The organism is Nocardia sp. NBC_00403 (assembly GCF_036046055.1).
In the GTDB taxonomy this organism is placed as follows: Bacteria; Actinomycetota; Actinomycetes; order Mycobacteriales; family Mycobacteriaceae; genus Nocardia.
On the sequence record NZ_CP107939.1, the window covers coordinates 4479728 to 4537398 of the forward strand.

A 57671-nucleotide genomic window follows, 5' to 3' on the forward strand; every position below is an offset into this window, starting at 1 on the left:
ACACGCTGGAGGCCATCCTCACCGAGGCTGTCGACCCGGTGTTCTTCTACGACAACGGCGTCCCGCTCGGCGGCATCGCCCCGACCGGAGGCGTCGCCCTCTTCACCTGGGTCCCGACCACCGTGGGCAGGCACACGCTCGCCGCTGTCCAACTGCCGGACAACAACATCGTCGCGACCGTGGACATCCGCGTCGGCACCGGCACCCATGTCGGCTGGTCCTGCGTCGTCTTCGGCGGCTGAACGCAGCGCCGGCACCCGGCCCGGCTACTTCGCCTCGTGCGCCTCGTGCGCTTCGTGCACCTCGTGGGTGGTGTGCTGGGGCGCGCCCCACCCGACGTGTGCTTCGGTGCGCATCCGGTCGACCATGTGCGGGTAGTGCAACTCGAAAGCCGGTCGCTCCGAACGGATCCTGGGGAGCTCGTAGAAGTTGTGCCGCGGCGGCGGGCAACTGGTCGCCCATTCCAGGGAGTTGCCGTAGCCCCATGGATCGTCGACCGTGACGACCTCGCCGTAGCGGTAGGTCTTGAAGACGTTCCAGACGAACGGCAGCACCGAGGCGCCCAGGATGAACGAGCCGATGGTGGAAATGGTGTTCAGTGTGGTGAAGCCGTCACCGGGCAGGTAGTCGGCGTAGCGGCGTGGCATACCGGTGGCGCCGAGCCAGTGTTGGACGAGGAAGGTGGCGTGGAAGCCGAGGAAGGTGGTCCAGAAGTGCCACTTGCCGAGCCGCTCGTCCATCATGCGACCGGTCATCTTGGGGAACCAGAAGTAGATTCCGGCGTAGGTGGCGAACGCGATGGTGCCGAAGAGCACGTAATGGAAATGGGCGACAACGAAATACGTGTCGGACACGTGGAAGTCCATGGGCGGGCTGGCCAGTAGGACACCGGACAGACCACCGAACAAGAAGGTGACGATGAACCCGACCGAGAACAGCATCGGCGTCTCGAAGGTCAGCTGACCGCGCCACATGGTGCCGATCCAGTTGAAGAATTTCACCCCGGTCGGAACTGCGATGAGGAACGTCATGAACGAGAAGTACGGCAGTAGGACGGCTCCGGTGGCGTACATGTGGTGCGCCCACACCGCGATCGACAGGGCTCCGATGGCGAACGTCGCATAAACCAGCGCGGTGTAACCGAAGATCGGTTTGCGACTGAACACCGGGAAGATCTCCGACACGATGCCGAAGAACGGCAGCGCGATGATGTACACCTCGGGATGGCCGAAATACCAGAACAGGTGCTGGTAGAGAAGTGTGCCGCCGGTGGCAGGATCGTAGATGTGACCACCGAGGTGCCGGTCGAAGTACAGCGCGAGCAGCGCCGCGGTCAGAATCGGGAACGCGAGCAGGATCAAGATGCTGGTCACCAGAATCGTCCAGACGAACACGGGCAACCGGAACAGTGTCATGCCGGGGCAGCGCAGGCACACCACCGTCGTGATCATGTTGACCGCGCCGAGGATGGTGCCGAGGCCTGATACCGCAAGGCCGAAGATCCACAGATCGGCACCGACGCCCGGTGAGTGCACGATGGCGGCGAGTGGGTTGTAGGCGGTCCAGCCGAAGTCGGCGGCGCCACCCGGGGTGACGAAGCCCGCGGTAGCCATGGTCGCACCGAACAGGTACAGCCAGTAGCTGATGGCGTTCAGACGGGGGAACGCGACATCGGGCGAGCCGATTTGCAGGGGAAGCACGATATTCGCGAACGCGAACACCACGGCTGTCGCGTAGAACAGCAACATGATCGTGCCGTGCATGGTGAACAGCTGATTGAACTGTTCCGGCGAAAGAAATTGCAGACCCGGCCTGGCCAGCTCACCGCGCATCAGCAGGGCAAGCAGACCACCGACCATGAAGAACGACATCGACGTGAACAGGTACATCTGGCCGAGCACCTTCGGGTCGGTCGTGGTGACCACCCGGTAGATGGCCGAGCCCTTCGGCCCGAACCGCGCAGGAAACGGCCGAGTCGCTACCAACTGCGGCACTGGCTGTGGCTCAACGGCGGTCACTGATCCTCCTGGCTGCGGGACGAACCTGACAACAAACCAGCGATAGCGTATGCGCGGCAAACCCGCATTCGGGCGAACAACCTGCGGACACGCCCTACTCGCAGACAAATTCTAGCGAGGAGTAACCCCTCATGGCCATGGCTCGACGCGGCTGAACACCCTATCGGTCCCACAGCGCCGCGACTATGGCCGAATACGTCGATTGATGGAGTGGATCGTGCGTCGCCGAACGGCCGGCGCTCTCCGGCGAGCGCACGGCGCCAGTTGTCACGAGTGCCGCCATGTCGGCACCGCTACTCCGGAAGGTCACGGCTGCACTGCACTGGATCCCGCCGGCGGCCTGACCTATAAGACCCGGCAGCTGCAACGCCTACCAGGACGGCACCCATGTCCAATTCTCTTGTGGTGGAACCGAAGTCTTGATGATCGGCACACCGCCGAAGACAGTCGGCGAGCCGATGGCGACGACGCGGCTCGGTGACAGTCGATAGGCTTCGGCAATGCGACGCCGAAAGCGCAGGACTTCGAGCGCGCGGCTGCACGGGCGGACGAACGGCCTGGATCGGCTGCTCGTAGACCGCAGCGCGCGGGTGCCACCCACCGCAGCCGACCGTTTACTGCGGAGCCTGAGCATGAGCGCCAACTACAGCCGATTGTGGATGGGAGTGGCCGCCGCCCTCGTCGTGGTCGGTGGTCGTGCCCCGCGGCGCGGTGCGGTACGTGGGCTGCTCGCGGTGAGTGTCGCGAGTGCGGTGGCCAATGGCATTGCCAAACCATTGCTTCCGCGGCGCCGACCGCCGGACGAGTCGGTGCCCTTCGTGCGCAGACTGGTTTCACCGCCGGTGTCGTCGTCGTTTCCTTCGGGACACGCCGCCTCGGCCGCGGCTTTCGCGGCGGGTGTCGCGCTCGAATCGCCGACGGCGGGGGTTCTGGTCGCGCCGATTGCGCTGGCGGTCGGATATTCGCGGGTGCACATAGGGGTGCATTGGCCATCGGACGTCGTCGCAGGTGCGGCGCTCGGGAGTGCGATTGCCCTAGCAACTCGCCGCTGGTGGGCGGCGCGTCCCGACGATCCGGCGACGCTCGGGCCGAGCGCACGGATCGAGCCGGTGCAGGGCGGGAACGGGCTGCTCCTGGTCGGCAACCCGTTCTCCGGCAGTGGTGCCGCCGACGACGCCCTGCAACAGCTGCGGACGCGCCTGCCCGCGGCGCAGGTCCTCGAGCTCGACCCCGAGGCCGACCTCGAGGCGCAACTCGGGGATCTGCTCGGCCGCGAGCACATCGTCGCGCTCGGTGTCCTCGGCGGCGACGGGACCGTGTCGAGCGTGGCGGCCGCAGCCGTGCACCACCGACTGCCCCTCGCGGTGTTCGCGGGCGGCACACTCAACCATTTCGCGCGCGACGCGGGCGTCGAGGACATGGCACGGACGCTGCGGGCCCTCGACGCGGGGGAGGTGGTCCGGATCGACACCGCCCGCGTGCAATTCGACCGATCCGAACCCCAAACCTTCATCAACACAGCCAGTCTCGGCGGCTACCCGGACTTCGTCCGACTGCGTGAGCGGTGGGAGACACGCATCGGCAAATGGCCCGCCGCGGGAATTGCCATGGTGCGACTACTTTTTCGCGCGCAGCCATTGCACACCACTATCGATGGCGCGCGCACGGCCATCTGGATGCTGTTCGTCGGTAACGGCCGCTACCATCCGTCGCACCAGATCCCGATGTCGCGCCCCGAAATCCACCGCGGCACCCTCGACATCCGCTATCTGCGCGCTGACCTCGCTTTCTCGCGTACCCGGCTGATCTGGGCGACCCTCACCGGAACGCTGGAACGCTCGGCGACCTACGTCCACCGCCAGGCCGATCGGCTCGATGTCGGCGTCGCCTATGCTCCCGTGTCGTTGGCCACCGACGGCGAGGTCGACCATCGCGGCAAGGACTTCACCTTCACCAGTCAACCTGCCGCGCTCACTCTGTTCCGGCCACCGGACGAGAACTCCTGACCCGCTGGTTGTTCCGATCGAGGAGCTCGATGGTGGCCCGCTGGCGCGGTGGGCGCCGACCCGATCCGGTCATCGAAGCGTGGACCATCGGCACCTGGTTCGCAGGTGGCCGACCCGCCGCGGCATGACGCCGGTCAGAGATCGGGCAGCCAGTTGCCGTGGAAGCCGTGCGGGACGCGGGCGGGCAGGTGGATGGTGGCAACTGGTGGCGCGGCCAGGTCTGTCGCATCGAGCACAGCCAGGTCGCTGCGATCGGTATCGGCGTCGTATACGTAGGTCATCAGATAGCCGGCGCCGCCGGGTCGCGCGTCGGCAGGGGCGAAAGCAGCTTCGCCGGGGAGCTGTCCCGCGCGGAACTCGTGTGTGGTCCGGCTGCCGGTATGCAGGTCATAGCGGATCAATGCGCCGGTCCCGGATTCGCCGGACACCGTGACGTGTCCGAAGCGGGCGTCCAGTCCGGCCAGTCGATCGTCGATTCGTGGGAACTCCGCGGCGCGGTCGTCGAGTTGCTCTTCGGTGACAGTGCCAGTGGTCAGGTCGATGGTCCAGCGCCAGAGGCTGGCCTCGTCGTAGGTGTGTGATTCGGTGCGCCACAGCTGTGGGTAGCGCATCACATGCAGCACGATGTGCCCCGGTTCGTCGTGGGCGTTGAGCGAGTGGAAGACGTAGCAGGGATCGATGGGGAACCAGCGGATCTCACCGTGCGGATCGTCCCGACGCAGCACACCGAGGCGGGCCGGGTAGTCGTCGCGCCACCGGAATGGCATTCCCGCCCCGGCTTTCGCGGTCTCGATGTCGAAAACCACCGGCAAATCCATGAATACGACGTGCTCCGCGGTGAGGTTGAAGTCGTGGTGCATGGTGGCAGCGGGTACGTCGACGGGGCGGGTGAGCAGTAGATTGCCCGCGGCGTCGGCGCGGTGATAGGTCAGGTAGGTCGGTCCGGTGACGTCGTAGCCGAAGAAATGCAGCTCACCGGTGGCCGGGCAGGTCTTCGGGTGCGCTGTCATCGCGGTGCGCAGCTTGCCCTGAAAGTCGAAGGGGCCCACGGTGTCCAGCTCACAGGTCAATTCGTACGGGTAGGATGATTCGACCAGTGCCAGCGTGTGTCCCGCATGTCGGATGATGTGGGTGTTGGCGACGCCGGCCGCGAGATCCCTGTTGCCTTCGCTGTCGTAGCTACGGGCTCCGTCGGTGAAGGTGGAGGTGCGGACCCACCGGTTGCGATAGGAGATCGCGCGCCCGTTGTGTAACCGGACACCGTGCACCATCCCGTTCCCGAGGAACCAGTGTGACGAGGCGGCGGCGTGCGGATTCGGGCCGTTGCGCAGGTACCAGCCGCTCAGCTCGGCCGGAATCCGGCCGGTGACCGATAGCTCATAGGCGGTGAGTTCCTCGGTGACGGGCGCGTAGTTGCCGATCAGGTGGGGGAGCGGAGTAGTCATGGGCGACACCGATCTATCGCGGGGAGTCAGGAAAGAGGCTGGCCGGGCGCTTGCGCCCGGCCCTGGATATAGGCGACATAGCGGATGGTGAACACCATCGGGATCACGAAGGCGGCCACCTGTGCGCCGCTGCGCAGCGTCGAGGAGGAGTGGGCCAGAACAGCCAGGGCGATGCCGCCGACGGCGAAGCTCGCAGTCCACACGGAGGTGATGATGTAGCCGGTGCGGATGAAGACCGGGTGTTCCCAGAGGTCGCGCGGCGTGGTCTGTTTGGCGATACCCAGCGTGAACGGCATCCGCACGGCCAAGGAAACACCCGCGATAATCGCGAGCACACCGGAGGAGATCGCTGGGGTATAGGGGTGCAGGGCGGTGTTCGGGTCGGCGAAGGCGAGCACCGTCAGTGCGGCGAAGAACAGGGCCGAACCGATATCGATGATCATGGCCTCCACGCGCAGGCCCGCCCTGGTCTGCTGGGCGATGGTGACGGCGGAGATGCCGAAGGCGATCAGTGCCGCCCACTGCCAGTGCGCGGACGGGATCACGGCGTAGGCGATCCAGGGTGCGAAGGTGCGCAGGTACGACATGTTCGTGGAGCTCCTCGTGCCGTGATATTCCAGTTCTGACATGTCTAAATTAGAGAGTGGTATCTCCACATGTCAATAGTGGAATGTAGGGTGACGGCATGAGCCTTCGATACGCCCTGCTCGGTCTGCTGGCCGACCGCCCGGCCAGTGGCTATGACTTGCTGCAGCGATTCAAGGGTTCGCTGGCCAACGTCTGGCCTGCGACGCAGAGCCAGATCTATACCGAGCTCGCCAAGCTGGCCGACGCGGATTTCATTGCCGTGTCGGACGAAGGGCCCCGTGGCCGCAAGGAGTACACGCTCACCGATGCCGGTCGGGTCGATCTCCGAGATTGGCTGACCGACACCAAGCCGAAACGTGTGGTGCGCAACGAGATGCTGCTGCGCGTGTTCTTCCTCGGTGTCATCCCGCAGGAGCAGGCGCGCGAATACCTCTCCGACATCGAGGCCGGATCCGCCAAAGGCGTCGCGGCTCTTGCGGAGCTGGAGGCGACCACTGACTGGGATGACAACGACCTGTCCAACTACGGCCGGATGGCGATGGTGTGGGGTCAGCGGTTCTATGCGATGAATCAGCAGTGGGCGCAGTGGGCGCTCGATCAGCTGCCGCCGGGTGGCAAGTCCGAAGATGTTTCAAGCTGAGGCCCCGGAAAGCTCTGAATTCTGAATCAATAACGTCAATATAGCTAAATCTGAGAACTATATTCATCTATCTAGATCTGATCTTGCATAATCTTCATACTCACTCGTGTGGTGATCCCCGCCTCATCGGGGGCATCGATCGCAATCCGACGAATCGACGTTCAGGAGTCTTGGTGAAGATCGGAATTCCTCGCGAGGTAAAGAATCACGAGTACCGGGTCGCGTGCACACCCGCCGGGGTGCACGAGTTGGTTTCCCGTGGACACGAGGTATACATCGAGGCAGGGGCCGGTCGCGGCTCGGCGTTCGAGGACGAGGCATACGGGGTTCTCGGCGCGCGCGTGCTGGAATCCGCCGACGAGGTATGGAGCGTTGCCGACCTGGTGCTCAAGGTGAAAGAGCCGGTGGCCGAGGAGTATTCGCGGATGCGCGAGGACCAGGTGCTGTTCACCTATCTGCACCTGGCGGCGTCCAAGGATTGCACCGACGCACTGCTGAAGTCCGGCATCACCTCGATCGCCTACGAGACGGTCACCGGCCGGGACGGGTCGCTGCCACTGCTGGCTCCGATGAGCGAGGTCGCGGGCCGGCTTGCTCCGCAGGCGGGCGCCTACCACCTGATGCGCAGCGGCGGTGGACGCGGCGTGCTGATGGGTGGTGTGCCGGGTGCGCGGCCCGCCAAGGTGGTCGTGCTCGGTGCGGGCGTCGCCGGTAGCAATGCGATCGCCGTCGCCGTGGGTATGCACGCGGATGTGACGGTCCTCGACCTGAATATCGCGAGGCTGCGTGAGGTGGACGCCCAGTACCGGGGACAGGTGCGCACCATCATCTCCAACAGCTTCGAGGTGGAGAACCTGGTCCGGGAAGCCGATCTGGTGATCGGTGCGGTGCTGGTGCCGGGTGCGAAGGCGCCCACGCTGGTGTCCAATGAGCTTGTCGCGCAGATGAAGCCGGGCTCGGTGCTGGTCGACATCGCGATCGATCAGGGTGGCTGCTTCGCGGATTCCCGGCCGACCACCCATGCGGACCCGACCTATCGGGTGCACGAGTCGGTCTTCTATTGCGTGGCCAATATGCCCGGCGCGGTGCCCTACACCTCGACCGTCGCGCTCACCAATGCCACACTGCCGTACGCGATTTCGATCGCCGATCGCGGATGGCGCGACGCGACGGCCGCGGATGCCGGCCTGGCGAACGGGCTCAGCACCCACAAGGGTGTGCTGCTGTCCGAATCGGTCGCTGCCGCACACGGTTACGTGGCGCAGCAGCTGGCCGCCTAGGGGAATATGCGGTTTCGCGGCCGTACGTGCTCGAAAATGAGGATCGTTTCGGTCGAGGCGACCGCGGGATGCGCGCTCAGATGGTTGAGCACGAAAACCCGCAGCCCGTCGCTGTTCGCCGTGGCGACATGGATCAGGTAGTCATCGGCGCCCGCGATGAAATACACATTCAGCACCTCGTCGAGTTCGGACAATTGCTCTCCGAACTGGGCGAGGTGCTGGCGCGCGTTGCCGTGCACGCGAACCGCGATCATGGCCTGTAGGTTCCGGCCGAGCGCGGCCGGATCGATATCGGCGTGGAACCCCCGGATCACGCCGCGTTCGACCAGCGATCTGACTCGACCGAGACAGGTCGATGGCGCGATCCCCGCGATCGCGGCGAGGGCATTGTTGGTGATGCGTCCATCGCGCGCGAGCTGATCGAGCAGGACCCGGTCGATGTCATCGATCGGGACGACCTGACTCGGCTTGCTGGTGACGGCCGGTACCGCAGGCGTCTCGTTCTTCCGCACAACCTCGACGGTACAGAACATCGTTCGCCGGATCTGCCGCTCGACAAACAATATTCGGAGGCTATTTCGGCAGCCTCGGTATACGATCGACCGGTGAACACGTACTGGCATGTCGTCACTCCGCCGCCGTGCGCCTGACCGGGCGCACCTGCTGACTTCTCGACAAAGATTCCCGGCTGACCCGCGAGGGTAGTCCGGGCTGTGTCGTGCGCCCGTTTCGAATCCACCTCCCACCGGAATTCGACGGAAGTTCACGACTGTGCCGAATCGCACCACGTCTCTGCCTGTTTCCCAGTCCGTTCACCGCCCGCGGTCCAGCTTCTTCAGTGGGCCGATGCCTATCCTCGCCGCCTCGGTGTTCTGGGGTACGACGGGAACCGCGGGCTCCTTGGCCCCGGCGGGCGCACCGGCCGCTGCCATCGGCTCGGCGGGCCTCGCCCTCGGCGGTCTGCTGCTATTTCTTTCCCACCGCGGCGCCCGCCTGCGATGTACCCGCGCCGAGCGGGGATTGCTGTTGCTCGCAGCGGTGGCGATCGCGGGCTATCCGATCACCTTCTATCCGGCCGTCGCGCGCACGGGCGTTGCCGTCGCCACCGTGATCACTCTCGGCAGCGCCCCGGTCTTTGCCGGTCTGCTCGCCTGGATCATCGGGCGAGCCCGCCCGAGCAGGCGGTGGCTCTGTGCCACGGCCGCGGCTGTGCTCGGCTGCGCAGTTCTGGTGCTCGGCCCCGAACTCAGCGGTGGGAGCGCCCCGGTGGATCTCGCGGGCATCGTGCTCGCCGCTGTCGGTGGGTTGTGCTATGCCGTCTACTCGCTGATCAGCGCGCGACTCATCGCGCGAGGCCACGCGTCCAACTCGGTGATGGGGACGATGTTCGGCATCGGTGGCCTGCTGGTGCTGCCGGTCGTGCTCGGCACCGACATGTCCTGGCTGTTGACCCTGCGCGGGGCGGCGGTGGCGCTGCATCTTGCGGTGTTCCCGACGTTCGTCGCCTACCGCCTGTTCGGCTACGCCCTGCGGCACACCACAGCGCAGGTGGTCGTCACATTGACCTTCGCCGAGCCTGCCGTCGCGGCTTTGCTTGGGGTTGTCGTCGTCGGTGAACGCCTGCCGATGGTGTCCTGGGGTGGGTTGGCGGTGCTGGCTCTCGCACTCGTGATGCTCGCTGTGCCCACGCGCTCACGCCGAGATCGGCTGCGCACGGGTGCCGAATCGGGCAGCCCGGTGAGCTGAGCCGGTTCGGTGCCGGTCATGCCGTAAGGGCTCACGTCATGGGCCCGAAAACACGATAGGGGTGGCGCGAGTACGCGCCACCCCTATCGCCCCTCATCAGCCTGCGGTAGCCGGTTTTGCGGCGTCCGCGTTGAGCTTGGAGTGGGTGCGGGAGTAGGTGAAGTAGACGGCGAGCCCGACAACCAGCCAGACCACGAAGCGCACCCAGGTCTGATACGGCAGCGACCAGATCAGATAGATCGAGAAGCCGATGCCGATCAGCGGGATCACCGGCATGAACGGCAGCTTGAACTCGCGTGGCTCGTCGGGCCGGGTGCGGCGCAGCACGATCACGGCCACCGACACGACGATGAAGGCCATCAGAATGCCGATATTGGTGAGTTCTGCGACCACGGTGATGTCGAGCAGACCCGCCATTACCGCGGCGCCGATACCGACGATCCAGGTCACCCTGGTCGGCACCTTGCGCACGGGATGGGTCTTGGCGAACCACTCGGGCAGCAGCCCGTCGCGGCTCATCGCGAACCACACGCGGGTGACGCCGAGCATGAAGGTGAGCACCACGGTGACGATGCCGACGATGGCGCCGATCGCGATGATGTTCGCGATGCCCGGCATGCCGACCGATTCGAAGGCGGTGGAGAAGCCACTCGTCGGGCTGATTTCGGAGTATTTCTGCATACCGGTCAGCACCAGGGTGGCAAGGACGTAGAGCACCATCGCGATGGCAAGCGAGTAGATGATGGCCTTCGGAAGGTGCTTCTTGCCATCGGTGGATTCCTCCGCCGCGGTGCTCATCGCGTCGTAGCCGAACACCGCGAAGAACACCGTGGCCGCGCCGGTCCACACCGCGCCGGTGCCGAACGGGAAGTACGGGGTGTAGTTGGAGCTGTCGATGTGGAAGACACCGAGCACGACGATGAGCACCACGAGGGCGACCTTGATGCCGACCGCGACGGTCTCGAACCGGCCGACACTCTTGATGCCGCGCGAAAGCAGCCATGCGGTGCCCAGACAGAACAGCATCGCGAAAACGTCGATCACATGGCCTTCGCCGGTGCCGTGTGCGCCCATCATCCAGTCGGGCAGCGAGATGTCGACCTGTTCGAGCAGGAATCGGAAGTAGCCGGAGACACCGATGGCGACGACCGCGGCCACCGCGATGTATTCGAGCAGCAGGTCCCAGCCGATGAACCAGCCCGCGATCTCACCGAGGGAGACATAGCCGTAGGTGTACGCGGATCCGGCCTTGGGCACCATGCCCGCGAACTCGGCGTAGCAGAGTGCGGCGGCGGCGCTGGCGACGCCGGCGATCAGGAAGGAGATGAGCACCGAGGGACCGGTGACGGAGTGCGCGACCGCGCCGGCGAGAGTGAAAATGCCTGCGCCGATGATGCCGCCGACGCCGATTGCCGTGAGCTGCCACAGGCCGAGCGATCGCGAGAGCTGCTCATCGGCGGGCACATCGTCGTCGAGTTCCCGTAGGGGTTTGCGGCGCAACATCTGGCTGCGCAACTCCGCCATGGACATAGACATCCTTTCGTCCTTTGCGTCACTGCCACCATGCAGTAACCCAGATCACACATTCAGCTGGAGCTAGCTAATACGACCACAGCTGCGGTGTGATCGGCGAGTTGGATAAATAACGTTCAGGTGCCTTTGTCCGATCGGACTACAGCCCGTGCCCCGGTGCGGCGCTCAGCGCTGGCTCCCCGGAACGAGCGAGCGCAGGAAGAACGCCAGGTTGGCCGGACGTTCGGCCAAGCGGCGCATGAAATAGCCGTACCACTGGTCGCCATAGGGCAGGTAGACCCGCAGGTGATGTTTCTCCTCGACCAACCGTCGTTGCTCGGCGTCCCGGATGCCGTAGAGCATCTGGAACTCGAACTCGTCGGCCTTGCGATCCACTTCCGTCGCGAAGCGCTGCGCGGCGTCGATGATCGCCGGGTCGTGGGTGGCGACCATCGGGTAGCCGTCGCCGTTCATGAGCACGCGCAGGCAGCGCAGGTAGGACTCGTCGACGTCGGTCTTGCGCTGGTAGGCGACCGAGGCGGGCTCCCGATAGGCGCCCTTGCACAGGCGAATACGCGAACCGTGACCCGCCAGGTCCTGGCAGTCGGATTCGGTACGGTGCAGGTAGGCCTGCAGCACGGTGCCGAGTGTGGGGAAGTCCGCGCGCAGCTCCCGCACGATGGACAACGTGGAATCGGTGGTGGTGTGATCCTCGGCGTCGATGGTGACCCACACGCCGGCTGCGGCTGCGGCAGCGCAGATCTGGTAGGCGTGATCCCGCGCAATCGTGTGCCCGTCACCGGGCAGGGACTGCCCGAGTGCCGAGAGCTTGAGTGACACTTCCAGCGGCCCGACGACGGATCCGGTGTTGTCGACCAGCTCGCGCAACCTGGCCAGCTGCAACAACAGCTCCAAGTAATGCGACACCGTGTCGATTGCCTGGTCGAGCTCGGTGGTGTCTTCACCGAGGTAGTCGATGGTGATGTACCTGCCGGAGCTGAGCAGGGCGGCGGCGCTGGCGATCGCCTCGTCCTCGGATCGACCGGCGACGAACCGGTCGACGAGTTTCCTGGTCGCGGGCATCCGCGAGACGGTGCGCTCGATGCGCGGTGAGCGCGAGGCGGCCAGCATGGCGGGCCGCAGCAGTCCGGACTTTGCCATCACACGGTCTCCGATTCGGTTGCCTGGTGCGGGTAACGGTGGTCGGTCGGCGGGACGAAGGTTTCCTTGAGGGTGCGTGCGGAGGTCCAGCGCAGCAGGTTCTGAGGCGAGCCCGCCTTGTCGTTGGTTCCGGACGCGCGACCACCGCCGAAGGGCTGCTGACCGACGACCGCGCCGGTGGGCTTGTCGTTGATGTAGAAGTTGCCCGCCGCGAAACGCAGGCTGTCGGTCGCCTTCGCGACGGCATTGCGGTCCTCGGCGATGATCGAGCCGGTCAGACCGTAGGCCGAGCCTTGATCGACCAGATCGAGGGCAGCGTCGAAGGATCCGGCGACGGCATCGTCGTAGACGTGGACGGCGAGGATCGGACCGAAGTATTCGGTGCTGAACGCCTCGTCGGTGGGGTCGTCGCCGAGCAATACGGTGGGGTCGACGAAGTAGCCGACGCTGTCGTCGGTATGGCCGCCCGCGGCGATCGTCAGGCTCGGCGTCGCCTTGGCGCGGGCGATCGCTTCGGCATTGCGGTCGAAGGCGCGCTTATCGATCACCGCGCCACCGAAATTGCCGAAGTCGGTGACGTCGCCGTAGGTCAGTGCGGAGACCTTGTCGATGAGATCGCCCGCCATCTTCGTCCACACCGATTTCGGGACGAACGCCCGCGAGGCAGCCGAGCACTTCTGACCCTGGTAGTCGAAGGCGCCGCGGATCAGCGCCGTGGTCAGCACCGCGGGGTCGGCGGAGCTGTGCGCAAGCACGAAATCCTTGCCGCCGGTTTCCCCGACCAGGCGCGGGTAGGTGCGGTAGTCGGCGATGTTGTTCGCAACCGCACGCCACAGGTGCTGGAAGGTCTTGGTGGAGCCGGTGAAATGGATGCCTGCGAGTCTGCGGTCGGGCAGCACTACGTCCGACACCTCGGGGCCGGCACCGTGCACCAGGTTGATCACTCCTGGCGGCAGGCCCGCGGCCTCCAGCAGCTTCATCGTCCAGTAGGCGGCGACCGCCTGCGTCGGCGCGGGCTTCCACACCACGGTATTGCCCATCAGCGCGGGTGCGGTCGGCAGGTTTGCGGCGATCGCGGTGAAGTTGAACGGGGTGATCGCGTAGACGAACCCCTCCAGTGAGCGATATTCGAGCCGATTCCACACCCCGGCGGTCGATATCGGCTGCTCGGCCAGAATCTGTCGCGCGAAGTGCACATTGAAGCGCCAGAAGTCGACCAGCTCGCAGGGTGCGTCGATCTCGGCCTGATAGGCGGTTTTCGACTGCCCGAGCATTGTCGCGGCGGCGATTGTTTCGCGCCACGGGCCCGACAACAGGTCGGCCGCGCGCAGGAAGACCGAGGCGCGGTCCTCGAACGACAACGCACGCCAGCCCGGCGCTGCGGCGGTGGCCGCTTCGACCGCGTCTCTGGCGTCGTCCGGTCCCGCCATGGTGAGCGTGCCGAGTACGGCGGCGTGCCGATGTGGCTGCACCACGTCGATGGTCGGACCGGGCGTGCGCCGGTGCACCCCGCCGATGACATGGTGGATCTCGGTCGGTGTTGCCTGCAGGTCGGCCAGTTTCGCCTGCAACCGCGCACGTTCCGCGCTGCCAGGGGCGAAGGTCCCCACCGGTTCGTTGACCGGCTGCGGGGTGGTCGCAATGGTGTCCATGAATCCTCCTGGGGTGTATGGAGTTTCGAAAAGTCGTGGACGACGACGATTGAGCGGTAGTCAACACCGGAAAACGGTAGGAAGGATGAGCCAGTCGAACAAAGATAGAGGTGCAGCCTTGTCCGGCTGGCTAAAGTGATGTACTGGTTTGGGGAAGTGAGGTGGCGGCAGTGGCGACGAATACGCAGACCGAGGGAAGCACGCTGCGTGAGCTGCTCGACGCCCTGGACACCGCGGTGGTCGAGCTCTTGGACGCGCCCGCGGGCGATACGGTCGCGATTCGGTCGGTGGCGCTGGTCGACAGTTCCGACCTGACGGTGGAGACCGACTCGGGCTCACCTATGCAGGATATGTACCTGCATGTCGGCATCGTCGAAGCCGAGGCGCTGCAGTGGTTGCGCGCCGTGGGCAAACGCCCCGTCGCGCATCGGCCGCGAGCGGTGCTGTCGAAGATCGCGCACGAGTCCGACGCCGTCCGCGCGGCGGCACACCGCGCCGGTGTTGCGCTGGTGGCCGTGCACCAGCAGGCGCGCTGGGATCAGGTCTTTCCGCTGGTTCGCCGGATGCTCGAACGCGCGCGCGGGCAGCGCTCTACCACCGAGGCGCACGATCGCCTCGCCACCGACACCGATCTGTTCGGCCTTGCCCAGATCGTCGCACAGAACGCGGGCGGCATGGTGTCCATCGAGGACCCGCACTCGAATGTGCTCGCCTATTCCGCCTCCAACGAGGCCGCCGACCAGTTGCGAATCCTGTCCATTCTCGGCCGCGAAGGACCGCGCGACTACCTGCGCATCCTGCAGAAGTGGGGGGTGTTCGACCAGTTGCGCCAGACCGACGAGGTCATCGATCTGCCCGCGCACGACGAACTGGACATCAAACACCGACTGGTGGTCAGCATTCGGCGTCCCTCGGACGGAACCGTCGGTACACCAAGGGTTCTCGGCACGATCTGGCTCCAACAGGGTGACAAGCCGTTCAAGCCGGACGCGGCGGAGGTGCTGCGCGGCGCATCGGCGATCGCGGCTCGCATCATCTCCCGCAGTCTCGACGCGCCATCCACCGAAACATTGCTGATACAAAGGCTTTTCGGTGCCCGCGGCAGCGGAGTCGATGTCCCCTCGGTGGCGAGCGCGCTGAACATCCCGGTGACCGGTCCCGCCGCGGTGGTCGGATTCGCGCTCAACGACACCGCGCAGGCATCGACCGAATCAGCATCCGTGGCCAACGCACTGCGCTTGCACGCCAGCTCATTTCGCCGCGACTCGCTTACCGCGGTACTCGGCGAACGGGTCTATGTTCTGCTGCCGCATTATCAGTCGGTGCGTGCGGTGAACGCCTGGACGCGCCAACTGGTCGCGCAGTTCGAAACGAAGCGGTCGCTGGTGCTGCGCGCGGCCATCGCCATCCCCGTCGCCGATCTCACCCATGTGGCGAGCGCACGAACCGAGGTCGATCGGGTCCTCGACAGCACGGCAACCACCTTCCCCAAGGGTCGGGTGACGACATTGGCCGAGTCCCGCACCGCGGTCCTGCTCGCCGAGATCCTCGACCTGGTCGGCGCGCGACCCGACCTGCACGACCCCCGCCTGCAAGCGCTGTTCGACTACGACCGCAAGCACACCGCGAACCTGCAGGAAAGCGTCGAAACCTATCTACGTGAGCACGGGGACGTCCGCAACGCGGCAACGGCGCTTCAGGTGCACCCGAATACGCTGCGCTATCGCATCCGCCGAGTCGAAGACATCGTCGGCGTCGACCTCTCCGACCCGGCCGATCGCCTGCTGCTCGAACTGCAGCTCGCGCTGCCGCGCCGCGCCGGCGCCTGACCGGAGACATCAGCTCGCTCGGCCCGTCCGGGATTTGATAGCCATCGGCTATCTCCGAGTGATCGCCGGTGATTTCCGGCCGGATTCGGTCCGAATTGCTGCGGTATCGGCGCAGGTCCAACGTCGATTCCGGACCGTTCGGCGATCGGAGGTGGTGCTCGCCTCTTTTGATCCGAGGGTGATCGGGTACCCAACAAGAATCGAATTCCGATGGGAACGAGGTAGACCGATGATGGACGAGTCGACCACCGAACGGACCGAATCGCCGCGATGCACCCGCCGCGGCGACAGTTACGACGATATCGAGCCCTGGTTCGAGAAGTTGGCGGCGCTCGACGACACCGACCCGCACCGCACCGCGCTGCGTAACCACATCATCGACCTCGCCCTGCCGCTGGCCGAGCACATCGCCCGCAAATTCTCCGGCCGCGGAGAATCGGTCGACGACCTGCAGCAGATCGCACGACTCGGGTTGGTGCAATCGGTGGACCGTTTCGATGTGTCTCGCGGCAGCTCGTTTCTCGGGTTTGCGGTGCCGACCATCATGGGCGAGATCCGCCGGCACTTCCGGGACCGCACCTGGTCGGTGCGGGTGCCACGCCGGCTGAAGGAGATCCAGCTGAAGATCGGTCCGGTGACCGAGACGCTGTCGCACCGCCTCGGCCGGATGCCGAGCGCCCGCGAGATCGCCCGGGAACTCGACCTCGAGCTGGTGGAGGTCACCCAGGCGCTGGTCGCGCGCAACGGCTACCGGGCGAACTCGCTCGACGCGACGACCGTCGCCGATGGCGAGAGCTCGCCGCTGCCCCTTGCGGACACCCTGGGCGCCGAAGAGCCCTGTTACGGCCTGATGGAGGACGCGATGGCCGTGCGTCCGCTGATAGCCGCGCTTCCGGAGCGGGAACGGTTGATACTGATCATGCGGTACTTCGAGTCGAAGACTCAGCAACAGATCGCCGATTCCCTCGGAGTCTCGCAAATGCAGGTGTCGCGCATCCTGGCCAGGACATTGACCAAGCTTCGTGAGCAGGCCTCGTATGATGAACACTTTTCGTGTGCAGCGTGAGGCGAACGAACTTCCCACCCTGGAGGGACATGTTCACATTGATCAAGGCGGCCAACACGGGCTTCGCCTTCGTTTCGGTCGCGGCCCTGGTCGGGACCGGTAGTGGTGCGGCGATCGCCGCACCCGGCGCACCCGCTGTCGGCGGTGGTTCCGGCATCATCATCGATAGTCGGTTTCAATGCACCGTGACCACCGTCGGTTACGACGACGCGGGCAGGCTGGTCGGGCTCACGGCCGGGCATTGCGGAGAACCCGGTTCCCAGGTGATCGCCGAGGCGAACCCCAACTACGGCGTGGTCGGCCGGTTCGTTCATTCCGATCATGACCTGGACTACGGCATCATCCAGTTCGACCCGGGCCGGATCACCCCTGTCGATCGGGTCGGGTCCGTCACCATCACCGATATCGGCGCTCCGGCCCAGTTCCCGATGGTGGTGTGCAAAAAGGGCCGCACCACCGGCAACACCTGCGGCGTCGCCTGGGGCGATGTCTTCGGGACCAACAGCGAGACCTGGACCCAGATGTGTGTGCTGGAGGGTGATTCCGGCGCACCGGTCGTCGTCGGCTCGACACTGGTCGGCATGGTCAACGCCTACCTGGCCGTCGGCTGCTTCGGTCCGGAGGTCGGCACCACCATGAGCGTGATCATGAACGACATCAACCGGCGCGGGGACGTCGGCGCCGGGTTCCTGCCCATCTGATCCGCGCGGCTTGCGCTCCTAACAGCCCTCCAGGGTCGCCTCGGTCAACTCGGCGACGACATCGTCGACGTCGTCACGTTCTCGAAAAGCGTTGAGCTGGCGCATCGCACCGTTGCCGCGGGCGAGAACGGCAGTGATCGAGTCCGCGACGAGCGTGCGTTCACCCAGCTCCTCCAGCGCGGGTTCGACGTGCTCGACGAGCTTGGCGAGCTGCTCGACCGCCGGCCGGACGCGACCGTCCACCGGGTCGACGCTGTCACCGTCGATGCCGCTGCGCGCGGCCTTCCAGTACGCCGCGCGCAGCACTTCGGCTGTCACCGGGGGTGCATTCCGCCCCTGCGCCAAGGACTTTCGCGCCATCAGCACGGTGGCTCGGACCAAGGTCGCGAGCAGGGCAGTCTCCTCGACCGTGGCGGGCACGTCGCTGACGCGGATCTCGACAGTGGGAAACGACATCGACGGGCGGACATCCCAATAGACCATCTTCTCGTCGAAGATGCTGCCGCTGGAGAGCATCATCGCCACCATGGCGTCGTAGTCGCGCACCGATTCGAAATAGGGCGGTGGCCCCGCGCTCGGCCAGCGTCGCCACAGGATGCTGCGCCAGCTGGCATAACCGGTCTCGGTCCCGCGGTAGATCGCGGAGTTCGCGGTGAGTGCGAGGAACAGCGGCAACCACGGCCGCAGGAAATTGCTGACCTGCAGGGCGACCTCGCGGTCCGGAACCCCGACATGCACATGACACCCGCACAACCCCTGCTCATGGGCGAGCATGCCGAAGTCCGCCGACATGCGCCGATAGCGCGGCGTGTCGGTGATCGGAAACTGCTGCGGCACGGTTGGCGGAATCGCCACCGCGAGCAGTCGGGCATCGTTCTTCTCGGCGCACGATGCAGTGCCTCTGCGCAGGTCACGCAGCTCATCGCGCAGCGCGGTCGCACTGGTGTGCACAGCGGTGCTCGTCTCCACCTGACAGCGGGTGAGTTCGAGTTGCAGGCCGAAACCGAGCTCTGCCGCCGTCTGCGCTACTTCCACGTTCTTCGGAACGGGCGCACCGGTGCGCGGATCCGCAAGGAGAAACTCCTCCTCGACACCGAAGGTTGCCGAGTCTGCGTCCATAACCGCAGGTTACCCCTGCCAGCAGGGCGAACGTCGGCGTTGTCGGGTAGCGAAATCATTCAGCCGCCATCGAGCGGGTGGTCCGAGGGCGGCCGTGGTTCATCGTGGGTTGGTTGCCCGCGCCCAGCTCGATATGGCGTAGGTGACCTACAAGGCCCGTGGAAGACCGGCTACGACCTCGAGCAGCTGCCTGGAGCCGCAATGCCGACACGATCAGTATGGGCGCGACCATCGGCACCCGGGTCGGCGGTCTCGCGGCGCGGCCGTCGGATGCTCGGTGGTGTGCGGCGAGCATGGCTTGCCGCGCATCGGGGGTCTTGGTCGTGTCCGCGGCCGTTGGGTTTGGACGGCCGGCCCCGGAGGCGCGCCGCAGCGGTTATTTGCGGTGGCGTCCCGAGCGGGAGGCGGCGGCCATGCGGAGGGGTGGTAGGTGGGTGGTGGTTGAGATCGCCTTGCTCGGATCTATGTGTTTCGTCTGCTATCTGATGCTGTGTGGAGTGGTTGTTCTCCGCACTTGGTAGCGCGTCCGGCTTGCGCGATGTGGCGCTTGCGGTCCACGGCTTGCGTCGGATGTTGTCTGTGCGACAGTAAGCCCATCGGGTGGACGTCACAGCATTGCCTCGGCTGGGCGTCCGCCCAATAGATTTCGGCTCTTTCACCCTCCCTGGCGTCAGTGGTATGGCTCCACGAACGCAGCGAACCCGTCCAGCAGGCGCTGCAGGCCGAATTCGAAGAGCGTGTCGATTTCGAACTGGAAATCGTTGCGCTCGTTGAGACTTGCCAGGGTGGGGAATTGCCCGCTCTGTAGTAGGTGTTCGAGTTCCGATTCTTTGGCGTCCCATGGCTCGATGGGCGCACCTTCCCGTCGTGCGGCCGACTCCACCTCGAGATTGACCGCAATGCCGCGCACGTAGCTGTACAGCGAGACGTGAGCGTAGAGCACCGCGTCCGGATCGAGACCGAGGTCGTCCAATGACCGGACAGCCCACTCGGTGTGCCGCAAGAGCTTTCGGGTCGGCACCGGGTTGCTCACCCACGATGCGGTCACGACCCAAGGATGGCGGTGGTACATCGCCCACTGCAGACGGGCCAGCACTTCGAGTCGCGCGCGCCAACCTGTGGGCGGTGGGTCGGGGAACTCGGCTTCGCCGAATGCCTCGTCGGCCATCAACAGCACCAAGCGATCCTTGCTGCCCACATAGCGGTACAGCGACATGGTCGGCACGCCGAGATCGGTCGCGATGCGGCGCATCGACAGTCCGGCAAGCCCTTCGGCGTCGGCAATAGCCATTCCGGCCCGCACCACGAGTTGCTCGGTGAGCTCGGTGTCCGGTGGTTTCTCCCGCTGCGGTGCGGCGTGCGGTGCGTCCACCACGGTGCCGACGCCGGGCACCACTCGGACCGTGCCCTCCTGGCGCAGCGTGGCGAGAACCTTGGTGGCAGTGGCGATGGCGACGCCCCACTCCTTGGTGATTTGCCGAGCCGAGGGCACCCGGTCGCCCGTCCGCAGCTCGCCCGAGGCTATCCGGTCCTGGATCTCTGCGGCGATGCGCAGGTAGGGCGGGGTGGCGTCGGCACCTGGTGTACTAGTACGCATGATTGTCATAGTAGCGAATCGTCCTGGAATTTTATGGGTAGTACTGTATGTACAACGTACGAGGTGTCATGTACGTTGTATTCAACAACGCGGAATACGCAGAGAAACGAGAAGGTCATGACGAACCCGAACATCCTCATCTCCGGAGCGGGAGTAGCCGGTCCGGCGCTGGCGTACTGGTTGCGCCGCTACGGTTTTGCGCCGACCGTGGTCGAGCGGGCGCCGGAACCACGCGCCGGTGGGTACGCTGTGGACTTCCGCGGCGAGGCCATGACCGTCCTGGAGCGCATGGGCATCCTCGACGAAGTACACAAGTGCAGCACCGACATTCGCGACAGCGAAGTGGTCGACGGTGCGGGCAAGCATCTGGTGACCATGCCGTCGGCAATTTTCGCGGGCGATCTCGAAGTGCTCAAGAGCGATCTGACCGACATCCTCTACGAGCTCACCAAGCATGAAACCGAATACATCTTCGACAACTCGATTACCGCACTTACCGAGGATGAGAGCGGGGTGCTGGTGAGCTTGGAAAGCGGCCCGGCGCGACGGTTCGACCTGGTTGTCGGTGCAGACGGGCTGTACTCCAAGGTCAGGGCCCTCGTGTTCGGCGAACATTCGCAGTTCATCCGCCACCTCGGGGTCTACAACGCCATCATCTCCACCGAGAACTTCCTCGGCCTCGACCACGAGGGCCGGGCCTGCCAACTCGGCAATGGAAAGTCGGTGAATGTCTTCAGCGTCAGGAACAATGCCGAGGCGCGGGCCTCGTTCTACTTCGGTTCGGAGCCTTTGGACTACAACAGGCAGGACCTCGACGAACAGAAGCGGATCATTGCCGAGCGGTTCGCGGGTGATGGTTGGGAGGTGCCCCGGCTGCTCGGGGATCTGGCCGCCGCCACCGACCTCTATTTCACCCCCATCAGTCAGGTTCAGATGGACAGCTGGTCGACCGGCCGGGTGGTGCTGCTCGGTGACGCCTGCGCGTGCGCGTCGCCGATGTCGGGTCGCGGCACCTCGCAGGCCTTGATCGGTGCGTATGTGCTCGCAGGCGAACTCGCCTCGGCCGCAGGCGATTACACCCTTGCCTTTGCGGCGTACGAGCGGGAGCTGCGCGATTACGTGAAGATCAATCAGGACGGTGCGCACGAGGTGGTCGGCATGCTCTTCGCCGAGCCGCCGCCGCAGGAGGTGTTCGACGCCATGGCGGCAAACCCGCCGGAGGACGAACCGGATGCCCTCACCCTGAAGACGTATCGGTGACTACGGCGCGAACCCGCCCGGCCTTGCAGGTCGGGCGAGACGCGGCCGTTGGTGCTCTTCGTGTACTACGCTTTTCGAGTCGCCGTCTCTTTGTCGGGACAGTTGGGTGACGTGCAGCTTGACGAGGGCAGGGGCGGAATGAAGCCTTGGGTACACAGCAAGCAACTTCCAGCGGAAATTGCGGGCTCGCTCGTGTACGGCGCGCCCTACGAGACCGCGGAAGGGGCGACGGTCATCACCGTCACCCGCGTCGGCGGCATTCTGCGGCCGACCGCAAGACCGGTCGGAGTGTTCGCCATTCACGACGGAAAGACCTCATGGACACCGGCCGTCGACGGCACCCGGATAGCCATGCTCGGCGAGTTGATCGGCCTGCTGTCGGCGGTGATCGCCACTCTCGCAGTGCTCCGCCGACCACCGTGGCCGGACCTGTCGCGGGGCGCGTTGCGTGACCTACGGCGACGAGAGTAGCGGCGTGGTTGCGCAATAGGACTTCCGAATCCGAAAGGGATGGTGCTATGTCCCCACACCCCGCTCCGGGCCACCCCATCGACATCTATTGGCGACGGTGGTGCCCTTACTGTCAGCGCCTCGGTGTCGGCCTGCGGCTGGCAGGGATACCGTTCCGCAAGATCGACGTCAACCACGACCCGGAAGCCGCCGCCCACCTGCGCACCCTGACCGGTGGCGACGAAATCACTCCGACGACGGTCATCAACGACAATGTTCTGATCAACCCCGATGTCGCCGCGATTCGCGCGGCATTGGCGCAGGACTGAGCGTAGGCGAGGCCGCCGCCTGGTGGGTGGGTTCGGACGTAGTCCGTCGATGTTCCGCGCTCGGCCCGAGCGCAGGCGAGGCCGCCGCCTATTCGACGCGCCCGCCGATGCGGCGGGTGAGATCGTCTGCGGTGTGGCGGACTTGGGTGGCGAGCTGGGACCAGTCGGCGTCGCAAGGCCGCTGCGTGCAGTGGTGACGCAGGGTCACGCTGATCGCGGCGATCGGGCGGTGGTCGTGGTCGAAGACGGCGTAGGCGACGGAGGCGAAACCGGCGGTCACGTGCCCGTCCTCGCTGGCCCAGCCGCGGCGGCGTTCCGCGGCGAGGGTGGTGCGCAGCTGCGCCAGCGAGGCCGGTCCGCGGTCGGTGCGGCGCACGAATGCCGCGGCGTTGGGGAACAGGGCTCGGACGTGTGTGGCAGGCAGGTGCGCCAGGATTGCTCGCCCGGAGGCGGTCAGGTGGGCGGGCAGCCGGACACCGACATCGGTCACCAAAGTTTCCGGGCGGGCGGGTCGCTCCTTGATCAGATACAGCAGTTCGTTGCCGTGCAGCACGCCGAGGTGCGCATTGTGCCCGACGCGTTCGACCAGTACGCGCAGTAACGGTCGTGCCAGTCGTTCGAGGGGGTCGTGGCGTAGATACGCCGACCCGAGCTCGAATGCCGCGATGCCGAGCCCGTAGCGTCGTTCGGCGGGCAGACGGGTGACGAATCGCGTCTGCTCGAGTTCCGCGAGCAGGTGGTAGGTGGTGGAGCGGGGCAGGTCGAGCTCGCGGGCGATGGTCGAGGCGGATACCGGCCCGGCCCGCCCGGCCATCAGCTGCAGGATCGCCAGTCCGCGCCGCAATGCCGGGATGTCACTGCTCGGACCCATGCCCACTTCCTCGGATTGTCTCGGATTTCAGACAAAACCTGGCCGCGCCTCATTCTCCACCGGTGCCGCGCCCTGTGGAATGGGCATATGCCGGATACCACGCAGTTGCCAACGGTCGAGTTGGACGGGCCATTGACCATGGAGCGGGTCGTCGCGGTCGCGCGCCTCGGTGCGAAGGTCCGATTCAGCGAGGCGGCCGAGAAGCGCCTGACCTCGGCGCGCCAGCACGTCGATGCGCTGGCCGCGGGGAGCGTCCCGACCTACGGTGTGTCCACCGGCTTCGGCGCGCTCGCGACCCGCCACATTCCGCCGGAGAGCCGTGCCGCACTGCAGCGATCGCTGATCCGCTCGCATGCCGCGGGCGCAGGCCCCGCGGTCGAGCCGGAGGTGGTGCGCGCCATGATGCTGCTGCGATTGCGCACCCTGGCCACCGGGCATACCGGTGTGCGGCCGGAAACCGCGGTCACCCTGGCCGCGATGATCAACGCGGGCATCACCCCGATCGTGCACGAATTCGGTTCGCTCGGCTGCTCCGGTGACCTCGCACCGCTGGCCGCGGTGGCACTGGCCTTGATGGGGGAGGGCGAAGTCATCGATTCCGCCGGCACCGTGGTCCCGGCGGCAACGGCCTTGCGGGCCAACGGTATCGAGCCGGTCGTCCTCGCCGAGAAAGAGGGCCTCGCGCTCACCAACGGGACCGACGGCATGCTCGGCATGCTGGTCCTCGCACTCGCCGACCTGCACTGCCTGCTCGACATCGCCGACCTGACGGCCGCGATGAGCGTGGAGGCATTGCTCGGCACCGACAGAGTGTTCGCCGACGATCTGCAGGCACTGCGCCCGCACCCTGGTCAGGCGTGTTCGGCGCGGCGCATCCTGGCTGCTCTTGCCGGTTCCGAGATCGTCGCCAGCCATCGCGGCCCCGACTGCAACCGCGTGCAAGACGCCTATTCGCTGCGCTGCGCGCCGCAAGTGCACGGTGCCGCACGCGACACCGTCAGCCACGCGGCGGCGGTCGCCGAGCGAGAGTTGGCCGCCGCCATCGACAATCCGGTCGTGCTCGCTGACGGTCGGCTGGAATCCAACGGGAATTTCCACGGCGCCCCGATCGCCTACGTCCTCGACTTCCTCGCCATCCCGGTCGCCGACGTGGCGAGCATGTCCGAGCGCCGCACCGATCGGATGTTGGATGTCGCCCGCTCCCACGGCCTTCCGGCCTTCCTGGCCGCGGACCCCGGCGTCGACTCCGGTCACATGATCGCCCAGTACACCCAGGCGGGCATCGTCAGCGAACTCAAGCGGCTCGCCGCACCCGCATCGGTCGACTCGATCCCCAGCAGCGCCATGCAGGAGGACCATGTCTCGATGGGCTGGTCGGCGGCGCGCAAGCTGCGCAGGGCGGTGGCGGGACTGACCTCGGTCCTCGCGGTGGAATACCTGACCGCCGCACGCGCACTCGACCTCCGCGCCCCTTTGCGTCCCGCCCCGGCTACCGCCGCGGCCCTCGCCTTGCTGCGCACCAAGGTCGGCGGCCCTGGTCCCGACCGCCACCTGGCCCCCGAGATCGCCGCAGCAACTGACCTCATCACCTCCGGCGAACTACTGCGTGAAATAGCCCCCCACCTGGGTCCATAACCGATTCCCTCGCCAAGGGAGATATCTGATGGCACCACCCCTCCGCACCAAGAGCTCGACCAGCTCGCGCCACCCGTCCACCCGCTCGCTGTGCTCGATCGGTTTTCGCGAGGCCAGCGGCACACCTTCGAAGGGCCTTCTCGACGTTTGCCGCAGCAATGCGCCACTCGACCATGGAAGGAATGGGTCGTGATGGGACGGGTAGTGCGGGCGGCTCGGGGGACAGAGTTGAGCGCGCGGAATTGGCAGGCCGAGGCGGCGTTGCGGATGCTGCACAACAACTTGGATCCGGAGGTGGCCGAGCGGCCGCAGGATCTGGTTGTGTACGGCGGAACCGGAAAGGCGGCTCGGGACTGGGCCAGTTTCGATGCGATCAGCCGATGCCTGACGACGCTGGACGCCGACGAGACGCTGCTGGTGCAGTCGGGGAAGCCGGTGGGGGTGTTCCGGACCAACGAGTGGGCGCCGCGGGTGCTGATCGCCAACTCGAATCTGGTGGGCGAGTGGGCGAATTGGCCGGAGTTCCGCAGGCTGGAGGCGCTGGGTCTGACCATGTACGGGCAGATGACCGCAGGTTCGTGGATCTACATCGGCACGCAGGGCATCCTGCAGGGCACCTACGAAACCTTCGCCGCCGTGGCGGACAAGCGATTCGGCGGCAGCCTCGCCGGCACCCTCACCGTGACGGCCGGGCTCGGCGGCATGGGCGGCGCGCAGCCGCTGGCGATCACCATGAACGGTGGTGTGGCACTGGTGGTCGAATGTGATCCGGCCCGCGCGCAGCGGCGGGTGCACGACCGCTACCTCGACGAGATCGCCGACGATTTCGACGATGCGGTGGCCAGAGTCTCGGCGGCGCGCAAACAGCGAAAGGCGTTGTCGGTCGGACTGATCGGCAATGCCGCCGAGGTGTTGCCGAAGCTGCTGGAGGCCGGTCTCGAGGTCGACATCGTCACCGATCAGACCTCCGCTCACGACCCGCTTGCCTATCTGCCACGTGGCGTCGGCCTCGACGACTGGTCGGACTACGCGGCGAAGAAGCCGGACGAATTCACCGATCGGGCCCGGGAATCCATGGCCGATCACGTCGACGCCATGCTCGGGTTCCTCGATCGTGGCGCGGAAGTCTTCGACTACGGCAACTCGCTGCGCGGCGAGGCGAAGCTCGGCGGGTGTGATCGGGCCTTCGACTTTCCCGGGTTCGTGCCCGCCTACATCCGTCCCCTGTTCTGTGAGGGCAAGGGCCCGTTCCGGTGGGCCGCGCTGTCGGGGGACCCGGAGGACATCGCCGCGACCGACCGCGCGATCCTGGATCTGTTCCCCGACAACGAATCACTGCGCCGGTGGATCACGCTGGCCGGGGAACGAATTGCCTTCCAAGGACTTCCGGCACGTATCTGCTGGCTCGGCTACGGCGAGCGACACCTGGCCGGGCTGCGCTTCAACGAGATGGTGGCCAGCGGCGAATTGCGCGCGCCCATCGTGATCGGGCGTGACCACTTGGACTCCGGCAGCGTCGCATCCCCCTACCGCGAGACCGAGTCGATGGCCGACGGATCCGACGCCATCGCCGACTGGCCACTGCTCAACGCCCTTGTCAACACCGCCTCCGGTGCGAGCTGGGTATCCATCCACCACGGCGGCGGCGTCGGGATGGGCCGTTCCATTCACGCCGGACAGGTCTGCGTGGCCGACGGGACCCCGCTGGCCGCGCAGAAGATCGAGCGCGTATTGACCAACGACCCGGGCATGGGGGTCATCCGGCATGTGGACGCCGGATACGAGCGTGCCGGTGCGGTTGCCGCCGAACGCGGGGTACGGATTCCGATGCAGGAGGGTAAGTGATTGCAGAACAGGTGATCTCGTGTGCCCGAAGCAGCGATGTGCCGCGTCGGTTGGTAGGGGTACGGGCATGAGCGCCGATCGACTGTTGCGCGAGATCGCCGATGTCGGCCGTGATGCCGGCCGCGGCGGCTATTCGCGGCATGTGTTCGACGATGCGGAATTGACACTGCGCCAGTGGTTCATCGAGCAGGCAGGTATGCGCGGGCTCGCGGTGCGCACCGATCGTAACGGCAATATCTGGGCGTGGTGGGGACGGCCGCAGCGGGGTGCTGTTGTCACGGGCAGCCACCTCGATTCGGTTCCGGGAGGTGGTGGGTTCGACGGTCCGCTCGGCGTCGCGAGTGCCATCGCCGCGGTAGATATTCTGCGCGCCAAGGGTTTCACGCCGACCAAGCCCTTCGCGCTGCTGGTGTTCGCGGAGGAGGAGGGCGGCCGATTCGGCGTGCCGTGCCTCGGATCCCGGCTGCTGACCGGAGCGCTCGATGCCGACCGTGCCAGAGGGTTGCGTGACATCGAGGGAATCACCCTCGCCGAAGCCGCCGCCAAGGCCGGGCACGACCCGGAGCGTTTCGGCGCCGATCCCGAATCACTTGCCATGATCGGCTGTTTCATCGAGCTTCACGTGGAGCAGGGCCGCGGTCTCATCGATATGGACAGCCCGGTCGCCACCGGCAGCACCATCATCGCGCACGGCCGCTACCGATTCTCCTTCGCCGGACAGGGCAATCACGCGGGCGCGACCCTGATCGCGGACCGCCACGACCCTATGCTGCCCGCCGCCGCGGTGATCGGCGCCGCCCGCCGTGCCGCCGCCGCAGTCCGCGACGCCAGAGCGACCGTGGGGCGACTTGTTCCGGTTCCCGGCGGCACCAATGTGATCGCCTCCACCGTCGATCTGTGGCTCGACGCCCGAGTGCCGGGTGCAGGCCGCACCGCCGCCCTCGTCGACGATATCGCCGAAGTCGCGCGCATCGCGGCCGCCGAGGAGGGTTGTACGGTGACCGTCACCGAGGAGTCCTATTCGGACGATGTGGTTTTCGACGAACCGCTGCGCCGCAGGATGGACGAGGTCCTCGGCGGCGTCCCCGCGTTGCCCACCGGAGCGGGGCATGATGCGGGGATCCTCGCGGCGCACGTCCCCGCCGGAATGCTCTATGTGCGCAACCCGACCGGCATCAGCCATGCCCCAGAAGAATACGCGGAACCGATCGACGTGGATTTCGGTGCGGTGAGCCTCGCGCACGTGCTGGAGGAATTGACCGGATGATCACGTGCGGGGCCGAATATTGCTATTGGGCGGGCGATTTCGCCGCAATGGAGTCTCCGGTGCCCGTGTCGCGACAGGAGCGGATCGGATGAGCGTGTATTGGGCCGAGTACGCGTGGTTGCCGCACGGTCTTGCGGAGTCGGTGTCCATCGAGGTCGACGGTGCGCTGATCCGCTCGGTGGCAGTCGGCTCCGAGCGGTCGGGGAAATTACTGGCGGGGTTGACAATTCCTGGATTCGCCAACGCGCATTCGCACGCCTTCCACCGAGTGTTGCGCGGACGCACCCACCATGATCGCGGCACCTTCTGGACGTGGCGGGAACGGATGTATGCCGTTGCCGCGCGGCTGGATCCCGATTCGTATTACCGGCTGGCGCGCGGGGTGTACGCCGAGATGGTGCTCGCGGGGTACACCAGTGTCGGCGAGTTCCACTACCTGCATCACGGGCCGAACGGCGCGCGCTACGACGATCCGAACGCGATGAGCGCGGCCTTGGCCGCCGCCGCCGCGGACGCCGGTATCCGACTCACCCTGCTCGACACCTGTTATCTGTCCGGCGGATTCGGCTGGAAGCTCGACGAACATCAGCGGCGGTTCAGCGACGGCGATGTCGGCACGTGGGCCGAACGCGCCGCCGGCTTCGCCCCGAAGACGGATCTCGTGCGTACCGGGGTGGCCGCGCACTCGGTGCGGGCGGTGCCGCCGGCGGCGCTGCGGGTGGTTGCGCAACAGGCAGCGGGCCGCCCGGTGCACGTCCACCTCTCCGAACAGCCCGCGGAGAATCGCGATTGCCTTGCCGCACACGGCCGCACCCCGAGCGCGCTGCTCGCGGAGACCGGGATGCTCGGACCTCGGACGACCGCCGTGCACGCGACACATGTGACGGACGCGGATATCCGGCTGCTCGCCGGAATGCGTGCGGGCGTGTGCTTCTGCCCGACCACCGAACGCGATCTCGGCGACGGCATCGGTCCTGGGCGGGCGCTTGCCGATGCCGGAGTGCGGCTGTGCCTCGGCAGCGACAGTCACGCGGTGGTGGACGCCTTCGAGGAATGGCGGGCGCTCGAGCTGAACGAACGCTTGGCCAGCCGATCGCGCGGGCGTTTCGAACCGGCGCAGTTGTACAGCGCGGCAACAGATCACGGCTCGATCGGCTGGCCGGAGGTCGGGCGGATCGAAGCGGGCGCGGCAGCAGACCTGGTGACCGTCGACCTCGACTCGGTCCGCACCGCGGGCGCCGACCCTGCGGCCGCGCTGTACGCAGCCACCGCCAGCGATGTGCGCGAGGTTCTGGTGGCGGGCAAGGCCGTTGTCTCCGAGTATCGGCATATGCGGTTGGAGTCTCCGGAAACGGTACTGCGAGACGAGATAGCGGCCTTGTTGCGGGCGTGATCAGCGGTGGTGTCACTACTGGTCTTCGACATGCCGAGGGGTGAACGCGCCGGCCGGAGGTGTCGGTCTAGGATACGAATCGAGCTGCGGCTCTATGTATCCCGGTGGCGGTGTCTGTACCCGTAACTGTAATGGCACCGGCGTTCTCGATGGTCACGATGTCCACAGGGGCGGGAGCCCAGAGGGGAAATGAACCGAACGATGCGATATCTCAGCGGGTCACGGCTGCGTACCAGCGCAGCGGCAATCATGGTGGTAATGGCGCCGATTCTCGTGGCGGCTACCGGGTGTTCGGGTGATTCGGACGGTGAAGTAGCCACCGTGTCGACATCCACCAGCACGGTGGCGCCGACGACCAGTTCGTCCGCGTCGGCGACAGTGACAACGAGTCGGGAAAACCCGGGTTCTGCCGGACCGGCGGTGCATCCCGCCCCTGCGCAACAACCGAACACCGGCGAGGGGCCGCCGCCTGCGGACACGTATGTGAAGTGCACCGATCAGATCAATTACGCGGGTGATCCGCGTTCGAACGCCGAGATCAATGTGCTCGGTGAGCAGACGGGGCAGTGCCCTGCGCCGCAGGTGCTGACCACGGAGTCGCCGGCTCCGCAGACGACGACAGAGTCGCCGGCTCCGCAGACGACGTCGACAGAGTCGCCGGCCCCCCAAACGACGACGACGGAGTCACCTGCTCCGCAGACGTCTACCACCCAGGCGCCGACCACTTAGCCGTCTCATCCGAGCCACGCTGCGTACCAATCCACCACCCGCCGCCACGCCTCGTTCGCCGCAGTCGGGTTGTACCTCGGGCCGGTGTCGTTGAAGAACGCGTGATCGGCATCCGGTGCCACGAACACCTCGAAAGGCAGGTCAGCGCGGTGTAGCGCCGCTTCTGCGCCGGGCCGTGACGCGTCGATGCGGGCGTCGAGCGCGGCGTAGACGGCCAGCACCGCAGCCTTCGACCCGGAGAGGTCCCCGTCGTCCGGGAAGGGTCCGTAGAACGGAGTGGCCGCGGCCAGCTTGGGGGTGCCGGACGTCAGTAGCAACCACACCAGGCCGCCGCCGAAGCAGAAGCCGGTGGCGCCGATTTTCTTACCCGGCGCTCGCCGTTCGAGTTCGTCGATCCCGGCACGCAGGTCGGCGACCAACTGGTCCTGCGGGATCTTGCTGAGTGCGGCGGTGGCGGCGGCCGGGTCGGTGAAGGTGGCGGTGCCGCCCGCCTCGGAGAGCAGGTCGACGGCGAGCGCGGAATATCCCGCGCCTGCGAATCGTCCTGCCACCGAACGTATGTGGTCGGTGAGGCCCTTGTTCTCATGGATGACGAGTACCGTGCCGCGTGGCCGTGCCGCCGCCGCCCAGGCGCCCTGTAACTCGCGACCGTCGGGGCCGGAAAATGTCACAGTTGTGGCGGGTACCGCGGTGCTCATCCCCGGCGGCGTCGGTGCGGCCGAACCGCTCGTCGATGGCACCTGATCGGCAGGCCGGCCATCGTTCGAACACCCGGCAAGCAACGTGGCCGCGGTGGTCGTGCCCACGCCGAGCAGTCCGAGCCTGCGCAGCGCCTCGCGGCGGGTCAGCAACCCGTCGGCATGGTCGGCAGCGATTTCTTCGACGATATAGCGCTGCAGCGGCGTCATGGACAAAGCCTAGGACCGAAGTCCGCATGCCCGGGGGTCTTTTTACGATCGTTCGGTAGCACCGGCCTGCTGGCAGTGATCGCCCGCGTCAAGGGCGGCCAGCAGGTGGCGGAGGGTTTCGTGTTCGTTGGGGGAGAGCGCGGAGAACAGTTCTTCGGCGGCCGCGCGGCGGGCCGCGGACATCCGGGACAGGGCGGCTCGGCCGGCGTCGGTGAGGGTGACCAGGGTGGACCGTCGGTTGGACGGGTCGGGGGCGCGGGCGACAAGGCCGGCGGACTCGAGGGCGTCGACGACCGTGGTGGCCGAGCGAGGGACGATATCGAGCCGTTCGGCGAGCCCGGCCATCCGTAGCGGCTCGCTGTGGCGGGCGATGATGCGCAGCGCCCGGGCTTGGGCTGGGGTCAGACCGAGCGGTGCGAGGCGGGCCGACTGGTTGCGGCGGATCCGCTTGGCGGCACGCAGGAAGAGCTCGGGCAGGTCACTCTCGGGAGCGGTATCCACGAAGCTGAGCATAGCTCATTGTTCAATGGAATAATTGTGAGCCATGCTCAGTTCTATGGGTAGTTTCCGCGAAAGGAGGCGCGTATGCAGCCCCCACCCTCTCAACTCGGTCGGATCGTCCGACTGTTCCGGCCCTATCGGACCCGTTTAGCGTTGGTCGCCGCGCTGGTCGGCCTGTCGTCCATCGTCTCGCTCGCCTCGCCGTTCATGCTGCGTGGAGTTCTCGATGAGGCGCTGCCCAACGGCCGCACCGGCCTGCTGACCCTGCTGGCCGCAGGCATGGTCGCGGTGGCGGCGGCGACCAGCGTTTTCGGCGTGCTCCAGACCTATATCTCCACCGCCGTCGGACAGCATGTTATGCACGATCTGCGGTCCGCGGTGTATGCCCGGCTGCAGCGTATGCCGCTGTCCTTCTTCACCGCGACCCGTACCGGCGAGGTGCAATCCAGGATCGCCAACGACATCGGCGGCATGCAGTCGACGGTCACCTCGACCGCAACCTCGCTGGTCTCCAACTTCACGACTGTCGTCGCCGCGATCATCGCCATGATCGCGCTCGACTGGCGGCTGACCGCGGTGTCGCTGATCATGCTGCCGTTCTTCGTCTGGGTGAGTCGCCGTGTCGGCAACGAGCGCAGGAAGATCACCGCGCAGCGACAGCAGAAGCTCGCGGGCATGTCGGCGATCGTGGAGGAATCGCTCTCGGTGAGCGGCATTCTGCTCGGACGCACCATGGGACGTTCGCCCGCGCTGATCGACAACTTCGCGAAGGAGTCACGCGGACTCGTCGACCTGGAGATCCGCTCGGGTATGGCCGGTCGCTGGCGACAGTCGACGATCCAGATCGTCATGTCGGCGATGCCCGCCGTCGTGTACTGGGCTGCCGGACTGACCGTCGCGACCGGGCATCCGCTGGTGTCGATCGGCACGCTGGTCGCCTTCACCACCCTGCAGAGCAGCTTGCTGCGGCCGATGGTGCAGCTGCTGTACACCGGTGTCGAGGTGCAGAGCTCGCTGGCATTGTTCGGTCGTATCTTCGAGTATCTGGATCTGAAGCCCGACATCGAAGAGCCGCAACGGCCGCTGCCGCTACCCGAGGCCGAGGGCGAGGTTCGATTCGAGGACGTCGGCTTCTCTTACGGATCCGGCACCCGGGATGTGTTGAGCGACATCGACATCACGGTGCCTGCCGGCACCAGCCTGGCCGTGGTCGGCGAGACGGGTTCCGGCAAGACGACCCTCGGATATCTCGTCGCACGGTTGTACGATGCCACCGCGGGCCGGGTCATGATCGACGGAACAGATGTGCGCGACCTGTCTTTCGCCGATCTAGCCGGCGCCGTGGGCGTGGTGTCCCAGGAGACCTATCTGTTCCACGCCTCGGTCGCCGACAACCTGCGCTTCGCCAAACCCGATGCGACGGACGAGGAATTGCACGCCGCCGCACGGGCCGCGCAGATCCACGATCACATCGCGAGCCTGCCCGACGGATACGACACGATGGTCGGCGAGCGCGGCTACCGGTTCTCCGGCGGCGAGAAGCAGCGTCTCGCGGTCGCCAGGGTCATCCTGCGCAATCCGCCGATCCTGGTGCTGGACGAGGCGACCAGCGCACTGGACACGCGAACCGAACGCGAAGTCCAGACCGCGATCGATGCCCTGTCGGAAGGCCGCACCACCATCACCATCGCCCACCGCCTGTCCACCATTCGGGACGCGGACCAGATCGTGGTCCTCGACCGCGGCCGGATCGCCGAACGCGGAACACATCGGCAGCTGGTGGAAACGAACGGCCGCTACGCCGAACTCCTCACCCGCGACACGACGTTCGACGCCGAACGGGAGCTGTCCGAGGTGGAACTCGAATTGCTCGGCACACCAGTAGTTTTCGACAAGGCGTGAGAAAAGGAGAAGGATCCCTCGCGCAATGCTGTCGAGGTCGAGGTCGGGAACGATGATGACTTTCCCGTGACGGTCCCGGACTCGGCGAGTTCCACAGCGTGGGCGGCCTCGCTCAGCGTGCGGGGAAGCGGATGATCCGGTCGTCACCGGCGCGAATATCACCACGTCCGTCGGTATTGGACGTGGTGAGCCACAGCGCGCCGTCCGGTGCGATATCGACCGTGCGCAAGCGGCCGTAGTCTTCGAGCTGTGCCGCCGGCTCGCTCGCCACGCCGTCGTGAAGGATTGCGGTCCACAGTCTTTCACCGCGCAGCGCTGCGACGTAGAGGGTGTCGGCGGCAATGGCGATGCCCGACGGCGACGCCTCCGATGGGACCCAGACGAGCTGTGGGTCGGTGAATCCACGGTCGGCGCCGCCCATGCCCTCGACCAGCGGCCAGCCGTAATTGCGGCCCGGCTCGATCCGATTGATCTCGTCGAAGGCACGCTGCCCGAACTCGGCGGCGAATAGTCTGCCCGCGCGATCCCAGGCCAGGCCCTGCACATTGCGATGGCCGAGGCTGTACACCGGCGAGCCGGGGATCGGATTCCCCGGCGCGGGGTCGCCATCGGGCGTGAGCCGCAGAATCTTGCCATTGGGGCTCGCGGGATCCTGCGCCCGCGCGCCCTGTCCAGCGTCACCGGTGCCGACGTACAACATGTCGTCCGGGCCGAACGCGATCCGGCCACCATCGTGGTCAGCGGCCTTCGCGATCCCCTCGAAGATCACCTCGGGCGTCCCGTCGAGCCGGAACCGGATGATCCGGTTGTCGGCATCGGCGGTGAAATACGCGTACACGTAACCGTTTTCGGCATACTGCGGCGACACCGCCAAGCCGAGCAGGCCGCCTTCGCCACGCGCGGCGACACCAGGGACCTCGTACACCTGCTCGGGAGCCCGGCCCGGGGACACCCGCAGGATCTGTCCGCTGTTGCGCTGCGCGACCAGGGCGTCGCCGCCGGGCAGAAAAGCCAGCCCCCAGGGGACTTCGATGTCGCGAGCGACTTCTTCCCCCGTGGTCAGGTCGGGAACACCGGCCGGGTTGCCGGCGGTCACCGCGGTCGCGGTGCTGGCAGACACATTCGGCTCGGAACCGTTACCACAGGCCGATATCACACTCGCGACCAGAACAGCAATGGCCGCGACGCCCCGCCGCGCGTGTGGCAGTCGGGCGGGCTCTGAGGTGCGCAGGCCAGTGCTTCGAATTGGCATGAACCAGCGTTACACAGCCGAGCCCTTGCTGACACGGACTAACTTGACCCATCGGAAGTTGTGGGCGAACGGTGTCGCAGTTGCTCGTGCTCGGGGACAGCTGAAGGCCTGGTTATTTTGCGGCGGAACACGGCTGGACGGGGCAGGGAACCTCGTGCGGTATGTGGCGAAGGACCTTCTGCCATCGGGGAGCTGACCTGCGAACATCCTGTGCCACATGCGATCTCGACGACAGTTCGGTAATTCATGCCACGATGCGATGCCAGACCGTGCTACGGTCGTCGACATCGATGGCGGAGCCTATTGGCTTTCGATCGACCGGGCCATACGGGTCCACAGGGGAAGGGGACGTCAATGAAGAGAATCGCAGTAGCCGCCTGTTTTATCCTAGGAGTGGCGGCGCAATCTGCTGGTTTCGGTGTGACAATGGCGTCGGCAGAGACGTTGGCCGAGTACTGTGCGGCACCGGGCGATATTGATATTCCCGAATACGTGAACTACTGCTGCTCCCAGTATGTCAATAACCAGCTTCCAGCAACTCCGGAAATTCAGGAAAAATGGGGCAATCGCTGTCGTCGGTGAGCGCTCGTTCACTGTTTGCCTAGGTAGTGGATAGTCAGCGTCGGGACAGGGTTCCGATCATTTCCCCCAGGACGCCACGGGTTCGATACGACAGCGTGCCGTCCGGTCGAAGTTCTAGTTGTGATGTCGACCCTTCATCATTGCAGCCGCCGCTGTTTTCGGTCAGCCGGGCTGTCAGGGTGATCCGACTAGCGGACGACTCGGTCAGTGTCTCCGCTCGTCCACACCTGAGGCCAATGAGTTTGCCAGTGTTGGAAGAGTCGCCGACACGCTCGCCGATCGATCCTGCATTGAGCGTCAGTGATATCTCGTAGGAGCCCAACCCATCTTTGGCTACTCCGGCCCAATGACCGACGAGCTCTGTCGGCATGTCGCTGACGCTGGTAGTGGTGCTGGAAGTTGTGGATGTCTCTCGTTCAGGCGACATCGGCCGCGAGGTGCTGACCGCCACCGATGGACCGGCAGTTGGGGATGTTCCTGGAGATTCGCGCTTCAGTTGGCCGCCGATGATGAACCCGCCGACGGCAACTGCCGCAGCCGCCACGAGAAGACCGGCGATCAGCCCGACGCGACGGCCGCCGGACTTGCGGGTCGGCTGCGTATTTTCGGAACGAGTCGAACTCTGCGCGCCATGGATCGGTATGGGCTGCCTGGGCCGGTCCATCCCGCCTGTGTAGGACGGGGTGCCTTGCTGCCAGGCTTGATCCGGCGTCCGCGTGCCGTAGGATCGCGCTCCCTGCTCCGGTGTGCTATCCGTCGGCTGCGGCCAGCTCCCGTAGGGCGGAGTGCCTTGCTGACCGAATGGGGGTGTGCCGCGCTGACCGGCTCCGTAGGACGTTGCCGCGTGCGGATCGGACCGTGCCGTAGACGGGTAGTTCAGCGCCTGCCGGGAGATCGTCGGAGCAGAGCGTGACGGATCGGGGACCTGTCCGCGCAGCTCCTCCGGTACCCGAACCGGGCCGGAATCCAGGTCGAGCAACTGCACCGCGCGCCTGCTGACTTCCTCGAGCACCGGTGCGGGCAGCCAGCCCGCGCGTTGGGGCACGCCGAGATCGAGCAGCGCGGCATGCAGCTGCTGTGGCGTCGGGCGTGCGGCCTCGTCCTTGGCCAGGCAGGCCGCGACCAACGGGCGTAGCCGCGGTGGCACGCCGTCGAGCTGTGGCTCCTCGTACACCACGCGAAACAGCATCTGGACCGTCTCGCCGACACCGAACGGCCCGTGCCCGGTCGCCGCGAACACCAGCACACCGCCGAGTGCGAAGACATCGCCCGCGGGACCGACCGGCTTGCCGAGCACCTGTTCCGGGCACATGAAGCTCGGTGAGCCGATGACGCTTCCGGTGGTGGTGAGCGCACTGTCCTCGACCGCACGGGCGATGCCGAAGTCGATCACCTTGGGGCCGTCGATGGCGAGCAGCACATTGGACGGCTTGAGATCGCGGTGCACCACCCCGGCCTCGTGCACCGCGATCAACGCCTCGGTCAAGCCGTGCGCGAGCACCAGCAGCGGGTTCTCGGTGAACGTGCCGAATTGCTCGACCGCCTCGGTCAGCGAGAATCCGGCCACGTAGCCCGTTGCCAGCCACGGCGGATCGGCGTCGACATCCGCGTCGAGCACCGCGGCGGTGAACTGCCCGCCGACGCGCCGTGCCGCGGTGACCTCGCGGCGGAAGCGCTCACGGAACTGCGTATCGCCGATGAGATCCGGCCGGATGACCTTCACCGCGACGGTGCGGCCACCCGAACTGCGCCCGAGGTACACCCGGCCCATCCCGCCCGAGCCGAGCAGGCCGAGCAGCCGGTAGTCGCCGATCCGCGTCGGATCGTCCATGTCAAGCGGTCGCATCGCGACGTCGGTTTCCCTTCGGATCGAATTCGAACTCCCGAAAGGCTACCCACCTGCCGACCGGGGTGTCCGCTCACATGGACGCGAGCTCTGCCGGACGGGTGTTGCGAACACGTCGGGCCAGCAGATACGCCGCGATCACGGCGGGGATGTTCATCAGTACTCCGTAGACGGCGGGCGGAACCGCCATCGCGCTGTTGTGCAGGACCGTCGACGCGACGGCGATGGCGAGCGCACCGTTGTGGATGCCGATTTCCATGGCCGAGGCGATCGACTGGTCGGCGTCGATCGCGAAGAACCGAGGCACCGTGTAGCCGATGACGAAGCTCAGCGTCGACAGCACGAGGCTGATGGCGGCGAGCTTGCCGATGTTCTCGGTCAGCGTGTCGAATTCGCGTCCTACCGCCGCGACGACGACCAGCAGCAACACCACGGCCGACACGATCTTGACGTTCTTGCGCATCCGGTCGGCCCATGCGGTGAAGCGGCGATGCACCCACATGCCGATCGCGGCCGGGACCAGCACGATCGCGAATACCTGGAGGAACTTGTCCGGCCGCAGCCCGATGGACGCGTCTTCGGTCATGAACAGTGTGAACGCCAGCGTGACGACCAGCGGCAGGGTGAACACCGCGAGGACCGAGTTGATCGCCGTGAGCGTGATGTTCAAGGCCACATTGCCGCCCGCGATATGACTGAACAGATTGGCCGACGGGCCGCCGGGCGCGGCAACGAGCAGCATCATGCCGGCGGCCAGCGCGCCTTCGAGCCGGAACAGGTAGATCAGGCCCAGGCAGATCGCGGGGAGCAGCACCATTTGACACACCAGCGCGACGACGGCGGCCTTGGGATAGCGCAGGACGCGGGCGAAGTCGTCGACGGTCAGGGTCAGCCCGAGGCCGAACATCACCAGCGCCAGGGCAAGTGGCAAGAACACCGCGAAAATCGTTGAACCCATTCGGATCTCCTCGTTGCCGGACTAGATCGGATGTCGACGTTATCGACTCCGGCAGCGGGAAGCGAGTTGGCAACGGACGCGGCAATAGGGATGAATCGGGCGAAATGCGACGAATCGACCAGGCCGCGCCTGCCCGATTATTCGCCGTCCGGTTGCTAGGGTCGACTCGCACTCTGGGTTGATTTTGTCGACGGACCGCATATCGCTCGAGGAGGGTCATGTTGTCGGGGCGTGCAGTGACACGGTTCGTCCACACGTTTCGAATAGCGATCGCGGTCGCCGCGGGCGCGACGATGGTCGTCGGTGCCGCCGGGACCGCGGCGGCGCAGGAAGCGACCGGCAGCACCCATACCGAGGAGTGGACCGCACTGCACGACGGTCCGCAGCAATATCCGGAGATCCACATCGACTGGGATGTCCCGATCCAGATGAGCGACGGAGCGGTGCTCAAAGCCAATGTGTACCGGCCGGTGGACTCCTCCGGCTCGATCGTCGAGCAGCCGTTGCCGACGATCGTGAACCTCACCCCGTACACCAAGCTCCTGACCACCCTGGTCGATTCCGCCCTGTCCATCCCCGGCCTGCAGCCGCTGACCATGGAGCTCGCCAGGCGCATCAATCTGTCCGGCACACCGATCAGCGGATTCGGCGACCTGCTGCATGCACTCGACGGCGGCACGGTGCGGACCGTCCTCGGCGTCGACCAACACCTGATCCGCAGCGGATACACCCTCGTGGTCGCCGACGTGCGCGGTACCGGCTTCTCGCAGGGCAGCTGGGAAACGCTGGGCGAACGTGAGCAACTCGACACCCGAGAGGTGATCCACTGGGCGACGACCCAGCCGTGGTCGAACGGTGACGCCGCGATGAGTGGCGGTTCCTATGCGGGCATCAACCAGTTGCGAGCGGCCGAAAACGCCCCGCTCGAGCTGAAAGCCATTTTCCCGGTCGAGCCGGGCAGCGACCTCATGCGCGATGTTGTCGCGCCGGGCGGCGGTGTCGGCACCACCTTCCTGCCGATGTGGCTGAGCAATGTGAACCAGACGAAGCTGCTGCCCGACATCCGGTCGATGCTCAACGGCACTTTCGACTGGGAGTGGTTACACGAACGCATCGCCGATCCGAACACGAACGTGGATCTGCTGGTCCAGGCGCTGCTCACGCCATCGCTCGACGACGTCCCACCCGCTCTGGAAGCCGCGCTGGACGCCGACAGTGCCTTCCGCCAAGGCATCCTGGGGCACCCCGAGCGCATCACGGTGCCCACCTTTGTTTACGGCGGCTGGCACGACATCTTCGCCAACAGCGCGACCAAGCTCTACAACACCATCCCGTTGCCCGCGGGCAAGAAACAGCTCGTGGTCGGCGACACCTATCACGCGAATCCGGGGGCGGGCACCGGCTACGGTGTCGCCCCGCCGCGACTGGATGTGATGCAGCGGGTGTGGTTCGACAAGTGGCTCAAGGGAATCGACCACGGGATCAGCGATTTCGGCCCGATCAACATCTGGCAGCAGGGCGGCGGGTGGATCACCCTGGCGCAGTTCCCGCAGCACGACGTCAATCACCGCCGCGTCTACCTCTCCGCCGCAGCGAGCGGCAGCACCGACGAAAGCCTGCACGACGGATCGCTGACGAGCGTGAAGCCGAAAGACCAGGCCACGCTGACGGTGGCGCCGGGACTGACCACGGCCTGTTCGCGCGACACCGCCCAGGGCTCGGCAGGCATGAGCGCGATACTCGACGTCTGCGCCAAGGACTCCCGCATCGCCGAAACAAACGGCCTCACCTTCACCAGCGCCCCGGTCACCGAGCCGACGGTGATCTCCGGTCCGATCAATGTGCACCTCAACACGATTCACGACGCGACCGACGGCTATTGGAGCGTCACCATCAACGACGTCACGACCGAGGGCGCCTCCATCGTCCTGAGCACCGGCCAGCTCACCGCCTCGATGCGCACCGTCGACGAGGCGAAGAGCGCACGCTCGGCCAACGGTGACTACACCGCTCCGTACAACCCGATCACCCTCGACAGCGTGCACCCGGTGGTGGCAGGCAAGGCGACGCCACTGGATATCGCCGTCATCCCCACGCAGGCCGTACTGCAGCCCGGTCACCGTCTGCGCGTCGACGTCTTCGCCGGAAACTCGCCCAAGGCACTGGCTTTCCGGCCCCTGCTCAACAACACCGAACTCAAGCCACAGCACCTGCGACTCGACCCGGCCGCGCCGAGCTTCGTGAATCTGCCGTCCAGCCGGCCCGTCGGCTGAATCCTTTTTTGCAGCGATATCACTGCGCAGCAATCAGTTCGAGGTAGCCGAGACCGTCCGGATCGAAGATCTGGAGCCGGCTGTGGGTGGAAGTGGCGGACTCGACAGGGCGACTACCGACTGCTTGGCCGGATCCGACGCGCCCGGGCATGATGGCCGGGCGGCGCGTGCGGTCGAGTCGGCAGAGCAATTGCGAATCGGTGCGTCACCGAGGACGCTGTTCGCGCGACGGCTCGTCGAGCTGTGTCACATTGCGAACAGCGACCCCGGACGTTCCGGTCCGGAATATCCGCTCCGAGTGGTCTACCTGCCTTTATGGGCTCAGCGTGCGATGTCGCGCTAGCAACGGCGGTGTCCGGTTTCCTACTGTTCGGTCATGGGTTCGCACCGCCGAATCCACTCGGCACCGGATCCGAGATCACGAGCGGGAACGAGCATTTCGTCGGCTGGGCCATGTGGAGGGGAGTCCAGCCGGCGTAATTCTCGTGTGCACCGTAGGGCAGGCCGGTGGTGATCGGATTATCGTGATGGCACTATGCGGCCCGCAATCGGGATTCGGTGTCGCCGTGGCCTGAGCCGGGCCGCTGTCCGATCGTGACCCCGGCACTGATGATCGCACCAGATCATGGTCGTCGAATCCGCGACCTGCGCACCCTCCGGCGGATGCCCGGCGATCCGGGTCTTGTGCTGCACCGGGGTGGTCGCTGTTGCCATCCACGGGAAGTTCGGGCAGGCCGCTGGGAATTGATCGGTGAGCCGCGGCGCGACCAGCCGCCATGCCGACCTTGTCCGATCGTCGCGTCACCGATGACTCCCACTGGGCACCGACCGATCGGGCGCTGATCCCACTGCACTGGGCCGGCCCGAGCCGCTGGAGGCCCAGTTCGGCGTGCATACCCGGTTAGTGTGTGACTCCGACAGCCGAGACCGAGAACGGACCGGGCCGATGGCAGCTGAGGAGGCGGTATGACCGAGGAGGTCACGGTGCCGGTCGTTGTGGTGATGGGTGTTTCCGGGTGCGGGAAGTCGACGGTCGGCAGGTTGCTCGCCGAGGCGTTGCATGTCGAATACGCCGAAGGGGACGACTTTCATCCGGTCGAGAACATAGCGAAGATGGCGGCGGGGGTGCCGCTGACGGACGCGGATAGGGCGCCGTGGCTCGATATCGTCGCCGGGTGGTTGGGGCAGCTGCAGGGACACGGCGGGGTGGTCAGCTGTTCGGCGCTGAAGCGCAGTTATCGGGACCGATTGCGGGTGGTCGCACCCGAGACGTTCTTCGTGCATCTCGCCGCGTCGCGCGACGAACTCGCGCAGCGGATGGCGGCGCGGCGTGGTCATTTCATGCCGTCGAGTCTGCTCGATTCACAGTTGGCGGCGTTGGAACAGTTATCCGCCGACGAGTGGGGCATCACAGTGGATGCGACCCGCGCACCGGCGGAGTTGGTGCGGGAGGTCATGGCGGCGTGGGAAACCCGGCCGAACACCTAGCCGGTCGGCGCGGGGCAGGTGCCGTCGGACAGGTTGGGAATGCAGATCCCGGTCGCATCGGCGAGCAACAGTCCGCCGCCGACGACCAGCGCCGCGACCGCGATCGCACCGAACACCAGCACCCACAGCAGGCCGGGCAGGTGGGTGAGCCGGGCCAGCTGATCGGCGTCGGAGTCGGTGCCGCCCGGATTGTTCCAGCGCCGCCGTCGGCCGCGCTGCAACTCGATCACCGGTCTGGTCCCCGCAAGCAGCAGGAACCACGCGCCGAGATACGCGAAACCCGCTTGGAGTGTGTCGGTTCCGAACCAGGACACGGCAAAAACGATGGCGCCCAAGCCGAACACCGTCAGCAGGCCATAGATATTGCGGACCTTGATCAGTACCGCGACGAGCAGGGCGATGGCGGTCCACAGCATCAGCGTGATCCGTTCGGCCCCCAGTAGCGCTGCGAAACCGAGGCCGAGCAGCGGCGGCGCCGGATATCCCGCCATGGCGGTGAGAATCATGCCGAGGCCGTAGGGCTTTCCACTCGACACCGTCAAACCCGAAGTGTCCGAATGCAGTGTGATGCTGTTGAGCCTGCGGCCGGTCAATAGTGCGAACAACGCGTGGCCGCCCTCGTGCGCGATGGTGACGACGTTGCGGGTCAGCCGCCAGACCGGTCCATATCCGACCAGAAAAAGCGCTGCTACCCCGGTCCCGACAACCAACCACCATGGCGGCGCCACCTGCGTTGTGGTCAGCCGATCCACGATCGACGTGCCGCGTTCGACGAATTCCGCTCTGCTCACCGCCGCACTGTATCCGTCGAAACCTGGTCGCGCCCGTCGCAGTTTCAGTCGAACGCGGTCACCGTCTCGCCGTGCTCGGCCGATCGCCGCGCCGCCTCCAGGATGCGCAGCGTGGCGACCGCGTCACGTGGGTCGACCGGGACAGGCGCTCCATCGAGCAGTGCGGCGGCCATCGCGGAGTAGAAGGCGGGGTAATCGCCCGCGACGGTCGGGTAGGGCACGGTGTCGGGGTCCGCGCCGAGCTGTCCGTATCGCTCGGGTTCGACTGCGCCCCACCGTCGGTCGCCGGCATCGGGGCGACGGCCCGCGCGCAGCGCTTCCTCCTGCGGATCCAAGCCATAGGTGACATAACCCGCCGCCGAACCGAGCACCCGGAACCGCGGACCGAGCTGCGGGGCCACCGCGCTCATCCACAGCTGGGACCGAACACCCGACTCGTGGGTGAGGGCGAGGAATGCATCGTCGTCGGTCTTGATCCCGGCCCGCCGGCGATCCAGCTCGCAGTACACCGTGCGCACCGGTCCGAACAGCGTCAATGCCTGGTCGACGAGGTGGCTGCCGAGATCGAACAGCAGCCCCGCGCCCTCGTCGGCGCTACCGACCTCACGCCAGCCGCCCTTGGGTACCGGCCGCCATCGCTCGAACCGGGACTCGAAACGCCGTACGTCGCCGAGCCGGCCGTTGGTGTCGAGTTCGCGCACGGTCAGGAAGTCGCCGTCCCAGCGACGGTTCTGGAACACCGACAATGCCAGGCCGGCTCGTTCCGCGGCCGCCACGAGGCCCTCGGCCTCGGCAACGGTCACCGCGAAAGGCTTGTCGACGACCACCGGCAGGCCCGCGTCCAGTGCGCGTCGTGCCAGCGGCGCATGGGTCCGATTGGGCGTCGCGACGACGACAAGGTCGAGTCCGGTGGTGTCGCGAAACAGTTCGTCGGCGTCGGCGACGACTCGCACACCGGGATGCTCCCGCCGCGTCTGCGCTGCGCGTTCGGCGGACCCGGTGACCACCACCGCTACCCGCATGCGCGGCTCGGCGGCGATGAGTGGTGCGTGGAACACCGATCCCGCCAGCCCGTACCCGATGATCGCGACCTCGAGACTGCTCACCCCTCAGACGCTACCGCCCGGCCCGGTCGTGGCCGTGTAACAGCACGCGCCCGGCCACCCGGGCAGCGCAAAGCAGCAGCCCCGTCGTTCCGCAATACGACACGTCGCCGATCGCGAGGATGACGACACCGGCAAGTGCCCGCCCATCCATTGGTTGCCGCGGTCGAGGGTCAGCGGACGGGGTCGACATCAAATGTTGTTCGGTCCGTAAGCAACACGGCGAAGGTGAACAGCCACGCGCCGACCGCTACCACCAGCAGCAACTTGCCGAGGGTCTGCAGGCCGGACATATCGATGGCGGTGCCGGTGGAATAGCCGGCGACCGCTGTCATTCCGAGTGGGAATACCGTCGCCCAGCGACGGATGTCGTATCCGGGGCGTGGACGGATGACCTCGGTGACCATGAGAACTGTGTAGAAGAGCAGGTTGAGGCCGAGCACGATCAGTGCGGTCGCTCGCAGTGCGCTATGTGCGGCGCCGGTCCAGTGATGGGAGGCAACGAGTTTCGATGCGGCCAGCGCCGAGATCGCCAATGCTCCGGTGGCCACCCACTGATCACCGGGGCCGGTCGAGACCTGCTGCAGATCGAACCGGAGGAACGCCGCGATGTAGAGCACAAGACCGAGACAGAACAGTACGAGCGCCACCATCGCCAGCCGATCGACCTCGCCCACCAGTGCCAGCGTGCTCGTCAGGACCGCCAATCCCTGGGTTGCCACGGAGACCAGGAACGCAGCACCCGGCATGCGCCGCTTCCAATGCCGCAGCACCACCACCATCAGCACCGGCCAGACCGCCGCCGCAAGCACCAGCATGACCGCCGCAGTGGCGTGCCAGCCGAGCATTGAAACACGGGCGCCGAGCACGGTGGTGGCTGCGACGGCGGTCAACGCGAGCGGGGTATCGGCCTCGGCTTCCCAACTGGCTCGGTGCCATAGCAGTCGGGTCGCGAAGTCGATCGCGAGCAGGACCCAGACCGCCGCCGCGAGGGCGAGCACGATCCAGGAGGCGACTTCGAAACCGGTAAGAGACAGCCCGACCGACACGATTCCGGTGGCCATGACAAACGAGCCCGCCGCAGGCGGTAGGTCCTGCCACCATCGTTGCGCCACCCGGCTATCACAGCTCGAGACGGCACCCCGGTCAAGCAACCCGTCAGCAATCGACTTTCGGCGTGGCGGCTGCGAAATGCCGTGCCGGTGGGTTTTCGATAGTGGAGTCGGCACGTTGAAAGCCAACATCTCGCACCCGAGCCCGGAAAGGGAAAGCCCGGTGCGGCTCCCATAGCGCCCGGTACTGCGCGGTAAACCAGCGCTGGGCAAACCCTCGGCATCACGACGGGGTGCGGCTAGGAATTATCCGGTTCAGAGGAGCAATTCGGCGCGGGCAGATTTTACGGTCCGGTGGTCACCAGGTTGCGGTTGCTTCGTCGTTCAGGCGTTGGAGGACGTCGTCGATCCAGGCGGCGAAGCGGGTGGCGAGGTCGGTGGGAGTGGTGGGGTGGACGGTGATGTGCCCCATGCCGCGTAGATCAACCGACTCGCCAGCTCGTGGTCACCCACGCGGTGTGGCCGAATACTCCTGCTCAGGGCGCCCGGTGGTGCCGTACCGCAGACGCATCTGGACCGTACCGGCGCCGACCAGGTTGGCGAGATAGCGTTGCGCGGTGGCGCGGGAGATGCCGATGGCGGTGGCAACCTCGCCTGCGGACAACGGGGCTGTCGCTTCGAGGATCGTGTGCAGGACAAGGTCTTTGGTGGGGGAGGCGACGGTGGTTGGCAAGGCGGGTGCCGGGGCAGGGCGCAGTGCCTGGACAGCTTCCTCGATACTCGCGTTGTCGACCTGGGGTGTGGCCAGGGTGCGGCGGTAGCGGGCGTAGCCTGCCAGCCGGGCCGCGAGAACGGTATGCGGGAAAGGTTTGATGAGATAGGCGAGTGCGCCTGCGGCCAATGCGGCCCGGACGCTGACGCTTTCGGTGGCCGCTGTCAGCACCATGCTGTCGCAGTGCAGTTCACGGACCAGGTCGATGCCGGAACCGTCGGGCAGGTACACATCGACCAGCGCGAGGTCGACAGTGTGTGCGGCGAGCAGTTCCCGCGCGGTCGCCAGTGTGTTGGCGGTGCCCGCGACGGTGAAACCCGCGATGGATTCGGCGATTCCGGCGTGCAGGTTCGCCACGCGGAAATCGTCGTCGACCACCAGGACGGTCAGATTTGTTGCGGCCATGGCATCTCGCTGTCTACGAGTACTCCGGGAATTCGGGCGATGAACTCGGCGCCGAGCAGGGGCGCGTTGTCGCCGTGCGCACTGGCCAGGCGAACGTCGCCGCCGTGGGCGCGCGCGATCTGGCGGATCAAGGCGAGGCCGACGCCGCGCCCGCCGGGTACGCCGCGATCGTCGCGGGTGGAGGCGCCCTCGGTGAACAGGCTGTCGATCACGCCGGTGGCAATGCCGTCCCCACTGTCGGCGACGACGATGTGCAGCGTCGAATCCTCCTGCACCAGTTCGACTTCCACCTGTTTCATCGGGTTGTCCGACATGCGAGCCGCCTCGATCGCATTGTCGAGCAGGTTGCCGAGCACGGTCGTTACGTCGACGGGATCGGCGAGATTGCCCGCCACCCAGGTGTTCGGGCCGAGGACCAGTTCGACGCCGCTTTCGCGCGAGTGTGCGGCCTTTGCTGCGAGGAACGCCTGCAGGTATGCATCGTGAATAGCGTCGATACCCGGCGTGGCCGCACCGAGCGGGCCCGCGCCGATCAGCTCGTCGATGACATGCGAGGCCTCCTCGGTGCGCCTGCCGTGCAGTAGGCCGCTGAGCAGGTGCATCTTGTTGGAGAACTCGTGGCGTTGGGCGCGTAGCACGGTGCTCATCGACTGCACCGCATCGAGTTGGCGGGTCAGCGATTCCACATCGGTGCGGTCGCGCACGGTGAGCACCGCACCGAGATCGCGGCCGTCGCGGCTGACCGGCCGCGCCGAGACGACCACGATGTGCGAGCCGACGGTGGCCGGGGTCGGCTGCTCGTCGAGCGACCGAAACACTTCGAGAACCCTTGGGGTCAAACCGATCTCGTCGACCGGCCGACCGATGCCGGTATCGATGTCGAGCAGCCTGCGTGCCTCGTCGTTGACGAACGTCGTACGCCACGACGAGTCCACCGCGAGCACGCCCGCGCCGATGCCGTGCAACACCGCCGCCTGGCTGCGCACCAGTTCGGCGAGTTCGGCCGGTTCGAGTCCGAGCGTGAGCCCGCGCCACCTGCGGGCCAGCATGGCCGAGCCCAGGATGCCGACTATCAGCGCCGCGCCGATGAGCAGCGCGGCGGTGCGCAGATCGTCGAGTAGCTGCCCTCGGATCGCTGTGGTCGAGATACCGACACTGACCTGGCCGACCACCCGGTCGGAATCCGGCGCTACCACAGGCACTTTCGCGCGCATCGAGTCGCCGAGCGTGCCGCGCTCCTCGACGATGATTTCGCGGCCGGACAAGGCTTCCGACGGGTCGGTGCTGACATGTTCGGCCAGCCGTGCTTGGTCCGGGTGTGCCAGTCGGATACCCGCCTCGTCGGTGATCACCACGAACAGCGCGCCGGTGCGCTGGGTCGTGTCGACCGCGACCCGCTCCAACGGTCCCGCGGCGAGTTGCTGTCGCTGCTCGAGGTCGGGGGCGACGGTCCCTGCCGTGTACTGCGCGACCTCGCCGCGGACCGCGGGGTCGGCGGCCACGGTGCGTGCGATGGCGAGCGCGCGCTGGCCGTACGCATCGCGCAGTCGTTGATCGCTGACGTAGCCGAACACCGCGAATGCGACACCGAGGGTCAGGGTGACGACCACGATCTGCAGCAGCAGAACCTGGGTGCGCAACCGGACGGCCGGTGTGCCTTCATTGGCCATTTCCGCAGCATAATGCACCTCGATGCGCGTGAGCAGAATGCGCACAACCTGCGAATCGGGGAGTTTGCACCGGTTGTGCGCACAAGCTCCGATGTGTGACCCGGACCACGTAGCTTTCGCTGTACCTGATTCAGTAGGAGCAAAGAGAATGACCGAACCACTGATCGAGCTGCGGAGCGCGACGAAGCGTTTCCCCGGCACCGGCGGCGGCATCCACACCGCCGTCCGGAATCTGAATCTCACGGTGCGACCCGGCGAATTCGTCGCTGTCGTCGGGCCGACGGGGTGCGGAAAATCCACCACGCTGTCGCTGGTGTCGGGGTTGGAACCCGCCTCGGCGGGGCGGACCCTGGTGCGCGGCAAGGATGTCGACGGCATCCCCAGCGGCGTCGGCTACATGTTCCAGCAGGACGCGGTGCTGCCGTGGAAGAGCGTCCTGGACAACGTCGCGTTCGGCCCCCGGTTGCGCGGTGCCTCGAAGTCCGAGGCCCGCGAGAAGGCCGCGACCTGGGTGCGCACGGTCGGCCTGGCCGGCTTCGAGGGCTATTACCCCCACCAGCTTTCCGGTGGCATGCGCAAGCGCGTCGCGCTGGCGCAGACCCTGGTCACCGATCCCGAGATCCTGCTGATGGACGAGCCGTTCAGCGCGTTGGACGTGCAGACGCGGCAGCTGATGCAGGACGAACTGCTGCGGGTCTGGGCGGGCACCGGCGCTGCGGTCATCTTCGTCACCCACGATCTGGAGGAAGCGATCGTGCTTGCCGACCGGGTGGTCGTGATGACCGCGAGCCCGGCGACGGTCTGCGGCGACTTCACCGTGGGCCTGGAGCGCCCGCGCAGCGTCGAGGAGGTGCGGCTCACCACCGAGTTCCGCGACATCTACAAGGAAATCTGGGAAACGCTGCGCGATCAGGTCGAGGCAGCCCGAGGTAAGGGAGCCTCCCGTGTCGCATAATGTCCTGACCGAGGTGGCCGCATCGGCGCCCGAGGTCGAAATCGAAACCGAGCAGCAGATTCTCGACCGGGTGCGCGGCAACGCCCGCCGCGCGCGGCTGCGCACCTGGGGTCTGCGCGCCGCGCTCGTCGTGATCTGGCTCGGCGCGTGGGAGCTCACCGCCACGCTGTGGATCGACCCGTTCTTCTATTCGAAGCCCTCGGCGATCTGGGAACGGCTTGTCGAATGGTTCACCGAGGGAACGCAATTCGGATCTATCTGGCTGCAGATCTACACCACCGTGCAGGAGGCGGTGCTCGGCTTCGTGATCGGCACTGTCGCGGGCGTCGTGCTCGGCGTGCTGCTCGGCCGCAGCAAGTACTGGGCGGAGGTGCTCGCCCCGTTCATCAAAGCGCTCAACGCCGTTCCGCGTATCGTGCTGGCGTCGTTGTTCATCATCTGGTTCGGTCTCGGGCTCAGCTCGAAGGTCGCGACCGTGGTGGTGCTGGTGTTCTTCGCGGTCTTCTTCAACGCCTTCACCGGCGCGCGGGAAGTCGATGGCAATGTCATCAACAATGCCCGCATTCTGGGCGCGAGCCGTCGTCAGGTGCTGAGCTCGATCGTGCTGCCCAGTGCGACGACGTGGATCCTGTCGAGCCTGCACACGGCCTTCGGCTTTGCGCTGATCGGCGCGGTGGTCGGTGAATATGCCGGTTCCAGTAAGGGTTTGGGTCTGCTGATCAGCAATGCGCAGGGCACCTTCGATTCCGCGGGCATCTATGCGGGCATGATCATCATCACCGTGATCGCGCTGATCGCGGAATGGGGGATCGGTCTCGCGGAGAACCGATTGCTGAAATGGCGTCCCTCGCAGGCGACCTCGAACCACGGGATCTGACGATGAGGTATTACAAGCATCTGACGGTCGTCGTCGGGGTGATCGCGGCGCTGCTGCTGGCGACCGGCTGCCGGGACTCCCGCACCATTCCGATGGTCGATGGCCGCCCGCAGATCACCATCATGGTCGGCGGGCTGGAGAAGGTGATCTATCTGCCCGCCATGCTGACCCAGCGCCTCGGCTTCTTCGAGAAGAACGACATCGACGTGAAGCTGCTCGGCGAACAGTCCGGTGCGTCTGCGGAAACCGCGCTGCTCACCGGCGATGTGCAGGCTGTTGTCGGGTTCTACGACCACACTATCGACCTGCAGGCCAAGGAACAGTGCCTTACCTCGGTGGTGCAGTTCGCCGATGTGCCGGGTGAAGTAGAGCTGGTGTCCGCGCAGGATGCCGCGACTATCACCTCCGCGGCCGATCTGCGCGGCAAGAACCTGGGCGTGACATCGCTCGGCTCGTCGACGGACTTCCTGACCCAGGCGCTCACCGGGAAGGAGGGCATGACCACCGCCGATTACACCCGGGTGCGAGCCGGTGCGGGGCAGACGTTCATCGCGGGCATGAACCATAACGGCATCGACGCGGGTATGACCACCGATCCGACCGTCGCGCAGATGGTGAATTCGGGCGAGGCGAAGATTCTGGTGGACATGCGGACCGAGGCGGGGACCCGTGCCGCGCTCGGCGGCCTGTACCCGGCGTCGTCGCTGTACATGCGGTGCGACACCGTCGACGCGCACCCGGACATCGTGCGCAAGCTCGCGGCGGCGTTCGTGCAGACGCTGCAGTGGATCGAGACGCACACTCCGCTGGAGATCGCCGACAAGATGCCGCCGCAATACGCGTCGGCGGGCAAGGATCTCTACGTCCAGTCGATCGCTGACTCGATCGGCATGTTCAACGGCAATGGGTTGATGAAACCCGAAGGCGCCCAGAATGTCCTGAACATCCTCGGCAAGTACTCGACGAACGTGCGACCGATGCGCGACCGGATCAAGCTGTCGGACACCTACACGACACGGTTCGTGGAGGAGGCGCTGCGAACACCGCAGCAATAACGGGCGAGCCGGTGGCCGGGCCTACTGCGATCCAGTGAACCCGGCCGCCGGTGTCTCGGGCACAGGGTCCTGCGACGCTTTGGTCGTCGGTCCGGCAAGCTCGTGACCTTCGCCGATCGCGCGATGGCCCCGGCATCGAGGCCGATCAGGTGACGGGGCGCAGCTGTGTCAGCTGATCGCGCGCGCCGGTTCGGCCTGCTCCTGCGCGGCGAGGTCGGCCTTCCACGCGCGGAAGCCTTCCTCGGTGCGGCCGCGCCGCCAGTAGCCCGAGATCGAGGCCGCCCATTCGGCGGGCACATGACGTTCGCGACGGATGTAGCGGCGCAGATCGTGCATGACGGATTGGGCCTCGCCGTGGATGAAGACCTGGACCTGTCCTCCGTCCCACGGCGCGTTGCGGACCGACTCGGCGAGCAGTTCGCCCGTCGCCCTTTCGCCGCGATGCAGCCAGGTGACCTCGATGCCGTCGGGCGCGGTGAGCGGCAGCTCGTCTGCTGGTCCGGACACCTCGAGGAACGCGCGGCCGCGCGCGGCGGGGTCCATGGCTTCCAGTGCGGTGGCGATGGCGGGCAGTGCCGCCTCATCGCCCGCGAGCAGGTGCCAGTCGGCATCCGCACGTGGCGAATACGCGCCGCCAGGGCCGAAGGCGTCGATGGTCTCGCCGGGCTGGACCGTCGCCGCCCACGGGCCTGCGATGCCCTCGTCGCCGTGATAGACGAAGTCCACCGCGAGCTCGCCGGCGGCGGCGTCGACGGATCGGACGGTGTAGGTCCGCAGTACATCGATGCCGTCGCGCGGGAAAATGAACTTCACGTAGGAGTCGCTGAATTCGCTCGGCCGGAACGCGGCGAAGCCCGGTCCGCCGAAATGAACTCGGATGAGGTGAGGCGTCAGTTGTTCGGTGCGTTGTACGGTCAGTGTGGTGCGGGGTCGGGCCAAGGTAACCTCCGATAATCAACAATTAGGGTTGCCTTACTACGGTACCTGGTAGATCATCGAACCGGCGTGCCGCGCGAGGCATCCCTGATAGGTCCTCGGTCGAGACGAGCGGCGGCCGTTCCCGGTGGTGGCGCGCAGGTGATCCACTGACGGTAGCGTGACCCCTCATGACAGCCTCTGACCGTCAGCTACAAGCGGACACGGCGCCCATCGATCCGGCCGGATCGACAGCATCGAGCGGGGAAGGCTACTCGCGGGGCCTGAATCCACGCACGATTCAGATGATCGCCATCGGCGGTGCAATCGGCACCGGCCTGTTCTACGGCGCCGGTGGCGCGATCGAACAAGCCGGTCCCGCCCTGATCCTGGCCTATCTCGCCGCCGGCGTCGCCATCTTCGTCATCATGCGGGCGCTCGGTGAGCTGCTCACCTATCGGCCCGTCTCGGGCAGCTTCGCGGAGTACGCGCACGAATTCCTCGGACGTTTCGCCGGGTTCGTCACCGGGTGGACCTACTGGGCGGTGTGGGTCGCCACCTGCATGGCCGAGATCACCGTCGCAGGCAAATACGTCCAGTACTGGTTCGATATCGAACCGTGGATCACCGCACTGGTGGTGCTCGCGGTCATGTTCGCCGCGAACCTCATCTCGGTACGGCTGTTCGGTGAGGGCGAGTTCTGGTTCTCCACCATCAAGGTCACCGCGATTATCGGCATGATCTTGATCGGCATCGGAGTGCTGATTTTCGGCTTCGGGCACGCGGCCAACCCGACGGTCACCAACCTGTGGGCCGACGGCGGGGTGTTCCCGAACGGTCTGGGGCAATCGTTGCTGGTCCTGCAGATCGTGCTGTTCGCCTATGTGGGTGTGGAATTGGTCGGCGTCACCGCCGGTGAGGCGCGCGAGCCGCGCAAGACCCTGCGCAAAGCGATCAACACGCTGCCGTTCCGTATCGGCCTGTTCTACGTCGGCGCGCTGCTGGTGATCATGTCGGTGTCGAGCTGGCGCAACTTCCACGCGGGGCGCAGCCCGTTCGTCGAGGTGTTCGAGCAGATCGGCATCCCCGGCGCGGCGGGCATCATCAACTTCGTGCTGCTGACCGCGGCACTGTCCTCGTGTAACTCGGGCATCTATTCGACCGGCCGCATGCTGCGCACCCTGTCGCTGCACGGAGAAGCACCGGCCGCGCTCGGCAAGCTCAGTTCGCGCTCGGTGCCGTTCGCGGGCATCGCCGCCTCGGCCGCGGCGATGGTCATCGGCGTGATCGTCAACATCGTCTCGCCGGACAAAGCCTTCACCTATATCACCTCGGTCAGCACCATCGGCATCATCTTCGTCTGGAGCATGATCTTGGTCTGCCACCTGATCTACCGCGCCAAGGTGGCGCGCGGCGAGCTGCCCGCCAGTGACTACCGGCTACCCGCCGCGCCCTACACGACGGTGCTCGCGCTCGCGTTCCTCGGACTCGTGGTCGTGCTGCTGTTCTGCACCGAAAGCGGTCGCACCGCGGTCGTCGTAGGTGCAGTCTGGGCGGTGCTGGTGTGCGCGGGATACGTGGTGCTGGACAGGCTCGGAAAGCGCGCCGTCGTACCCGAACCCGTCGAGTAACTCGCGCGCCCCGGCCGAGGCGGTAGACAACGATCGAGGAGCGCTCATGGTCACGATCATCGGCGGCGGCATCGCCGGGACAGTGCTCGCCGGAGCCCTTGCGCGGGACGGGGTTTCGGTGACGGTGTACGAGCGGCGCGCAGCCGTCGAGGAGGGTGCGTTCCTCGTCCTCGACGGCCGCGCGCACGACACGCTCGGCGAGCTCGGGGTATCGGTCGCGAACCTGCATGCCGTGTCGCACGCGGTGGATGGACTCGCGGTGCACGAGGCGGGCGGCCGGGACCGGACCATTCCCGGCGACGGTCGCCGCATGTACTTCCGCTCGGACCTGATGCGGGTGCTCACCGATTTCGCCCGCGCGACCCCCGCGGACATTCGATACGACTGTCCGGTCACCGATTTCGACGCGGGCACGGTACGAATACGGGGTGAGTCGTTACCGATCGTTGGTCCGTTGATCGCCGCGGACGGAATCGACTCGATGGTCCGTGCGCGGCTGGAACCCGCCCGCCCCGCGATCTACGCCCATCAGGTGGTGGTCTACGGCGTCACCGACGGCCCGCTGACACCGCCGAGCGAGAAGTCGCTGCTGCACTTCCAGATCCACCGCATCGGCGACGGCCAGCCGACCGACGCCTTCGGGCATCTCTGGAACGACGACACCGCGGCCTGGTTCGCCCGCATCACCCGCCCGCCGATCCCCTTCCAGGACATCGGCTTCCACCCCGTCCACGAATGGGCCGACGCCGTCCGCGCCGTCGCACCCGACATCCCCGACCTGGTCGACGCGATGCTCGACGACACCGGTACCGTCCACGTCTCGAACGCCCGCAACGTCCCGCTGGCCGGTGCCCGTCCACCTCGCGACGACGTAATCCTCTGCGGCGACGCCGATCACGCCATCACCCCGGCGGCCGGCGTCGGCGCCCGCGACGCCATTCAAGACGCTTTCGCCCTCCACCATGCCATCTCCACCGGCGCATCACTACCCGCCGCCATGACCGCCCGCCGCAACCACATCGCCACCGAGCGCGCCAACGCCGCCCAATTCCGACCCAGCCCGCCGAGTACACGGTGACCGCCTTAGGTTGTGTGTCGAAATGAGGTGAGAGGGAGCACCGCTGCGCGGTGTCCCCCAGCAGGCTTCTGAAAGCTGTTGTCTGCGTTGGCAGATGGGTGAGGTCTCCGATAGGTGGTTTACGACCGAGAAAACCGAGACCTGACCGGAGACCTCGTGACCAGCGTAGCGGCGGCGGGGCGGGCGGATCTGACCGATGCCCAGTGGGCGCGGCTGGAGCCGTTGCCGCCTCGCGGCAAGGCGGGCCGTCCGCCGGTGTGGACAAAACGGCAGCTCATCGACGGGATCCGGTGGCGGACGCGGGTCGGAAGCCCGTGGCGTGATGTGCCATCACAGTACGGATCCTGATCGGCGGTGTACGGGTTGTTCCGGTGCTGGCGGCAGGGCGGCGTGTGGCTGGTGATCTGGAAGTTGTTGCAGGTCTTCGCCGATGCGGCGAGTGCGATCGTGTGGCAGGTGTGGACTCGACGATCATGTGGGCCCATTCCCACGCTGCCGGTGCGCGCCGCAGCGGTGCAGGTCAGGCTGAACCACCGGGTGGTTGTGGTAGGCCGGAGCCTGCCGATCATGGTTTGGGGCGGTCGCGGGGTGGCTGGACGACGAAGCTGCATCTGGCGTGTGAGCAGGTCTGCCGGGTGCTGGCAATGCTGATCACCGCTGGCCGGGTGGGTGACAGTCCACAGTTCACGACCGTGCTCGACGGGATCGAGGTTGCCGAGCTCGCGGGCGGGCGGCCGCGCGTACGACCAGATCGGGTGCTCGCCGACAACGCGCTACCTGGCCACAATCCACATCGCCGCGAATGGCTTCGACACGAGTGAGGGCAAGCAACCAGGCCCGCCCTCACCTACTTCGACACACGCCCTAGGTCAGCGATTCTGCATAAACCCGAGCATCAATGGCTTCCAGGGTGGCGATCTCAGCGTCGTCAATTGCCATCAAGGCATAGTCGATCGAAGCCGAGGCATAGCCCTCCGCGTCATCGGCTCGGCGATTTGCGACTTTCACGTCGTGAGCGTCTTTCTTGGCCGCAATAGTGTTCTTGATTTTCTCGACCCGTTTGTTATGCTCCGCCTGGAGTGTTCCCCAGTCGGAATCGGCGACAGCCTTCCTCGCTGCGATATTCGCCTTGAAATTATCCTGCCTGATTTTGGCCTCCGCTTTGGCGGAGTTGATAACGGCATCCACTTTCTTCCCTTTTTCTTTCTGAGCCGCCGCTATCTCTTTCTGCGCGTTCTCTGCACGGTCTTTAAGTTCTTGCACCTTTTCCGAACTCTTCGTCACGATTCTCTCCTTTCATTTTTCTAATTTATCCACAAATGCTATTATAGCTCGTGGTGCTCTTGAGCGACAAGATGAGACGAATGTGTACCTCGAATCCCGTATGCCGCCTGGCAAGGGAAAGGAAAATTGAAATTGATGACGGTCCAGCCGGCGTGGCGTGGCATCGTGTCTGGCGTATTTCGTTGTGGCGCAGTGCATTCATGTCGCAGCCGACCTATGGGCGACTTGCCGAGTCGGTGGTTGCCCAGGCTGCGGAGATAGCCGTGTTGAAGGCTCGGATCGTTGGGCGGGACACGCGTATCGCGGAGCTGGAACGCCGGCGGGTATGAACTCGAAGAATTCGTCGAAGCCGCTGGGGAGCGAGGGTTGTGCAGGCCGTCGCCGAAGTCGCTGCGTCAACGGTCGGGCCGCAAGCGCGGTGGCCAACCTGGCCTTGTGGCCGCAGCCTGCGGCAGGGAGCTGGACCGGGCCGGCCTCAGGGATTCACCGAAATTGGTGGCAGCACAGGATGTTGGTGTCGTGATCGACGACATCGTGGGTCTTGCTGATAAACGCGATATCGACCCATTCCCGCACCATGATGCGGGCGACGTAGCCACCGACCGTCAACCAGTAGAATCGACCCCCAAAGAGGAATCATCCACGGCATACGAACGGTCTGAAGCGGCTGGCAGGTGGCCCCACAACAACCCCTGAAGATTCAACCGGCACTGTTGGGTTCAGTCTCGTGTGGGGTCGAGGGCGGCGGCGAGCCCTTCTCGGGTGTTGATTCCGGTTTTCTGGGTGTCACTCGACGCAGCGGAGCCTGCGGTGTCGAAGCGGCGGATAGTCCGACGACCTTCGGCAGCACCGAGGTGTTGCGTAGTGCGGGTGCGGCCGAGTCATTACCATCGCGACTTATGACTACCGTGGCCACCTGGAATGTTCTGCATCGCGTGCATGCGGAGAACTGGGGAGCCGAGGTCATCGACCGCTGGCCGGATGAGACCGCAAGGATTGCCGCGGTCACGGCGCTGGTGGCGGCACGGGACGAGCACGTCATCGCGTTACAAGAGGTCAGTGGGGATCAACTGGCGAGCTTGCGGGATGCATTGCCGAACAGGGCAATTCACGCTTTGCGGTATCCGCGGGTTCCGGTGCCGCGGCACGGCGTGAGTTCATTGCACGACCGTGGCGAGTATCTGGTGCTGCTGGTCGACGGCGCAGGCCAGGAGGTCACCGCAGAGCCGTTCGAGAACGATCCCGGCAATGGCACGCTGGCAGTCCGCACAGCCGGATTGCTGGTCATCGCCACCCACGTCAGCGGGGATCGGCGCAGCACCTGGCAACTGGCGCGCTTGGCCGAATTGGCCGCCGCCGCACCGGGGTCGGCAGTCGTGCTGCTCGGAGACTTCAATATCGACCGAGCCGCTGTGCAGTCGGGGCTCGGCCCCGGCTTCGTCATCGCGGACCTCCCGCCGGACTCCCTCCCGACCCGTCCGCGAACCTCGGGCCCGAAATCGCAGTTCATCGACCACATCGTGGTGCACGACGCCGTTGTAGGCGACGCGGCGGTCGACGACGTCGACGGTCTGTCGGACCACAACCTCGTACACGCCGCAGTCACTGTCTGAAGGCTGCTTTTCGGCTATCCGGTGCCGGCTGGGACTTCGGATCTGCCGACTCCGGGCCGTCGTTCGACGAGACGGCTATGGCCATGCAGGCAGCACCGTCAACCAGGTGCTCGCTCGACCCGAGTTCCCGCAACGGCGCGCCCGCATTGCGTCGGAGCTGATCGCTGATGATCATGGAGGGAAGCATGGTGAGCTGTAGTCCCGGCCGCGTCGGTAACCATCGGGACGAGCGGCCTGCGATCGCGATCCGCCGCAACTCCACTGTCGTATGGAGGTAGGGATGACTACGAAGACGCTGGCCGAGTTGGTGCCCGGCGACCTGCCCTCCGGTATCGCCGCGCTGCCGCAGGACGTGCAGACCGAACTCGTGGCCGTGGTGGACCAGGCTCGGCGCAAACAGGGCGAGGATCTCGGCGCCGCGGCGATGTCACTGCTGGACTTCATGCCGCGTTTGCTGCGCGCGGCGGTCAAGAAGGCGGCCGGACTGTGAGCGGCACCGATACGACGGTGAACGTCCAGTTGATCAAACTTGCCCGGACACTCGGTATCCCCGTCGATCAGCTCACCTCCCTCGCCGACGTGTCCGTTTCGGATCTGCGTGATTTCCGATTCCAGATCGGC

At 66.2% G+C, this 57671-nt stretch carries 53 protein-coding genes (2 of these 53 running past the window's edge); 29 read left to right on the top strand and 24 right to left on the bottom strand.

Annotated elements, in window-relative coordinates:
• Positions 1-242 carry the 3' portion of a hypothetical protein gene (locus OHQ90_RS19860; RefSeq protein ID WP_328399582.1) on the top strand. 205 nt of this gene lie to the left of the window's left edge, so only the last 242 of its 447 coding nucleotides appear in the window; its start codon lies beyond the left edge, outside the window; the stop codon is at positions 240-242.
• 24 nt (positions 243-266) lie between these two features.
• Here the strand turns inward: OHQ90_RS19860 and ctaD are convergent, their stop codons facing one another.
• Positions 267-2018 (bottom strand): aa3-type cytochrome oxidase subunit I, encoded by a 1752-nt coding sequence (ctaD, locus tag OHQ90_RS19865; RefSeq protein ID WP_328399584.1) that lies wholly within the window; start codon positions 2016-2018, stop codon positions 267-269.
• A gap of 500 nt (positions 2019-2518) precedes the next feature.
• On the opposite strand from ctaD, the gene OHQ90_RS19870 reads away from it, so the two are divergent.
• Positions 2519-4024 carry a bifunctional phosphatase PAP2/diacylglycerol kinase family protein gene (locus OHQ90_RS19870; RefSeq protein WP_442941141.1) on the top strand — a complete coding sequence of 502 codons (1506 nt, stop codon included), beginning with the start codon at positions 2519-2521 and terminating at the stop codon, positions 4022-4024.
• 134 nt (positions 4025-4158) lie between these two features.
• Here OHQ90_RS19870 and OHQ90_RS19875 read toward each other — a convergent pair whose 3' ends face one another.
• Together OHQ90_RS19875 and OHQ90_RS19880 are read right to left on the bottom strand one after the other, a co-directional pair.
• Positions 4159-5469 (bottom strand): carotenoid oxygenase family protein, encoded by a 1311-nt coding sequence (locus OHQ90_RS19875; protein WP_328399588.1) that lies wholly within the window; start codon positions 5467-5469, stop codon positions 4159-4161.
• Between the two features lie 26 nt (positions 5470-5495).
• Complete coding sequence (locus OHQ90_RS19880; protein WP_328399590.1) at positions 5496-6098, bottom strand: hypothetical protein; 603 nt, start codon at positions 6096-6098, stop codon at positions 5496-5498.
• Positions 6099-6154: 56 nt separating this feature from the next.
• Here OHQ90_RS19880 and OHQ90_RS19885 point away from each other — a divergent pair, with 56 nt between their 5' ends.
• On the top strand, positions 6155-6697 hold the full coding sequence (locus tag OHQ90_RS19885) for a PadR family transcriptional regulator (RefSeq protein ID WP_328399592.1): 543 nt from the start codon (positions 6155-6157) through the stop codon (positions 6695-6697).
• 173 nt (positions 6698-6870) lie between these two features.
• Positions 6871-7977: an alanine dehydrogenase gene (gene ald, locus OHQ90_RS19890; RefSeq protein ID WP_328399594.1), complete on the top strand. Its 1107-nt coding sequence runs from the start codon at positions 6871-6873 to the stop codon at positions 7975-7977.
• Here the strand turns inward: ald and OHQ90_RS19895 are convergent.
• Complete coding sequence (locus OHQ90_RS19895) at positions 7974-8489, bottom strand: Lrp/AsnC family transcriptional regulator (RefSeq protein ID WP_328399596.1); 516 nt, start codon at positions 8487-8489, stop codon at positions 7974-7976. The two genes, ald and OHQ90_RS19895, sit on opposite strands and share 4 nt — an antisense overlap.
• Positions 8490-8823: 334 nt before the next feature.
• Here OHQ90_RS19895 and OHQ90_RS19900 point away from each other — a divergent pair, with 334 nt between their 5' ends.
• The gene (locus OHQ90_RS19900) at positions 8824-9723 is read left to right on the top strand and encodes an EamA family transporter (RefSeq protein WP_328399598.1); all 900 of its coding nucleotides are present in this window, start codon (positions 8824-8826) and stop codon (positions 9721-9723) included.
• Between the two features lie 96 nt (positions 9724-9819).
• On the opposite strand, the gene OHQ90_RS19905 is transcribed toward OHQ90_RS19900, so the two are convergent.
• The 3 genes from OHQ90_RS19905 to pruA form a co-directional block, all read right to left on the bottom strand.
• Positions 9820-11253, bottom strand: a complete 1434-nt coding sequence (locus tag OHQ90_RS19905; protein ID WP_328412957.1) for an amino acid permease — start codon at positions 11251-11253, stop codon at positions 9820-9822.
• 168 nt (positions 11254-11421) lie between these two features.
• Positions 11422-12396, bottom strand: coding sequence for a proline dehydrogenase family protein (locus OHQ90_RS19910; protein ID WP_328399600.1), 975 nt, complete (start codon positions 12394-12396; stop codon positions 11422-11424).
• Positions 12396-14048: an L-glutamate gamma-semialdehyde dehydrogenase gene (gene pruA, locus OHQ90_RS19915; RefSeq protein WP_328399602.1), complete on the bottom strand. Its 1653-nt coding sequence runs from the start codon at positions 14046-14048 to the stop codon at positions 12396-12398. Before pruA ends, OHQ90_RS19910 begins: the two co-directional genes overlap by 1 nt.
• A gap of 161 nt (positions 14049-14209) precedes the next feature.
• Between pruA and OHQ90_RS19920 the strand changes: the two genes are divergently transcribed.
• The 3 genes from OHQ90_RS19920 to OHQ90_RS19930 all read left to right on the top strand — a co-directional run bounded on the left by OHQ90_RS19920 (position 14210) and on the right by OHQ90_RS19930 (position 17644).
• A complete protein-coding gene (locus tag OHQ90_RS19920) occupies positions 14210-15877 on the top strand; it encodes a PucR family transcriptional regulator (RefSeq protein WP_442941142.1) in 1668 nt (555 codons plus the stop codon).
• 232 nt (positions 15878-16109) lie between these two features.
• Complete coding sequence (locus OHQ90_RS19925) at positions 16110-16943, top strand: RNA polymerase sigma factor SigF (protein ID WP_442941482.1); 834 nt, start codon at positions 16110-16112, stop codon at positions 16941-16943.
• Positions 16944-16972: 29 nt separating this feature from the next.
• Entirely contained in the window at positions 16973-17644 is a 672-nt protein-coding gene (locus tag OHQ90_RS19930; RefSeq protein ID WP_328399608.1) for a S1 family peptidase, read from the top strand.
• A gap of 18 nt (positions 17645-17662) precedes the next feature.
• Here OHQ90_RS19930 and OHQ90_RS19935 read toward each other — a convergent pair whose 3' ends face one another.
• Together OHQ90_RS19935 and OHQ90_RS19940 are read right to left on the bottom strand one after the other, a co-directional pair.
• On the bottom strand, positions 17663-18763 hold the full coding sequence (locus tag OHQ90_RS19935; RefSeq protein WP_328399610.1) for a glutamate--cysteine ligase 2: 1101 nt from the start codon (positions 18761-18763) through the stop codon (positions 17663-17665).
• Positions 18764-19433: 670 nt separating this feature from the next.
• Entirely contained in the window at positions 19434-20360 is a 927-nt protein-coding gene (locus OHQ90_RS19940; protein ID WP_328399612.1) for a TetR/AcrR family transcriptional regulator C-terminal domain-containing protein, read from the bottom strand.
• 117 nt (positions 20361-20477) lie between these two features.
• On the opposite strand from OHQ90_RS19940, the gene OHQ90_RS19945 reads away from it, so the two are divergent.
• The 3 genes from OHQ90_RS19945 to OHQ90_RS19955 all read left to right on the top strand — a co-directional run bounded on the left by OHQ90_RS19945 (position 20478) and on the right by OHQ90_RS19955 (position 22399).
• Positions 20478-21620: an FAD-dependent monooxygenase gene (locus tag OHQ90_RS19945; protein WP_328399614.1), complete on the top strand. Its 1143-nt coding sequence runs from the start codon at positions 20478-20480 to the stop codon at positions 21618-21620.
• 138 nt (positions 21621-21758) lie between these two features.
• On the top strand, positions 21759-22091 hold the full coding sequence (locus tag OHQ90_RS19950; protein WP_328412959.1) for a hypothetical protein: 333 nt from the start codon (positions 21759-21761) through the stop codon (positions 22089-22091).
• A gap of 47 nt (positions 22092-22138) precedes the next feature.
• Complete coding sequence (locus tag OHQ90_RS19955) at positions 22139-22399, top strand: glutaredoxin family protein (RefSeq protein WP_328399616.1); 261 nt, start codon at positions 22139-22141, stop codon at positions 22397-22399.
• A gap of 88 nt (positions 22400-22487) precedes the next feature.
• Here the strand turns inward: OHQ90_RS19955 and OHQ90_RS19960 are convergent, their stop codons facing one another.
• Positions 22488-23270 (bottom strand): IclR family transcriptional regulator, encoded by a 783-nt coding sequence (locus tag OHQ90_RS19960; RefSeq protein WP_328399618.1) that lies wholly within the window; start codon positions 23268-23270, stop codon positions 22488-22490.
• A gap of 87 nt (positions 23271-23357) precedes the next feature.
• Between OHQ90_RS19960 and hutH the strand changes: the two genes are divergently transcribed.
• The 4 genes from hutH (at position 23358) to OHQ90_RS19980 (ending at position 29410) form a co-directional block, all read left to right on the top strand.
• Positions 23358-24905, top strand: coding sequence for a histidine ammonia-lyase (gene hutH / locus OHQ90_RS19965; RefSeq protein ID WP_328399620.1), 1548 nt, complete (start codon positions 23358-23360; stop codon positions 24903-24905).
• A 192-nt stretch (positions 24906-25097) separates the two neighbouring features.
• On the top strand, positions 25098-26750 hold the full coding sequence (hutU, locus tag OHQ90_RS19970) for a urocanate hydratase (RefSeq protein WP_328412961.1): 1653 nt from the start codon (positions 25098-25100) through the stop codon (positions 26748-26750).
• Between the two features lie 67 nt (positions 26751-26817).
• Entirely contained in the window at positions 26818-28017 is a 1200-nt protein-coding gene (locus tag OHQ90_RS19975) for an allantoate amidohydrolase (RefSeq protein ID WP_328399622.1), read from the top strand.
• Between the two features lie 88 nt (positions 28018-28105).
• Entirely contained in the window at positions 28106-29410 is a 1305-nt protein-coding gene (locus tag OHQ90_RS19980) for a formimidoylglutamate deiminase (RefSeq protein ID WP_328399624.1), read from the top strand.
• 734 nt (positions 29411-30144) lie between these two features.
• Here the strand turns inward: OHQ90_RS19980 and OHQ90_RS19985 are convergent.
• Entirely contained in the window at positions 30145-31047 is a 903-nt protein-coding gene (locus tag OHQ90_RS19985; RefSeq protein ID WP_328399626.1) for a dienelactone hydrolase family protein, read from the bottom strand.
• Positions 31048-31089: 42 nt separating this feature from the next.
• Positions 31090-31548 carry a MarR family winged helix-turn-helix transcriptional regulator gene (locus OHQ90_RS19990; protein WP_328399628.1) on the bottom strand — a complete coding sequence of 153 codons (459 nt, stop codon included), beginning with the start codon at positions 31546-31548 and terminating at the stop codon, positions 31090-31092.
• Between the two features lie 84 nt (positions 31549-31632).
• Between OHQ90_RS19990 and OHQ90_RS19995 the strand changes: the two genes are divergently transcribed.
• Positions 31633-33450: an ABC transporter ATP-binding protein gene (locus OHQ90_RS19995; protein ID WP_328399630.1), complete on the top strand. Its 1818-nt coding sequence runs from the start codon at positions 31633-31635 to the stop codon at positions 33448-33450.
• Between the two features lie 112 nt (positions 33451-33562).
• On the opposite strand, the gene OHQ90_RS20000 is transcribed toward OHQ90_RS19995, so the two are convergent.
• On the bottom strand, positions 33563-34570 hold the full coding sequence (locus OHQ90_RS20000; protein WP_328399632.1) for a PQQ-dependent sugar dehydrogenase: 1008 nt from the start codon (positions 34568-34570) through the stop codon (positions 33563-33565).
• Positions 34571-35056: 486 nt separating this feature from the next.
• On the opposite strand from OHQ90_RS20000, the gene OHQ90_RS20005 reads away from it, so the two are divergent.
• The gene (locus OHQ90_RS20005; protein WP_328399634.1) at positions 35057-35284 is read left to right on the top strand and encodes a hypothetical protein; all 228 of its coding nucleotides are present in this window, start codon (positions 35057-35059) and stop codon (positions 35282-35284) included.
• A gap of 34 nt (positions 35285-35318) precedes the next feature.
• On the opposite strand, the gene OHQ90_RS20010 is transcribed toward OHQ90_RS20005, so the two are convergent.
• Together OHQ90_RS20010 and OHQ90_RS20015 are read right to left on the bottom strand one after the other, a co-directional pair.
• Entirely contained in the window at positions 35319-37115 is a 1797-nt protein-coding gene (locus OHQ90_RS20010; RefSeq protein ID WP_328399636.1) for a serine/threonine-protein kinase, read from the bottom strand.
• 88 nt (positions 37116-37203) lie between these two features.
• Positions 37204-38088, bottom strand: a complete 885-nt coding sequence (locus OHQ90_RS20015) for a bile acid:sodium symporter family protein (protein WP_328399638.1) — start codon at positions 38086-38088, stop codon at positions 37204-37206.
• A 218-nt stretch (positions 38089-38306) separates the two neighbouring features.
• Between OHQ90_RS20015 and OHQ90_RS20020 the strand changes: the two genes are divergently transcribed.
• Both OHQ90_RS20020 and OHQ90_RS20025 read left to right on the top strand, forming a co-directional pair.
• Positions 38307-40361 carry a CocE/NonD family hydrolase gene (locus OHQ90_RS20020; protein WP_328399640.1) on the top strand — a complete coding sequence of 685 codons (2055 nt, stop codon included), beginning with the start codon at positions 38307-38309 and terminating at the stop codon, positions 40359-40361.
• Positions 40362-41327: 966 nt separating this feature from the next.
• Positions 41328-41849, top strand: coding sequence for a gluconokinase (locus tag OHQ90_RS20025; RefSeq protein ID WP_328399642.1), 522 nt, complete (start codon positions 41328-41330; stop codon positions 41847-41849).
• On the opposite strand, the gene OHQ90_RS20030 is transcribed toward OHQ90_RS20025, so the two are convergent.
• From OHQ90_RS20030 to OHQ90_RS20050, 5 genes are all read right to left on the bottom strand, one after another.
• On the bottom strand, positions 41846-42640 hold the full coding sequence (locus tag OHQ90_RS20030; protein WP_328399644.1) for a M50 family metallopeptidase: 795 nt from the start codon (positions 42638-42640) through the stop codon (positions 41846-41848). The genes OHQ90_RS20025 and OHQ90_RS20030 overlap by 4 nt on opposite strands.
• A 44-nt stretch (positions 42641-42684) precedes the next feature.
• A complete protein-coding gene (locus OHQ90_RS20035) occupies positions 42685-43746 on the bottom strand; it encodes a Gfo/Idh/MocA family oxidoreductase (protein ID WP_328399646.1) in 1062 nt (353 codons plus the stop codon).
• A gap of 170 nt (positions 43747-43916) precedes the next feature.
• Positions 43917-44858 (bottom strand): tellurite resistance/C4-dicarboxylate transporter family protein, encoded by a 942-nt coding sequence (locus OHQ90_RS20040; protein WP_328399648.1) that lies wholly within the window; start codon positions 44856-44858, stop codon positions 43917-43919.
• Between the two features lie 442 nt (positions 44859-45300).
• Complete coding sequence (locus OHQ90_RS20045) at positions 45301-45972, bottom strand: response regulator (protein ID WP_328399650.1); 672 nt, start codon at positions 45970-45972, stop codon at positions 45301-45303.
• Complete coding sequence (locus tag OHQ90_RS20050; protein WP_328399652.1) at positions 45954-47642, bottom strand: sensor histidine kinase; 1689 nt, start codon at positions 47640-47642, stop codon at positions 45954-45956. Before OHQ90_RS20050 ends, OHQ90_RS20045 begins: the two co-directional genes overlap by 19 nt.
• Positions 47643-47790: 148 nt before the next feature.
• Here OHQ90_RS20050 and OHQ90_RS20055 point away from each other — a divergent pair, with 148 nt between their 5' ends.
• From OHQ90_RS20055 to OHQ90_RS20065, 3 genes are read left to right on the top strand one after another with little or no spacing between them, the layout of a single operon-like run.
• Positions 47791-48597 (top strand): ABC transporter ATP-binding protein, encoded by an 807-nt coding sequence (locus OHQ90_RS20055; protein ID WP_328399654.1) that lies wholly within the window; start codon positions 47791-47793, stop codon positions 48595-48597.
• Positions 48587-49474, top strand: a complete 888-nt coding sequence (locus OHQ90_RS20060; protein WP_328399656.1) for an ABC transporter permease — start codon at positions 48587-48589, stop codon at positions 49472-49474. Before OHQ90_RS20055 ends, OHQ90_RS20060 begins: the two co-directional genes overlap by 11 nt.
• Before the next feature lie 2 nt (positions 49475-49476).
• Positions 49477-50529, top strand: a complete 1053-nt coding sequence (locus OHQ90_RS20065) for an ABC transporter substrate-binding protein (RefSeq protein WP_328399658.1) — start codon at positions 49477-49479, stop codon at positions 50527-50529.
• Positions 50530-50697: 168 nt separating this feature from the next.
• Here the strand turns inward: OHQ90_RS20065 and OHQ90_RS20070 are convergent, their stop codons facing one another.
• The gene (locus OHQ90_RS20070; RefSeq protein ID WP_328399660.1) at positions 50698-51468 is read right to left on the bottom strand and encodes a siderophore-interacting protein; all 771 of its coding nucleotides are present in this window, start codon (positions 51466-51468) and stop codon (positions 50698-50700) included.
• A gap of 167 nt (positions 51469-51635) precedes the next feature.
• Between OHQ90_RS20070 and OHQ90_RS20075 the strand changes: the two genes are divergently transcribed.
• The 4 genes from OHQ90_RS20075 (at position 51636) to OHQ90_RS20090 (ending at position 54974) form a co-directional block, all read left to right on the top strand.
• Positions 51636-53075, top strand: a complete 1440-nt coding sequence (locus tag OHQ90_RS20075; protein ID WP_328399662.1) for an amino acid permease — start codon at positions 51636-51638, stop codon at positions 53073-53075.
• A gap of 46 nt (positions 53076-53121) precedes the next feature.
• Positions 53122-54153: an FAD-dependent oxidoreductase gene (locus tag OHQ90_RS20080; RefSeq protein ID WP_328399664.1), complete on the top strand. Its 1032-nt coding sequence runs from the start codon at positions 53122-53124 to the stop codon at positions 54151-54153.
• A gap of 156 nt (positions 54154-54309) precedes the next feature.
• Complete coding sequence (locus OHQ90_RS20085) at positions 54310-54501, top strand: transposase (protein ID WP_328399666.1); 192 nt, start codon at positions 54310-54312, stop codon at positions 54499-54501.
• Positions 54502-54626: 125 nt separating this feature from the next.
• Complete coding sequence (locus tag OHQ90_RS20090) at positions 54627-54974, top strand: hypothetical protein (RefSeq protein WP_328412963.1); 348 nt, start codon at positions 54627-54629, stop codon at positions 54972-54974.
• 43 nt (positions 54975-55017) lie between these two features.
• Here the strand turns inward: OHQ90_RS20090 and OHQ90_RS20095 are convergent, their stop codons facing one another.
• Together OHQ90_RS20095 and OHQ90_RS20100 are read right to left on the bottom strand one after the other, a co-directional pair.
• Complete coding sequence (locus OHQ90_RS20095; protein ID WP_328399668.1) at positions 55018-55437, bottom strand: hypothetical protein; 420 nt, start codon at positions 55435-55437, stop codon at positions 55018-55020.
• A gap of 483 nt (positions 55438-55920) precedes the next feature.
• The gene (locus tag OHQ90_RS20100) at positions 55921-56046 is read right to left on the bottom strand and encodes a hypothetical protein (RefSeq protein ID WP_328399670.1); all 126 of its coding nucleotides are present in this window, start codon (positions 56044-56046) and stop codon (positions 55921-55923) included.
• Positions 56047-56336: 290 nt separating this feature from the next.
• On the opposite strand from OHQ90_RS20100, the gene OHQ90_RS20105 reads away from it, so the two are divergent.
• A complete protein-coding gene (locus OHQ90_RS20105; protein WP_328399672.1) occupies positions 56337-57050 on the top strand; it encodes an endonuclease/exonuclease/phosphatase family protein in 714 nt (237 codons plus the stop codon).
• On the opposite strand, the gene OHQ90_RS20110 is transcribed toward OHQ90_RS20105, so the two are convergent.
• On the bottom strand, positions 57040-57225 hold the full coding sequence (locus OHQ90_RS20110) for a hypothetical protein (protein ID WP_328399674.1): 186 nt from the start codon (positions 57223-57225) through the stop codon (positions 57040-57042). The genes OHQ90_RS20105 and OHQ90_RS20110 overlap by 11 nt on opposite strands.
• Before the next feature lie 105 nt (positions 57226-57330).
• Here OHQ90_RS20110 and OHQ90_RS20115 point away from each other — a divergent pair, with 105 nt between their 5' ends.
• Together OHQ90_RS20115 and OHQ90_RS20120 are read left to right on the top strand one after the other, a co-directional pair.
• A complete protein-coding gene (locus OHQ90_RS20115) occupies positions 57331-57540 on the top strand; it encodes a hypothetical protein (protein ID WP_328399676.1) in 210 nt (69 codons plus the stop codon).
• A protein-coding gene (locus OHQ90_RS20120) for a hypothetical protein (RefSeq protein ID WP_328399678.1) crosses the window boundary here: on the top strand, positions 57537-57671 show its start. Its footprint extends 630 nt past the window's final position; the window shows 135 of its 765 coding nt (coding positions 1-135); it begins with the start codon at positions 57537-57539; its stop codon lies off the right edge, out of view. The genes OHQ90_RS20115 and OHQ90_RS20120 overlap by 4 nt, the downstream gene beginning before the upstream one ends.

Coding starts and splice junctions, on each gene's coding strand:
- OHQ90_RS19940 (WP_328399612.1), bottom strand. CDS start 20,360: ATGCGTACTAGTACACCAGGTGCCGACGCCACCCCGCCCTACCTGCGC.
- OHQ90_RS19960 (WP_328399618.1), bottom strand. CDS start 23,270: ATGGGTCCGAGCAGTGACATCCCGGCATTGCGGCGCGGACTGGCGATC.
- OHQ90_RS19925 (WP_442941482.1), top strand. CDS start 16,110: ATGGACGAGTCGACCACCGAACGGACCGAATCGCCGCGATGCACCCGC.
- OHQ90_RS19880 (WP_328399590.1), bottom strand. CDS start 6,098: ATGTCAGAACTGGAATATCACGGCACGAGGAGCTCCACGAACATGTCG.
- OHQ90_RS20025 (WP_328399642.1), top strand. CDS start 41,328: ATGACCGAGGAGGTCACGGTGCCGGTCGTTGTGGTGATGGGTGTTTCC.
- OHQ90_RS19945 (WP_328399614.1), top strand. CDS start 20,478: ATGACGAACCCGAACATCCTCATCTCCGGAGCGGGAGTAGCCGGTCCG.
- OHQ90_RS19930 (WP_328399608.1), top strand. CDS start 16,973: ATGTTCACATTGATCAAGGCGGCCAACACGGGCTTCGCCTTCGTTTCG.
- OHQ90_RS19995 (WP_328399630.1), top strand. CDS start 31,633: ATGCAGCCCCCACCCTCTCAACTCGGTCGGATCGTCCGACTGTTCCGG.
- OHQ90_RS19935 (WP_328399610.1), bottom strand. CDS start 18,763: ATGGACGCAGACTCGGCAACCTTCGGTGTCGAGGAGGAGTTTCTCCTT.
- pruA (WP_328399602.1), bottom strand. CDS start 14,048: ATGGACACCATTGCGACCACCCCGCAGCCGGTCAACGAACCGGTGGGG.
- OHQ90_RS20050 (WP_328399652.1), bottom strand. CDS start 47,642: ATGGCCAATGAAGGCACACCGGCCGTCCGGTTGCGCACCCAGGTTCTG.
- OHQ90_RS19900 (WP_328399598.1), top strand. CDS start 8,824: ATGCCTATCCTCGCCGCCTCGGTGTTCTGGGGTACGACGGGAACCGCG.
- OHQ90_RS20065 (WP_328399658.1), top strand. CDS start 49,477: ATGAGGTATTACAAGCATCTGACGGTCGTCGTCGGGGTGATCGCGGCG.
- OHQ90_RS19955 (WP_328399616.1), top strand. CDS start 22,139: ATGTCCCCACACCCCGCTCCGGGCCACCCCATCGACATCTATTGGCGA.
- hutH (WP_328399620.1), top strand. CDS start 23,358: ATGCCGGATACCACGCAGTTGCCAACGGTCGAGTTGGACGGGCCATTG.
- OHQ90_RS19950 (WP_328412959.1), top strand. CDS start 21,759: ATGAAGCCTTGGGTACACAGCAAGCAACTTCCAGCGGAAATTGCGGGC.
- OHQ90_RS20045 (WP_328399650.1), bottom strand. CDS start 45,972: ATGGCCGCAACAAATCTGACCGTCCTGGTGGTCGACGACGATTTCCGC.
- OHQ90_RS20115 (WP_328399676.1), top strand. CDS start 57,331: ATGACTACGAAGACGCTGGCCGAGTTGGTGCCCGGCGACCTGCCCTCC.
- OHQ90_RS19975 (WP_328399622.1), top strand. CDS start 26,818: ATGAGCGCCGATCGACTGTTGCGCGAGATCGCCGATGTCGGCCGTGAT.
- OHQ90_RS19885 (WP_328399592.1), top strand. CDS start 6,155: ATGAGCCTTCGATACGCCCTGCTCGGTCTGCTGGCCGACCGCCCGGCC.
- OHQ90_RS20055 (WP_328399654.1), top strand. CDS start 47,791: ATGACCGAACCACTGATCGAGCTGCGGAGCGCGACGAAGCGTTTCCCC.
- OHQ90_RS19910 (WP_328399600.1), bottom strand. CDS start 12,396: ATGGCAAAGTCCGGACTGCTGCGGCCCGCCATGCTGGCCGCCTCGCGC.
- OHQ90_RS20080 (WP_328399664.1), top strand. CDS start 53,122: ATGGTCACGATCATCGGCGGCGGCATCGCCGGGACAGTGCTCGCCGGA.
- OHQ90_RS19905 (WP_328412957.1), bottom strand. CDS start 11,253: ATGTCCATGGCGGAGTTGCGCAGCCAGATGTTGCGCCGCAAACCCCTA.
- OHQ90_RS19980 (WP_328399624.1), top strand. CDS start 28,106: ATGAGCGTGTATTGGGCCGAGTACGCGTGGTTGCCGCACGGTCTTGCG.
- OHQ90_RS20005 (WP_328399634.1), top strand. CDS start 35,057: ATGAAGAGAATCGCAGTAGCCGCCTGTTTTATCCTAGGAGTGGCGGCG.
- OHQ90_RS20075 (WP_328399662.1), top strand. CDS start 51,636: ATGACAGCCTCTGACCGTCAGCTACAAGCGGACACGGCGCCCATCGAT.
- OHQ90_RS19875 (WP_328399588.1), bottom strand. CDS start 5,469: ATGACTACTCCGCTCCCCCACCTGATCGGCAACTACGCGCCCGTCACC.
- hutU (WP_328412961.1), top strand. CDS start 25,098: ATGGGACGGGTAGTGCGGGCGGCTCGGGGGACAGAGTTGAGCGCGCGG.
- OHQ90_RS19870 (WP_442941141.1), top strand. CDS start 2,519: ATGCGACGCCGAAAGCGCAGGACTTCGAGCGCGCGGCTGCACGGGCGG.
- OHQ90_RS20110 (WP_328399674.1), bottom strand. CDS start 57,225: ATGATCATCAGCGATCAGCTCCGACGCAATGCGGGCGCGCCGTTGCGG.
- OHQ90_RS20020 (WP_328399640.1), top strand. CDS start 38,307: ATGTTGTCGGGGCGTGCAGTGACACGGTTCGTCCACACGTTTCGAATA.
- OHQ90_RS20015 (WP_328399638.1), bottom strand. CDS start 38,088: ATGGGTTCAACGATTTTCGCGGTGTTCTTGCCACTTGCCCTGGCGCTG.
- OHQ90_RS20105 (WP_328399672.1), top strand. CDS start 56,337: ATGACTACCGTGGCCACCTGGAATGTTCTGCATCGCGTGCATGCGGAG.
- OHQ90_RS20090 (WP_328412963.1), top strand. CDS start 54,627: ATGTGGGCCCATTCCCACGCTGCCGGTGCGCGCCGCAGCGGTGCAGGT.
- OHQ90_RS19985 (WP_328399626.1), bottom strand. CDS start 31,047: ATGACGCCGCTGCAGCGCTATATCGTCGAAGAAATCGCTGCCGACCAT.
- OHQ90_RS20010 (WP_328399636.1), bottom strand. CDS start 37,115: ATGGACGATCCGACGCGGATCGGCGACTACCGGCTGCTCGGCCTGCTC.